This window comes from Ruegeria sp. CDSC021 (assembly GCF_059610845.1).
The window spans coordinates 907059-962615 of record NZ_JBXWOK010000001.1 but is presented as its reverse complement, the minus strand read 5'-3'; the positions used below and the strand labels follow the sequence as shown (position 1 = coordinate 962615).

General features: G+C 56.2%; 58 protein-coding genes and 1 tRNA gene (2 of these 59 running past the window's edge). 35 read left to right on the top strand and 24 right to left on the bottom strand.

Annotation, left to right across the window (positions count from 1 at the left end; translation table 11 throughout):
* Positions 1-172, bottom strand: the start of a protein-coding gene (locus AC2FGB_RS04795; protein ID WP_496791758.1) for a serine protease. The gene continues 1565 nt to the left of window position 1, outside the view; only the first 172 of its 1737 coding nucleotides appear in the window; it begins with the start codon at positions 170-172; its stop codon lies beyond the left edge, outside the window.
* Positions 173-376: 204 nt separating this feature from the next.
* Here AC2FGB_RS04795 and AC2FGB_RS04790 point away from each other — a divergent pair, with 204 nt between their 5' ends.
* A complete protein-coding gene (locus tag AC2FGB_RS04790) occupies positions 377-1306 on the top strand; it encodes a glycine--tRNA ligase subunit alpha (protein ID WP_142634529.1) in 930 nt (309 codons plus the stop codon).
* Positions 1307-1314: 8 nt separating this feature from the next.
* Here the strand turns inward: AC2FGB_RS04790 and AC2FGB_RS04785 are convergent, their stop codons facing one another.
* A complete protein-coding gene (locus AC2FGB_RS04785; RefSeq protein ID WP_496693307.1) occupies positions 1315-1947 on the bottom strand; it encodes a MarC family protein in 633 nt (210 codons plus the stop codon).
* A 92-nt stretch (positions 1948-2039) separates the two neighbouring features.
* Here AC2FGB_RS04785 and AC2FGB_RS04780 point away from each other — a divergent pair, with 92 nt between their 5' ends.
* The 9 genes from AC2FGB_RS04780 to glmM all read left to right on the top strand — a co-directional run bounded on the left by AC2FGB_RS04780 (position 2040) and on the right by glmM (position 14351).
* Positions 2040-2567 carry a DUF6446 family protein gene (locus AC2FGB_RS04780; RefSeq protein WP_271946400.1) on the top strand — a complete coding sequence of 176 codons (528 nt, stop codon included), beginning with the start codon at positions 2040-2042 and terminating at the stop codon, positions 2565-2567.
* The gene (gene gltS, locus AC2FGB_RS04775; protein ID WP_496687541.1) at positions 2564-3766 is read left to right on the top strand and encodes a sodium/glutamate symporter; all 1203 of its coding nucleotides are present in this window, start codon (positions 2564-2566) and stop codon (positions 3764-3766) included. Before AC2FGB_RS04780 ends, gltS begins: the two co-directional genes overlap by 4 nt.
* A 9-nt stretch (positions 3767-3775) precedes the next feature.
* The gene (gene glyS, locus AC2FGB_RS04770; RefSeq protein ID WP_496693306.1) at positions 3776-6085 is read left to right on the top strand and encodes a glycine--tRNA ligase subunit beta; all 2310 of its coding nucleotides are present in this window, start codon (positions 3776-3778) and stop codon (positions 6083-6085) included.
* Between the two features lie 36 nt (positions 6086-6121).
* Positions 6122-8683, top strand: a complete 2562-nt coding sequence (locus AC2FGB_RS04765; RefSeq protein ID WP_496693305.1) for a putative PEP-binding protein — start codon at positions 6122-6124, stop codon at positions 8681-8683.
* 153 nt (positions 8684-8836) lie between these two features.
* A complete protein-coding gene (locus AC2FGB_RS04760) occupies positions 8837-9511 on the top strand; it encodes a cell wall hydrolase (protein ID WP_246097141.1) in 675 nt (224 codons plus the stop codon).
* A 116-nt stretch (positions 9512-9627) separates the two neighbouring features.
* Positions 9628-10956: a multicopper oxidase family protein gene (locus AC2FGB_RS04755; RefSeq protein WP_496693304.1), complete on the top strand. Its 1329-nt coding sequence runs from the start codon at positions 9628-9630 to the stop codon at positions 10954-10956.
* 100 nt (positions 10957-11056) lie between these two features.
* Positions 11057-11977, top strand: coding sequence for a dihydroneopterin aldolase (locus tag AC2FGB_RS04750; RefSeq protein ID WP_496693303.1), 921 nt, complete (start codon positions 11057-11059; stop codon positions 11975-11977).
* On the top strand, positions 11974-12972 hold the full coding sequence (gene folP / locus AC2FGB_RS04745; RefSeq protein WP_496693302.1) for a dihydropteroate synthase: 999 nt from the start codon (positions 11974-11976) through the stop codon (positions 12970-12972). The genes AC2FGB_RS04750 and folP overlap by 4 nt, the downstream gene beginning before the upstream one ends.
* Positions 12973-13007: 35 nt before the next feature.
* Positions 13008-14351 (top strand): phosphoglucosamine mutase, encoded by a 1344-nt coding sequence (gene glmM / locus AC2FGB_RS04740; protein ID WP_142634511.1) that lies wholly within the window; start codon positions 13008-13010, stop codon positions 14349-14351.
* Here glmM and AC2FGB_RS04735 read toward each other — a convergent pair.
* Complete coding sequence (locus tag AC2FGB_RS04735) at positions 14348-15256, bottom strand: DMT family transporter (RefSeq protein WP_496693301.1); 909 nt, start codon at positions 15254-15256, stop codon at positions 14348-14350. The genes glmM and AC2FGB_RS04735 overlap by 4 nt on opposite strands.
* 77 nt (positions 15257-15333) lie before the next feature.
* On the opposite strand from AC2FGB_RS04735, the gene AC2FGB_RS04730 reads away from it, so the two are divergent.
* Positions 15334-15678 (top strand): hypothetical protein, encoded by a 345-nt coding sequence (locus AC2FGB_RS04730; RefSeq protein WP_496693300.1) that lies wholly within the window; start codon positions 15334-15336, stop codon positions 15676-15678.
* 39 nt (positions 15679-15717) lie between these two features.
* Here the strand turns inward: AC2FGB_RS04730 and ilvC are convergent, their stop codons facing one another.
* Positions 15718-16740: a ketol-acid reductoisomerase gene (gene ilvC / locus AC2FGB_RS04725; RefSeq protein ID WP_142634504.1), complete on the bottom strand. Its 1023-nt coding sequence runs from the start codon at positions 16738-16740 to the stop codon at positions 15718-15720.
* A 132-nt stretch (positions 16741-16872) separates the two neighbouring features.
* On the opposite strand from ilvC, the gene AC2FGB_RS04720 reads away from it, so the two are divergent.
* On the top strand, positions 16873-17328 hold the full coding sequence (locus tag AC2FGB_RS04720) for an Lrp/AsnC family transcriptional regulator (protein ID WP_271946422.1): 456 nt from the start codon (positions 16873-16875) through the stop codon (positions 17326-17328).
* Positions 17325-17783 carry an Lrp/AsnC family transcriptional regulator gene (locus AC2FGB_RS04715; protein ID WP_496693299.1) on the top strand — a complete coding sequence of 153 codons (459 nt, stop codon included), beginning with the start codon at positions 17325-17327 and terminating at the stop codon, positions 17781-17783. The genes AC2FGB_RS04720 and AC2FGB_RS04715 overlap by 4 nt, the downstream gene beginning before the upstream one ends.
* Before the next feature lie 7 nt (positions 17784-17790).
* Here the strand turns inward: AC2FGB_RS04715 and hutC are convergent, their stop codons facing one another.
* Positions 17791-18492, bottom strand: a complete 702-nt coding sequence (gene hutC / locus AC2FGB_RS04710; protein WP_142634498.1) for a histidine utilization transcriptional repressor HutC — start codon at positions 18490-18492, stop codon at positions 17791-17793.
* A gap of 229 nt (positions 18493-18721) precedes the next feature.
* On the opposite strand from hutC, the gene AC2FGB_RS04705 reads away from it, so the two are divergent.
* Positions 18722-19849 carry an aminotransferase class V-fold PLP-dependent enzyme gene (locus AC2FGB_RS04705; protein ID WP_496690748.1) on the top strand — a complete coding sequence of 376 codons (1128 nt, stop codon included), beginning with the start codon at positions 18722-18724 and terminating at the stop codon, positions 19847-19849.
* Positions 19850-19859: 10 nt separating this feature from the next.
* Here AC2FGB_RS04705 and AC2FGB_RS04700 read toward each other — a convergent pair whose 3' ends face one another.
* The 3 genes from AC2FGB_RS04700 to AC2FGB_RS04690 form a co-directional block, all read right to left on the bottom strand.
* Entirely contained in the window at positions 19860-21056 is a 1197-nt protein-coding gene (locus AC2FGB_RS04700; RefSeq protein ID WP_496693298.1) for a UbiH/UbiF family hydroxylase, read from the bottom strand.
* Between the two features lie 74 nt (positions 21057-21130).
* Entirely contained in the window at positions 21131-21379 is a 249-nt protein-coding gene (locus tag AC2FGB_RS04695; protein WP_271946430.1) for a hypothetical protein, read from the bottom strand.
* A gap of 85 nt (positions 21380-21464) precedes the next feature.
* Entirely contained in the window at positions 21465-22109 is a 645-nt protein-coding gene (locus AC2FGB_RS04690) for a pyrimidine 5'-nucleotidase (RefSeq protein WP_142634490.1), read from the bottom strand.
* Positions 22110-22208: 99 nt separating this feature from the next.
* On the opposite strand from AC2FGB_RS04690, the gene AC2FGB_RS04685 reads away from it, so the two are divergent.
* Positions 22209-22856: a GntR family transcriptional regulator gene (locus tag AC2FGB_RS04685; protein WP_142634488.1), complete on the top strand. Its 648-nt coding sequence runs from the start codon at positions 22209-22211 to the stop codon at positions 22854-22856.
* 3 nt (positions 22857-22859) lie between these two features.
* On the opposite strand, the gene AC2FGB_RS04680 is transcribed toward AC2FGB_RS04685, so the two are convergent.
* Both AC2FGB_RS04680 and carA read right to left on the bottom strand, forming a co-directional pair.
* Positions 22860-24731, bottom strand: a complete 1872-nt coding sequence (locus AC2FGB_RS04680) for a glycosyltransferase (RefSeq protein ID WP_496693297.1) — start codon at positions 24729-24731, stop codon at positions 22860-22862.
* Positions 24732-24804: 73 nt separating this feature from the next.
* Entirely contained in the window at positions 24805-25971 is a 1167-nt protein-coding gene (gene carA, locus AC2FGB_RS04675) for a glutamine-hydrolyzing carbamoyl-phosphate synthase small subunit (RefSeq protein WP_281972285.1), read from the bottom strand.
* A 184-nt stretch (positions 25972-26155) separates the two neighbouring features.
* Here carA and AC2FGB_RS04670 point away from each other — a divergent pair, with 184 nt between their 5' ends.
* Entirely contained in the window at positions 26156-26635 is a 480-nt protein-coding gene (locus AC2FGB_RS04670) for a GatB/YqeY domain-containing protein (RefSeq protein WP_142634482.1), read from the top strand.
* A 21-nt stretch (positions 26636-26656) separates the two neighbouring features.
* On the opposite strand, the gene AC2FGB_RS04665 is transcribed toward AC2FGB_RS04670, so the two are convergent.
* The 3 genes from AC2FGB_RS04665 to ctaD form a co-directional block, all read right to left on the bottom strand.
* Positions 26657-27148, bottom strand: a complete 492-nt coding sequence (locus AC2FGB_RS04665; RefSeq protein WP_142634480.1) for a DUF2244 domain-containing protein — start codon at positions 27146-27148, stop codon at positions 26657-26659.
* A 44-nt stretch (positions 27149-27192) separates the two neighbouring features.
* Positions 27193-27792, bottom strand: a complete 600-nt coding sequence (locus tag AC2FGB_RS04660) for a 2-hydroxychromene-2-carboxylate isomerase (RefSeq protein WP_142634478.1) — start codon at positions 27790-27792, stop codon at positions 27193-27195.
* A 139-nt stretch (positions 27793-27931) separates the two neighbouring features.
* Positions 27932-29605 (bottom strand): cytochrome c oxidase subunit I, encoded by a 1674-nt coding sequence (ctaD, locus tag AC2FGB_RS04655; RefSeq protein ID WP_142634476.1) that lies wholly within the window; start codon positions 29603-29605, stop codon positions 27932-27934.
* A 188-nt stretch (positions 29606-29793) separates the two neighbouring features.
* Here ctaD and AC2FGB_RS04650 point away from each other — a divergent pair, with 188 nt between their 5' ends.
* Both AC2FGB_RS04650 and AC2FGB_RS04645 read left to right on the top strand, forming a co-directional pair.
* On the top strand, positions 29794-30549 hold the full coding sequence (locus AC2FGB_RS04650) for a glutathione S-transferase family protein (protein ID WP_496693296.1): 756 nt from the start codon (positions 29794-29796) through the stop codon (positions 30547-30549).
* An 81-nt stretch (positions 30550-30630) separates the two neighbouring features.
* Positions 30631-31050, top strand: a complete 420-nt coding sequence (locus tag AC2FGB_RS04645; RefSeq protein WP_281994787.1) for an HIT family protein — start codon at positions 30631-30633, stop codon at positions 31048-31050.
* A 15-nt stretch (positions 31051-31065) separates the two neighbouring features.
* On the opposite strand, the gene AC2FGB_RS04640 is transcribed toward AC2FGB_RS04645, so the two are convergent.
* Complete coding sequence (locus tag AC2FGB_RS04640; protein ID WP_281972282.1) at positions 31066-31479, bottom strand: MerR family transcriptional regulator; 414 nt, start codon at positions 31477-31479, stop codon at positions 31066-31068.
* Between the two features lie 81 nt (positions 31480-31560).
* On the opposite strand from AC2FGB_RS04640, the gene AC2FGB_RS04635 reads away from it, so the two are divergent.
* Entirely contained in the window at positions 31561-32487 is a 927-nt protein-coding gene (locus tag AC2FGB_RS04635; RefSeq protein WP_496693295.1) for a cation diffusion facilitator family transporter, read from the top strand.
* A 292-nt stretch (positions 32488-32779) separates the two neighbouring features.
* On the opposite strand, the gene lipB is transcribed toward AC2FGB_RS04635, so the two are convergent.
* Both lipB and AC2FGB_RS04625 read right to left on the bottom strand, forming a co-directional pair.
* On the bottom strand, positions 32780-33439 hold the full coding sequence (gene lipB / locus AC2FGB_RS04630) for a lipoyl(octanoyl) transferase LipB (RefSeq protein WP_271946447.1): 660 nt from the start codon (positions 33437-33439) through the stop codon (positions 32780-32782).
* A 38-nt stretch (positions 33440-33477) separates the two neighbouring features.
* Positions 33478-34137 (bottom strand): DsbA family oxidoreductase, encoded by a 660-nt coding sequence (locus AC2FGB_RS04625; protein WP_496693294.1) that lies wholly within the window; start codon positions 34135-34137, stop codon positions 33478-33480.
* A 142-nt stretch (positions 34138-34279) separates the two neighbouring features.
* On the opposite strand from AC2FGB_RS04625, the gene AC2FGB_RS04620 reads away from it, so the two are divergent.
* Positions 34280-34366, top strand: a tRNA-Leu gene (locus AC2FGB_RS04620).
* Between the two features lie 160 nt (positions 34367-34526).
* On the opposite strand, the gene AC2FGB_RS04615 is transcribed toward AC2FGB_RS04620, so the two are convergent.
* The 4 genes from AC2FGB_RS04615 to AC2FGB_RS04600 are packed head-to-tail and all read right to left on the bottom strand — an operon-like array spanning position 34527 to position 37639.
* Positions 34527-35297, bottom strand: a complete 771-nt coding sequence (locus AC2FGB_RS04615) for an ABC transporter permease (RefSeq protein WP_425595839.1) — start codon at positions 35295-35297, stop codon at positions 34527-34529.
* The gene (locus AC2FGB_RS04610; RefSeq protein WP_425471964.1) at positions 35297-36010 is read right to left on the bottom strand and encodes an ABC transporter permease; all 714 of its coding nucleotides are present in this window, start codon (positions 36008-36010) and stop codon (positions 35297-35299) included. The genes AC2FGB_RS04615 and AC2FGB_RS04610 overlap by 1 nt, the downstream gene beginning before the upstream one ends.
* 47 nt (positions 36011-36057) lie before the next feature.
* Positions 36058-36831, bottom strand: a complete 774-nt coding sequence (locus AC2FGB_RS04605; RefSeq protein ID WP_281994770.1) for a transporter substrate-binding domain-containing protein — start codon at positions 36829-36831, stop codon at positions 36058-36060.
* 31 nt (positions 36832-36862) lie between these two features.
* On the bottom strand, positions 36863-37639 hold the full coding sequence (locus tag AC2FGB_RS04600; RefSeq protein ID WP_142634458.1) for an ABC transporter ATP-binding protein: 777 nt from the start codon (positions 37637-37639) through the stop codon (positions 36863-36865).
* A gap of 96 nt (positions 37640-37735) precedes the next feature.
* On the opposite strand from AC2FGB_RS04600, the gene AC2FGB_RS04595 reads away from it, so the two are divergent.
* The 9 genes from AC2FGB_RS04595 to AC2FGB_RS04555 all read left to right on the top strand — a co-directional run bounded on the left by AC2FGB_RS04595 (position 37736) and on the right by AC2FGB_RS04555 (position 48284).
* Positions 37736-38386: a TetR/AcrR family transcriptional regulator gene (locus AC2FGB_RS04595; protein ID WP_281994769.1), complete on the top strand. Its 651-nt coding sequence runs from the start codon at positions 37736-37738 to the stop codon at positions 38384-38386.
* Positions 38383-39570: a pyridoxal phosphate-dependent aminotransferase gene (locus AC2FGB_RS04590; protein ID WP_496687578.1), complete on the top strand. Its 1188-nt coding sequence runs from the start codon at positions 38383-38385 to the stop codon at positions 39568-39570. The genes AC2FGB_RS04595 and AC2FGB_RS04590 overlap by 4 nt, the downstream gene beginning before the upstream one ends.
* Complete coding sequence (locus AC2FGB_RS04585; protein ID WP_496693293.1) at positions 39567-41162, top strand: 5-guanidino-2-oxopentanoate decarboxylase; 1596 nt, start codon at positions 39567-39569, stop codon at positions 41160-41162. The genes AC2FGB_RS04590 and AC2FGB_RS04585 overlap by 4 nt, the downstream gene beginning before the upstream one ends.
* 18 nt (positions 41163-41180) lie before the next feature.
* Positions 41181-41963 carry a dimethylarginine dimethylaminohydrolase family protein gene (locus AC2FGB_RS04580; protein ID WP_281972275.1) on the top strand — a complete coding sequence of 261 codons (783 nt, stop codon included), beginning with the start codon at positions 41181-41183 and terminating at the stop codon, positions 41961-41963.
* A 266-nt stretch (positions 41964-42229) separates the two neighbouring features.
* Positions 42230-43213, top strand: coding sequence for a glycosyltransferase family 2 protein (locus AC2FGB_RS04575; RefSeq protein ID WP_496687582.1), 984 nt, complete (start codon positions 42230-42232; stop codon positions 43211-43213).
* Positions 43214-43218: 5 nt separating this feature from the next.
* On the top strand, positions 43219-44154 hold the full coding sequence (locus AC2FGB_RS04570) for a hypothetical protein (protein ID WP_496687585.1): 936 nt from the start codon (positions 43219-43221) through the stop codon (positions 44152-44154).
* The gene (locus AC2FGB_RS04565) at positions 44151-46169 is read left to right on the top strand and encodes a hypothetical protein (RefSeq protein ID WP_496693292.1); all 2019 of its coding nucleotides are present in this window, start codon (positions 44151-44153) and stop codon (positions 46167-46169) included. Before AC2FGB_RS04570 ends, AC2FGB_RS04565 begins: the two co-directional genes overlap by 4 nt.
* 106 nt (positions 46170-46275) lie before the next feature.
* A complete protein-coding gene (locus AC2FGB_RS04560) occupies positions 46276-47274 on the top strand; it encodes a glycosyltransferase family 2 protein (protein ID WP_271946483.1) in 999 nt (332 codons plus the stop codon).
* Positions 47275-47321: 47 nt separating this feature from the next.
* On the top strand, positions 47322-48284 hold the full coding sequence (locus AC2FGB_RS04555; RefSeq protein WP_496710082.1) for a hypothetical protein: 963 nt from the start codon (positions 47322-47324) through the stop codon (positions 48282-48284).
* A gap of 2 nt (positions 48285-48286) precedes the next feature.
* Here AC2FGB_RS04555 and AC2FGB_RS04550 read toward each other — a convergent pair whose 3' ends face one another.
* Positions 48287-48589, bottom strand: coding sequence for a DUF6476 family protein (locus AC2FGB_RS04550; RefSeq protein ID WP_496687594.1), 303 nt, complete (start codon positions 48587-48589; stop codon positions 48287-48289).
* Here AC2FGB_RS04550 and AC2FGB_RS04545 point away from each other — a divergent pair.
* From AC2FGB_RS04545 to AC2FGB_RS04530, 4 genes are all read left to right on the top strand, one after another.
* Positions 48588-49622, top strand: a complete 1035-nt coding sequence (locus AC2FGB_RS04545) for an RluA family pseudouridine synthase (RefSeq protein ID WP_496687596.1) — start codon at positions 48588-48590, stop codon at positions 49620-49622. The two genes, AC2FGB_RS04550 and AC2FGB_RS04545, sit on opposite strands and share 2 nt — an antisense overlap.
* A gap of 145 nt (positions 49623-49767) precedes the next feature.
* Positions 49768-50664 (top strand): RNA polymerase sigma factor RpoH, encoded by an 897-nt coding sequence (gene rpoH, locus AC2FGB_RS04540; RefSeq protein WP_142634432.1) that lies wholly within the window; start codon positions 49768-49770, stop codon positions 50662-50664.
* A 130-nt stretch (positions 50665-50794) separates the two neighbouring features.
* The gene (locus AC2FGB_RS04535; RefSeq protein ID WP_496688211.1) at positions 50795-51772 is read left to right on the top strand and encodes a Gfo/Idh/MocA family protein; all 978 of its coding nucleotides are present in this window, start codon (positions 50795-50797) and stop codon (positions 51770-51772) included.
* Between the two features lie 59 nt (positions 51773-51831).
* Positions 51832-52101 carry a DksA/TraR family C4-type zinc finger protein gene (locus AC2FGB_RS04530; protein ID WP_271946490.1) on the top strand — a complete coding sequence of 90 codons (270 nt, stop codon included), beginning with the start codon at positions 51832-51834 and terminating at the stop codon, positions 52099-52101.
* A 33-nt stretch (positions 52102-52134) separates the two neighbouring features.
* Here AC2FGB_RS04530 and AC2FGB_RS04525 read toward each other — a convergent pair whose 3' ends face one another.
* Positions 52135-52524 (bottom strand): MerR family transcriptional regulator, encoded by a 390-nt coding sequence (locus tag AC2FGB_RS04525; RefSeq protein WP_271946491.1) that lies wholly within the window; start codon positions 52522-52524, stop codon positions 52135-52137.
* Positions 52525-52613: 89 nt separating this feature from the next.
* Here AC2FGB_RS04525 and AC2FGB_RS04520 point away from each other — a divergent pair, with 89 nt between their 5' ends.
* On the top strand, positions 52614-52937 hold the full coding sequence (locus AC2FGB_RS04520) for a hypothetical protein (RefSeq protein ID WP_496693290.1): 324 nt from the start codon (positions 52614-52616) through the stop codon (positions 52935-52937).
* Positions 52938-52941: 4 nt separating this feature from the next.
* Complete coding sequence (locus AC2FGB_RS04515) at positions 52942-53160, top strand: GDCCVxC domain-containing (seleno)protein (RefSeq protein ID WP_271946496.1); 219 nt, start codon at positions 52942-52944, stop codon at positions 53158-53160.
* 85 nt (positions 53161-53245) lie between these two features.
* Here the strand turns inward: AC2FGB_RS04515 and AC2FGB_RS04510 are convergent, their stop codons facing one another.
* On the bottom strand, positions 53246-54241 hold the full coding sequence (locus AC2FGB_RS04510) for a metallophosphoesterase family protein (protein ID WP_496693289.1): 996 nt from the start codon (positions 54239-54241) through the stop codon (positions 53246-53248).
* Positions 54238-55557, bottom strand: the 3' portion of a protein-coding gene (locus tag AC2FGB_RS04505) for a metal-dependent hydrolase family protein (protein ID WP_496693288.1). Its footprint extends 36 nt past the window's final position; 1320 of the gene's 1356 nt are visible here — the last part of the coding sequence; the start codon falls outside the window, past its right edge — the gene reads right to left on this strand; its stop codon occupies positions 54238-54240. The genes AC2FGB_RS04510 and AC2FGB_RS04505 overlap by 4 nt, the downstream gene beginning before the upstream one ends.

Below are 55557 nucleotides of genomic sequence, written 5' to 3'. Positions count from 1 at the left end.
GAAATCCATTCACGTCTGGCAACGCGCCAGAATAGGCTTGTGCGCGTTCCTGGGCTTCACGCAGCGAAGGCTGCGCCTCAACCTGGACCCAAACACCTCCGTCTTGCTGCGCAAATGATGCCCGCACGCCGAAAAGGAAAAGAACTGAAATTACCGTTAATATGCGTCTCATTGTGTGCCTGTGTCCGCGGTGTTTTTCTGCGATGAAGAGTACGCGATATGCGGGTTGAAACACCATGCCTGGAATACGGGGAATTTCCAGTTTGGCCGCTCAGTGGCTTCCCGGGCACACTGTCCCGTTGACGCCCCTTGGCCCCTTGCATAGGAAGGGCAAAACCCACCGGAACAGGGCGCAATGGCGTCCAAAGGGAATGTGATGACCGTTAAGTCCAACGCACCTCGCTCTTTTCAGGAGATCATCCTGCGCCTTCAGACCTATTGGGCGTCAAAAGGCTGCGCCATTCTGCAGCCCTATGACATGGAAGTGGGGGCAGGGACATTCCATCCCGCGACTACTTTGCGCGCGTTGGGGTCCAAGTCCTGGGCCGCAGCTTATGTACAGCCCTCGCGCCGCCCAACAGATGGGCGCTATGGCGAGAACCCCAATCGCTTGCAGCACTATTATCAGTATCAGGTGTTGATCAAGCCTAGCCCGCCGGACCTGCAGGCGTTGTATCTGGGCAGCCTTGAGGCAATCGGCATCGACATGGACCTGCATGACATCCGGTTTGTCGAGGATGACTGGGAAAGCCCAACCCTGGGCGCCTGGGGCCTGGGCTGGGAGGTCTGGTGCGACGGCATGGAAGTCAGCCAGTTCACCTATTTTCAACAGGTCGGAGGCCATGACTGCGCGCCGGTTTCAGGTGAATTGACCTATGGGTTGGAGCGGCTGGCGATGTATGTGCTGGGTGTTGATCACGTGATGGACATGCCCTTCAACGATCCGCAGTCACCCAGCCCGCTGACCTATGGTGACATATTCAAACAGACCGAAGAAGAATATGCCCGCTGGAACTTTGACGTGGCCAATACCGACGTGCTGCTCGACCATTTCAAAGAGGCCGAGGCTGAATGTGCCACCATTCTGGCGCAGGATCATGACGATCCCAAGACCGGCAAACGCATCATCATGGCGCATCCGGCCTATGATCAGTGCATCAAGGCGTCGCACATCTTTAACCTGCTGGATGCGCGTGGCGTGATCTCGGTGACGGAACGGCAGGCCTATATCGGACGCGTGCGCGCCTTGGCCAAGCAATGCGCCGACGCCTTCGTCCAGACCGAAGCCGCCGGGTACGAGGTCTGATGCGGCAGTTACGCCAAACCGGGAAGCAGAACTTTAAGTCCGTCCGCGATCATGCTGATTGCGATGGCAGACAGGATCATACCCATAAAGCGGCTCATGATCACCCGAGCGTTGTCCGAAAGCCGCTTAGACAGCGCCGCGGCGTTCCAGAATGTGACGAACAGCAAAAACAGCACTGCCAGAAAAACGCCCGCATAGAGTATGACGTCCATAGGTTTGGACATTTGATGTGCATAGAGGATCAACGTCGTGATTGTGCCAGGCCCAACGAGGATGGGAAAGGCCAACGGATAAAAGGCGACGGTGTCGGCCTCGGGATAAGATTTCTTTTCGCCTTCGGTTCCGTGATGCGCCGTGCTCTCGGTGCCGCTCAGCATGTTCAGGCCGATCATCAGGACAACAAGACCGCCCGCAACGCGCAGATCATTGACGCTGATGCCGAACAGTCCCAATGTCTTGCTGCCACTGGCTGCAAAAGCACCGCCCAGGATCAGACAGTAGGTGACGGTTTTCACCGCAACCTTGCGTTGATCTGCGGGGGTCAGACCATCAGTCACGCTCAGAAAAACGGGCAAGTTGGTGATCGGGTTCATGATCGCAAAAAGCGCGCCGAAAAAACCTGCGGCGAGAGTCGTGTCCATTTTCATTACCCTAATGTCAGCCTGTATCAGGTTGGAAACTGGCCCATTTTCGACCTCAATGAAAGAGGCCACGTGAATAGGATGCTCGAACGATGACCGGAAAACTACTTGCTATTCTCCTTCTTGGGTCGGCTGTTCTGGCTGGTGGGGCCATGTACTATCTGCAAGTTTACGGCTTTTATTATGAAGTGGTCTCAAAGCCGGGACAGGATGTCCGTTTGCTAGCAATCGGCGCAGATGAGCCCGAGACCATCGCCTATACGGACTTTCAGGCGATTGATGCGGACAGCTCTCCGATTCGATACCGCGCCTGCTTTGAAACTGACCTGACGCCAGCAGATCTGGCTGGTTATCAGACCGCCAATGACCCCGAACCGTTGACGGCGCCCGGATGGTTTGAGTGCTACGATGCCATAATGATTGCCAACGCGTTGCAGACCGGTCAGGCGCAGGCCTTTATCGGGGCTAAGAATATACACTTTGGCGTGGACCGGATCGTCGCTGTAACCCAGGATGGAAAAGGCTATGTTTGGCACGCGCTGAACAACTGCGGGGAAAAGGCCTATGACGGCACGGTCGTCGGAGAGGAATGCCCGCAGCAACCGGAAACGGGGCAATGACTTATCTCATCCCGGATATGATCGCCGCCACGTTGGGTCTGGCTGTCTATCTTTTGGGGGCGGAGTTGAACACGCAGGTGAAACTGCTTCAGCGCTTCAACATACCCGAACCGGTCAGCGGCGGGTTGGTCGCAGCGCTGGTGATGTTGGGATTATACATGGCCACAGGCATCTCATTCGATTTTGAGATGGCCACGCGGGATTACATGCTGGTGCTGTTTTTTGCGGCAATCGGCCTGAATGCCCGGTTCCTGGATCTGCTTACCGGCGGCAAACCTCTGTTCTTGCTGTTGGTTCTGACACTGATCACCATCATCATGCAAAACGGCATTGGTGCCGTCGGGGCAGTTGCATTTGGCTTTCCTGCCCAGTCCGGAGTGTTATTCGGATCAGCTGCCCTGATCGGAGGGCATGGAACCGCCATCGCGTGGGCGCCGGACGTTGGCGCCGTAACTGGGTTGGAAGGCGCGACCGAGTTGGGGGTCGCAGTGGCGACATTGGGCCTGGTGTTGGCCGCGGTGGTTGGTGGTCCCGTGGCCAAGTATCTTGTCGAACGCTATAATCTGACCCCCGACCGCCCCAACGAAGAACTGACAGTTGGTGTGGCAACCGAAGAACAGCGTTATCCCGATATTACGCCGCTTGGTCTGATGCGGGTCATGCTGTACCTCCATCTTGCCATTATCGTTGGCTACGGTGTGAATGTTCTGATCGCAGAGGCCGGCCTGAAACTTCCCCTGTTTGTACCTTGTCTGATCATTGCCATTTTGATCGGCAACCTGCGCAGTTGGTTGCGGCCAAATGCAGTTCCCGTCAGCCGCACATCCGCGCTTGGGCTGGTTTCAGAGCTTGCGTTGGGTACCTTTCTGGCCATGTCGCTGATGAGCCTGCAGTTGTGGACGATTGCGGAACTTGGTGTGACCATTTTGGTCGTACTGGCGGCACAAACCGCCTTTACGGTCATCTTCGTTATCTACGTGTTGTTTCCGGTGATGGGGTCGGGATATCGCGCCGCGGTTCTGGCCGCAGGCTTCGGTGGGTTTGCGCTGGGCGCGACCCCCACCGCCATCGCCAATATGACCGCCGTAACCAAGCGATATGGCCCGTCCCCTATTGCCTTTATCGTACTGCCCCTTGTATCCGCATTCTTTGTGGATATCGCCAATGCCATCGTCATCCAGACGATCGTCAATTTCTAAGGACTGACTATGCCCGACCTGCTGATCGAACTGTTTTCCGAGGAAATCCCTGCACGCATGCAAACCCGTGCCGGTGAAGACCTGAAAAAGCGGATCACCGATGGTTTGGTCGAGGCCGGTCTGACCTATGCCGGGGCCGCCTCACTGACCACGCCCCGTCGTCTGACTTTGGTGGTCGAAGGCTTGCTGGCCGAAAGCCCGTCCATCCGCGAAGAACGCAAGGGTCCGAAAGTGGGCGCACCGGATCAGGCCATCGAAGGCTTCCTGCGCGGCGCCGGTGTAACCCGTGATCAGCTTGAAGAGCGCGAAACGCCCAAAGGCACGGTGTATTTCGCGATGATCGAAAAGCCCGGGCGACCGGCGACTGATATCGTGGCCGAAGTGCTTGAGGCGACCATACGCAATTTCCCCTGGCCCAAGTCGATGCGCTGGGGCAGTGGGTCGATGCGCTGGGTGCGTCCGCTGCATTCGATCCTGTGCATCCTCAATGATGAGACCGGAGCGCAGGTCGTGCCTCTTGAGGTCGAAGGGATCAAATCCGGCGACACAACCGAGGGTCACCGCTTTATGGCCCCGAACCAGTTTTCTGTAACATCGTTCGAGGATTACGCCGCCAAGCTGAAACGCGCTTTTGTTGTGCTGTCACCTGAGGAACGCGCCGAACACATCTGGAACGACGCGCAGAACATGGCTTTTGCCGCCGGTCTGGAAGTGGTCGACGACAAGGGTCTGCTGGCCGAGGTGGCCGGGCTGGTCGAATGGCCCGTGGTGCTGATGGGGCAGATTGATCAGGAGTTTCTGGAACTGCCGCCCGAGGTGCTGCAGACTTCGATGAAGGAACACCAGAAGTTTTTTTCTGTGAAGAACTCTAAAACCGGCCGGATTGAACGCTTTATCACCGTCGCCAACCGCGAAACCGCCGACAATGGCGCGACCATTCTGGCGGGCAACCAAAAGGTGCTGTCGGCCCGTCTGGCGGATGCCAAGTTCTTTTGGGAGAACGACCTGCGCGTTGCTAAGTCGGATATGACCCAATGGACCCGTGCGCTGGAGAACGTGACCTTCCACAACAAGCTGGGCACACAGGCCGAACGGATCGACCGCATCGCAGCACTTGCCCGCGAACTGGCCCCAGTGGTCGGAGCAGATGCGGATCAGGCTGAGAAAGCCGCGCGTCTGGCCAAGGCCGATCTGAGCTCGGAAATGGTCTATGAATTCCCCGAACTTCAGGGGCTTATGGGGCGGTACTATATTGAGGCTGCAGGCGAAGACGCCGCCGTGGCCGCCGTGGCGCAAGAGCACTACTCGCCGCTGGGCCCGTCAGACGACGTGCCAACCGCACCGCTTTCGGTGACCGTGGCGCTAGCCGACAAGCTAGACACGCTGACCGGGTTCTGGGCGATTGATGAATTGCCGACTGGTTCTAAAGACCCATACGCACTCCGGCGTGCAGCACTCGGTGTCGTTCGACTTATTTTTGAGAACGAACTCCACGAAGAACTTGGCCGAACCCTGCAAAGTTCGTTCTTTGGGCGGATCGACCAAAAGCTCGAAGTTGAGAAGCTAGAATTGTTGCAGGAGATGAATGCTACCAAAGATCGATATGAGGATATGCTCGAACTCATATCCAGCATTAATCCAACTGCCAAAAACGTCTTACAGGAATGGATAAATGCTCTGGTCGAAGTGGAGGAAGAAAAGTCAATTAGTGATGATCGAATTGCAGATGCGGTTGAAACATTCATTGCTAAGAGGGCTCATGCAGAGTGGTATCCAATTAGGGACAGGATACTTCCAGACCTCCTCTCCTTCTTCCACGACCGCCTCAAGGTCTTCCTCCGCGACGAGGGCATCCGCCACGACATCATCGACGCCTGTATCGCTATGGACGGCAATGACGACCTCAACCTGCTGGTCAAACGCGCTCGCGCGCTGAACGCGGTGATTGCGACCGAGGATGGCGAAAACCTCGTGCAGGGGTTCAAGCGGGCCAACAACATCCTGTCTCAGGCGGAAGAGAAGGATGGGGTGGAATACTCCTATGGTGCGGATGTGAAGTTTGCCGAAACAGACAGCGAGAAAGCACTGTTTGCAGCATTGGATCAGGCTCAGGCACAGATCGGCACAGCGCTGGCGTCCGAAGATTTCCCGGCCGCGATGACGGCTATGTCCGCGCTGCGCGGGCCGGTAGATGCGTTCTTTGAGGATGTGCAGGTCAATACCGACAATGACATCCTGCGCCGCAACCGCCTGAACCTGCTCAGCCAGATCAGGAAGGTCTGTTCCAGCGTGGCCGATCTGGCCCGAATCGAAGGTTAACGCTCTTGCGCCATCGGCGCAGGGGCCTATGCTGCGGTGAAACCAAAAGGTGCCGCAGTGCAGAATAACCCGCATACCACTCTGATCACAGCCGAAGCGCCCGTAGCGGCGAATACTCATGGCGGGCGCGCGAAATGCCTGCAGCGCCTGGTTCGGCTGGATTTTCCCGTACCACGAACGGTTGCATTGTCCTTTGATGCAGTGCAGCGGATCGCCGGCGGGCAGGTGCCCGACATTGCGGCCATTCTCGAACAGTTCGACGAGGCGGCGCTGCTATGTGTTCGTCCAAGTTCCGAGGACCCCGATTGGGGCGGGCCTGGGGCAATCCTCAACATCGGTATGAATGATGCGCGCTATGTGGATCTGTCAGACGAGATGGGGAACGAGGCCGCGGCTGCACTGTCGCTGCGCTTTGTTCAAAGCTATGCCATTCATGTGGCGCGTCTGGATGCGGATGTGTTTGACGACATCGATGCCGATGGGCTGGAAGGTCTGCGCCAGTCGTTGCGGGCCTATGAGGATGAGACCGACGAGCCTTTCCCACAGGATCGTGGTGAGCAGTTGGTTGCGGTTCTGCGTTCGATGGCGCGGGCATGGGATGGAACCTCAGCCCGGCTGTTACGCCAGGCAAAAGGTGCGCCAGCGGATGCAGGTCTGGGCCTGGTCATTCAAGAGATGGTCCCGGGTGTGGGGCAGGGCGAATGCGGGTCCGGCGTTCTGCAACTGATTGATCCGACAACAGGGCTGCAGCAGATAACCGGTCGTTACCTCAGCCAAAGCCAGGGTCGCGATGCGTTGGGCGAGGGGGTCGCGGCGCTGTATCTGGAAAAGGATCCGCGTGGTAAGTCGCTTGAGGAAGTTGCGCCCAAGGCATTCGCGGAACTCAAGGCACATGCTGCAATCATGCGCGAAAAGCTGCGTGAGGAAATGCAGGTCGAATTCGTCATCGAAAATGGGCACGTTCACATTCTGGACGGTGTGCGCGTGCAGCGCAGTGCCCGTGCCGCCATGCGGATTGCCGTTCGGTTGGCCGAGGATGGCATCATTCCTCAGCAAGAGGCGGTGATGCGGGTCGATCCGCATTCTCTGAACGAGTTGCTGCACCGGCAGGTTCACCCCGACGCGCGCCGCGATGTGCTGACCACAGGCATTGCAGCCAGTCCAGGGGCGGCAACCGGAAAGCTTGTGTTTACTGCGGCCGAGGCGCAGGCCAGTGCCGCGCGGGGCGAGCCCTGTATTCTGGTGCGCCGAGAGACGTCCCCGGAAGATGTCCGGGGAATGCACGCCGCAGTGGCTGTTCTGACCGAAAAGGGTGGGATGACCAGCCATGCGGCCGTGATCGGTCGCGGCTTGGGCCTGCCTTGCATCGTTGGCGCCTCTGAAATGCGGTTTCAGACCAAAGAGAAGATGTTGACAGCCCAGGATGGCCGCGTTTTCAAAACGGGCGACAAGCTGACGATCGACGGAACTTCGGGGCAGGTTCTGGCGGGGCAGCCCGCGATGCTTGAGGCGGCGCTAGACGATTGTTTTCAGACGCTTATGAGCTGGGCAGACGCTGAACGTGATATTGAGATCCGCGCCAATGCCGATACGCCCGCGGATGCGCAGACCGCTCGGAACTTTTCGGCGCAAGGCATCGGCCTGTGCCGGACAGAGCATATGTTCTTTGATCCCGGCCGCCTGATCGTGATGCGCGAAATGATCTTTGCCCAAACCTCTTCCGGTCGCGCGGCGGTTCTGGAACGTCTGCTTCCGATGCAACGCGCAGATTTCGTGCAACTTTTTCGAATTATGGAAGGTCAACCGGTCTGTATCCGCCTGTTCGATCCGCCGTTGCATGAGTTCCTGCCCACGACTCGCAGTGGCCAGCGTGAATTAGCAGAGGCACTTGATCTGCCGGTTTCGGATGTGGAACGCCGTGTCGCCGAGATGACCGAATACAATCCGATGTTGGGATTGCGCGGCGTCAGGCTGGGCATCACGGTGCCGGAAATCTATGATATGCAGGCCCGAGCAATCTTTGAGGCGACGCTTGAGGCCAGCGAAGAGGGCGCTCTGGTGGTCCCCGAGGTGATGATACCGCTGGTTTCGGCCAAGCGCGAGGTTGAGCTTGTCAAATCTCGGATAGACACGGTTGCGGCGTCGGTAGCTGCTGAACGAGGGCAAGAGTTCGAATATCGGCTGGGGGTCATGGTGGAAACGCCGCGTGCCTGCCTGCGGGCGGACGAAATCGCTCCACAAACTGCGTTCCTTAGCTTCGGCACCAATGATTTGACCCAAATGACCTACGGATTGTCTCGTGATGACGCTGGTCGCTTCATGTCTGCTTATGTGCGTCAGGGTGTTTTCGCCGAGGATCCGTTCCACGTGCTAGATCCCGATGGTGTAGGGGAATTGCTGAAGCTGGGGTCTGAACGCGGACGCCGGGTTCAACCGGACGTGACCCTGTCGGTCTGTGGCGAACATGGCGGAAACCCCGAATCAATCGCAATTTGTCGGGATTTGGGGTTCGACTATGTGTCATGTTCACCCTTCCGGGTACCTGTCGCTCGGCTGGCTGCCGCTCAACTAGCGATTTCGTCCAGACTTGGGGGTTGACAGTAACTGCCGACCCAAGGATTAGTGGGAAAAGAAGGTAGCCGTCGTCAACTTATTTTGACGTTACGGCGATTTTTCACTTGCATCTTCTTCTGATCTGGACGTTTCCGATTCAATTCGGTATGAGCCTCATCGCGCCCGCCGGGGGAGGGTATGGCGCAGAATGTGCCTGTGCGAGGTTATCTGATGCTAAGATATATTCTGGCTGTTGCCGTTATGGCGACAACCATGCTGCCTAGTGTGTCCTTCGCTGAGAGGGAAGCAACCGATACTGCGAAACGTGAGCTGGTCGCCCGTAGCGAACTGCCCGGTCAGAATTTTCGCGATTATCTGAATTTGTTCAAGCCCCGACAGGAGCCTGAGTCGAAAGAAGTGTCCTACTCCAAGAGCTGGTTGGACGAGCAACCCACCGCCACCGGAGGTGAACAGTTCAAGTGCCTGGCCGAGGCGTTGTACTTTGAAGCGCGCGGCGAAGGTGTGCGCGGTCAGTTTGCTGTGGCGGAGGTTATCCTCAACCGTGTTGCCAGCAGCCGCTTTCCCGACACGCTGTGTGGTGTGATCAATCAGGGCACAGGTAAGAAATACCAGTGCCAGTTCACCTATACCTGTGACGGTCAAGAGGAAGTGATCCGTGAAAAGAAGGCCTATGAGCGTGTGGCAAAAGTTGCGCGTACAGCCATCGACGGGGATGCCAAAAAGCTGACCGAAGGGGCTACGCATTATCACACGACCGCAGTGCGCCCGTCTTGGGCCAAGGTCTACAAGGAAACTGCGCGTATCGGTGTTCATATTTTCTACCGTCACAACTATCAGACGGCGAGCAACTGATTGACGCACCCGCGCTGGAACCCTACTGGCGCGGGACGAAAATCGGTTTAGATTGCGGGCCAAGGAGGTCCGTATTGTTGTTATCACGCAGACAGATATTGCAATCCGGTACAGCAATGTTGCTGTTGCCCAAGGCAGTGCATGCCGCAATAGATGATTTGGTTGCCCAGATCGTCTCCCGACAGCTGGCCCCTGACGGGTACCCCGAGACCTCGGTTTGGTCCTTTGGTGGAAATGTGCCCGGTTCAGAAATTCGCCTGCGCAAAGGGCAAAACGTCCGGCGCAGATTGGTAAACGATTTGCCCCAACCCGCTACGATCCACTGGCATGGCATTCGGATTGTCAATGCAATGGACGGAGTTCCGGGTCTGACGCAGGACGCTGTTCAGCCAGGCCACAGTTTTACCTATGACTTTGTGGTCCCGGATGCGGGAACATATTGGTATCATGCCCATAACCGATCCATGGAGCAGGTTGCGCGTGGCCTCTACGGCCCATTGATTGTCGAAGAAGATAGTCTGCCTGATGTGGATCAGGATTTGACCCTTGTCCTGGACGACTGGCGATTGACCCCGGAAACCGGGCAGATCGTCGAAGATTTTGATAACCAGCACGACCTCAGCCACGCCGGGCGTTTGGGTAATCTCGTCACAGTTAATGGCCAGTTTGATCCAGAATATGCAGTGGCGCGCGGTGCGCGCCTGAGGCTGCGGCTGATCAATGCGGCAAATGCCAGGATATTCGATCTGGGGCTGGATGGTCTGACAGGTTGGATCGTCGCTTTGGATGGAATGCCTCTGGTTGACCCATTGCCGGTTTCCGGGAACGTCCCGCTTGCACCTGCTCAGCGGATGGATCTGATCGTGGATGTGCAAAGTGATGAGGGTCAGATTGCCGGGCTTGTAAGTCAAGAACGCGGTGACAGCTTCGGTCTGGTTCGGCTTGCGGTGGCCGGTCAGGCAGCGGCAAACAGGACTGGAATCCGCCCTTTGCCAGCAAATGAGATGCCTAAGGTTCGGCTGGACGACGCACCGATCCATCGCATGACGCTGCAAGGCGGGGCCATGCGCTGGCTGGATTCCGCCAATTTGGGCGAGACCGAGCTATCAGGCCGTGAATTGGCCCAACTCGGGAGGTTTTGGGCATTGAATGGCTATTCTGATCGACCGGATGAGCCGTTTCTGGATGCACGATTGGGAAGTGCTCATCAGATTGAGTTTGTCAATGAAACGGCGTTTCCCCACGCTATGCACCTGCATGGGCACCATTTCCGCATCATCCTGGATGACGGCACGCTGGGCCCCTGGCGCGACACAATACTGATAGGGCGGGGTCAGACCCGTAAAATCGCGCTGATTGCTGACAATCCAGGCGACTGGTTGTTACACTGCCATATGCTGGGTCATTCAGCATCGGGAATGATGAGCTGGTTTCGCGTCAGCTGACGCCGCATTCGAAGACTGGAATGGCGCTTGTTGCAGTGTTATAGGGCCTGCAATGTGTAAATAGGTCCGAAAAGTCCACCAAGCCCAAAGGGTCAACCGCATGAGTTCTGAAATCCGTCTTGCCTTTGCGCACCCCTCCGAGCGGTCCGAAGCGACAGCCACGCGGGGACCTCTGGATCGCATTTCTCTGCGGGACCATATTGTCGAGGTCGAAATTGGCGCTTTTCAGGCCGAGCGCGGAACGACGCAACGCATTTGCTTTAATATCGTTGTCGAAGTGCGCCCTTTGACCGATCCGATTGACGATGATGTTGATCGCATTTTGTCATATGATCGTGTGACCGAGGCTATCGCCTTTGAACTGTCAGCCGAGCGGTTGAACCTGCTGGAAACTCTGGCAGATCGGATTGCGGAAAGAATTTTGCTTGAGCCTCAGGCCGTAAGAGCTTTTGTCAGAATAGAAAAACTGGACCGAGGACCCGGCGCTTTGGGCGTCGAGATCGTGCGCGGTAAAGATGCAACTCACCACGATCTGGTCGAGGAAGAGCGTCCGCACCCGCGTTTGGCCTTCCTGTCAAACGAAGCAATCGCTTCGGACAATCTGACCGGTTGGATCGACCAGTTGGAGAACCGGAAACGTCCCTTGATCCTATGCGTTGGGGCGGCGGATATGGCCGTTTCACAAACGGGGCACGCCATGACACAACGCCGGATCGACCTTTTAGCCATCGAGCAAAACGCCTGGGTATTGGCCGCGCGTGACCTGCGCTGTGTCGTCGTTTCCACGCGGACTGAGTTGGATTGGGCCATGAAGAACGGGCAGATTTGCGTCTGGGCGCCGTCCAAGATCGTGCTTGATGCAGTGGACGGCCCGTCGGCTGCGCCCTCGGATGCGGTCGCTCTGGCGGCGTGGTTTGCCGCGACATTCGAAGCGAGCGAGCTGATGGTATTCGGAGGCGCCTTGCCGGACTCACCCCAGACTCCGCTGCGCGCTGTGCCGGTGGATCAGGCGAATCTGTGACTGCTTACTACCGACCCCTGGTTCAGCATGGTGAGGCGCGCCCTGAAGGGGCGGTGACCTTAGCCGGTCAGACGCTGTGGTTCACCCATGTCGAACGCCTCAGCCGGACTGAAGCCGCGTGCATCATCCCGGCTGCGCAGGTTCCCGGCGATGTGCTGGATCGGCTGACACGTCCACGGGCCGCTATTTCTGGCGTTGCGATGGATCGGCCCCAGATCATGGGCATCCTCAATGCCACGCCGGACAGTTTCTCGGATGGCGGGGTGCATAACTCGGTCGAGGCGGCACAGGCTGCGGCGCGGGACATGGTCGCGCAGGACGCCAGTATTCTTGATATCGGAGGCGAGTCGACACGCCCCGGCGCAAGTTTTGTTCCTGAAGACGAGGAAATCGCCCGTACCGAACCGCTGATCAAAGCGATCAGATCGGCCACCGATGCGCTGATTTCCATAGACACCCGCAAAGCCGCCGTCGCCAAAGCCGCCTGGAAAGCCGGGGCAGGGCTGATCAATGACGTCTCGGGCTTTACCTTCGACCCGGACCTTGCGCCGTTCTGTGCCCAGGTTGGGGCCCCTGTCTGCGTGATGCACATGCAGGGCGATCCCGGTTCGATGCAGGACGACCCGACTTACGACAGTGTTTTGCTGGATGTTTATGACTTCCTACATGGGCAGGTTGGTTTTCTTGAAGACCTCGGCATGAGCCGGGACCAGATCATTATCGACCCGGGCATAGGATTTGGCAAAACCGAAAAGCACAATCTTATCCTTCTGCAGAATCTCAGCCTGTTTCACTGTTTGGGGTGTCCGATCCTGCTGGGCGTATCCCGAAAGGGGTTTATCGGGCAGATAGGCAAAGAGCCCCGCAAAGACGCGCGTGCGCCGGGATCCATCGCCGTGGGGCTGGCCGGATTGGCACAGGGTGTGCAGATCCTGCGTGTTCATGACGTCGCTGAAACCGCTCAGGCCTTGCGTCTATGGGCCGCCGTCCGGTAATCCGGTCGCAAGCAAGAATTTACGGAGAGATACCAATGCGCAAGCTGTTCGGAACCGATGGGGTGCGTGGCACCGCCAATACGCATCCGATCACGGCTGAGATGGCCCTGCGCATAGGGGCCGCGGTTGGGCGGTACTTCCGACGTGACCAATCCGGCGTGCACCGTGTTGTTATTGGCAAGGATACGCGCCTGTCTGGGTATATGCTGGAAAACGCGCTGACGGCGGGGCTAACCTCGACCGGGATGAATGTTTTGCTGCTGGGACCAGTTCCAACGCCGGCTGTCGGCCTGATGACGCGGTCAATGCGCGCCGATCTGGGCGTGATGATCTCGGCCAGTCACAACCCCGCCGAAGACAACGGGATCAAGTTTTTCGGGCCTGATGGCTTCAAACTGTCGGATCAGGCGGAAATTGAAATCGAACGGCTGATCGAAGAAGGGGTTAAGCCTGCGCAGGCCCAAAATATCGGTCGGGCCCGCCGGGTAGACGATGCGCGGTTTCGCTATGGCGAGCGGGTGAAATCTTCGCTATCCCGCGATCTTAGGCTGGACGGTTTGAAAGTGGTGGTGGATTGCGCCAATGGCGCCGCGCACCGTACTGCGCCCGAAGTTTTGTGGGAACTTGGGGCCGAGGTCATTCCTGTAGGCACCTCTCCTAACGGTAAGAATATCAACCTGAATTGCGGTTCGACCAAACCTCAGCTAGCAGCTGAAACGGTGGTGGCGCACGGGGCCGATGTGGGGATCTGCCTGGATGGTGATGCCGATCGGGTTGTGATCGTGGATGAGCACGGACACGTGGCCGACGGCGATCAGTTGATGGCGTTGTTAGCGACCTCTTGGGCCAAGGCCGACCGCTTGCGCGGCGGCGCTTTGGTCGCGACAGTCATGTCCAACCTTGGTCTCGAACGCCATCTCGGTTCGCAGGGGCTCAGGCTTGAACGAACGGCCGTAGGCGACCGCTATGTAGTCGAGCGGATGCGTGAAGGAGATTTCAACCTGGGTGGTGAACAATCTGGCCACATCGTCATGAGCGATTATGCCACCACAGGCGATGGCCTCATGGCGGGCCTGCATTTCCTGGCTGAAATGGTACATTCCGGGCGCAACGCATCCGAACTGTCGGTTCAGTTCGAAACAGTACCGCAACTGTTGAAGAACGTGCGCTATGGCGAGGGGCAGGCCCCGCTGGAAACAGTTGGTGTGAAAGCCGCAATCTCGGATGCCGAAGAGCGTCTGAAAGGAAAAGGCCGATTACTGATCCGTAAATCCGGCACTGAACCTCTGATCCGCGTCATGGCGGAGTGTGAAGATGATCAGCTGTTGGCCAAAGTCGTTGACAGTATCGTTGCTGAGGTCGCGGCGGTTGCAGGCTAGCGACCGGCCAGCATTCTGCGCAGGCTGAACCACTGGCTGATCGCTAGCCCGGTCAGGATCATCGCCAGAGCAACGTAAAACCGTATCGGCAATGCCTCGGACAGAACCCACGCGCCAAACACCATCGACCATATCGGAACTTGGTAGTTGACCAGCGTCAGAAAAACAGACCCGGCGCTGCGAATAATCGAGACGCGCAGCAACGTGGCAAAGGCGGTTGGAACAAGGCCCAATGCGATTATGGCGAGGCTAGGCCGTGCGCCATGCCAATTTGGCACCCCTTCGGTTACCAGCATGATGGGCAACAAGATCGCCGCGCCGACCAGCAAAGTGAGCGCAGCCAGAACAACCGGATCGACCGGAGGGCATCTGCGCGTGAATATAGAAGCGCAGGAATAGCACAGTGCGGCACCAATACAGGCCAGCTGTGCCAGTGGTTCCGCACCTTTACCAAGCTGTGCGAGGCCAGGGCCAATCAGAACCAGCGCGCCTGCAAATCCAAGTGATACGCCAACAAAACGCCGCGCGTTGAGGGGCTCATCCGAAAAGAAATGTGCCAGTGGCAACACCATCAACGGGATGGCCGCCATCGACAGGCCCGCAAAGGCGGACGGAACATATTGCTGGCCCCAGCTGAGAAGCAAAAAAGGTAGGGCCGTCGACAGAATGCCGATCACGATGATTGAGGGCCAAAGGCCCCGCGTGGTTGTTGGCAATTTGCGACCCGTCGCCCCCATCAGCAGTATAAGGGTCAGCGCGCCCAGAGTCGTGCGCGCTGTTGCTACTGTGACGGGCCCGTACCCTTCGAGCGCGATGGCGACGACCATAAATGTGCCGCCCCAGATGAAGCCAAGTACAGCGACCATAAGCCAGTTTTTGTTGGTGATTTCAGAGGGTTCGCTCATGGTATTGCCTGCTTCGTCACAATTAGCTGCGAGTGTGGTGTTGTAGGAGTATTGGAAAAAGAATTTGGAGATAAATTATGGACTACAAAGAAGTGAATGCTGTTTGCCAGCCCGGAGACGATGTGGCTTCACGAGATTGGTATGCTTGGAACAACAAGATGCCTCCGGGGCCCGGTAGGTTGATTGTGACGGGCATTGTCACGGTTGGTAATCCAGGGGTCGAGCCCATGTTGGTTATCGCCAATCCGCAGGGGATCAATCCCAGCCATTTGCTGCTCAACATCTTCCTCTGTCAGAAGCCCGGGAAATGGCCCTCGGTGGTTGTCGACAAGCCGGTGCGGTTCGAGCAGCATTCGAACCCGATGTATACCCATGTGGATATTGTTGGCGGGCCGTCGATAGAAATTTTTGACGCCCATTAAATGAATGACGCCGCCCCGGGGGGCGGCGTCATGATAGGATCAGTTCTTTTCCTGATCGACCAGTTTACCGGCCGAAATCCAGGGCATCATGTCCCGCAGCTTTTTGCCGACCACTTCGATCTGGTGCTCGTCATTGGAACGGCGCGAGGCTTTGATGGTGGGTTGACCCACAGCATTTTCCAGCATGAAGTCGCGTACGAATTTGCCGCTCTGGATGTCCGACAGGGTCTCTTTCATTGCCTTCTTGGTCTGCTCATAAGGCAGGATGCGCGGACCAGTGACGTACTGACCGTATTCAGCAGTGTTCGAGATCGAGTAATCCATGTTGGCGATTCCGCCTTCATAGATCAGGTCCACGATCAGCTTGGTTTCGTGCAGACACTCGAAATAGGCCATTTCGGGTGCATAACCTGCCTCGACCAGAGTTTCAAAGCCGCAGCGGATCAGCTCGACGATACCGCCACACAGAACCGCCTGTTCACCGAATAGGTCGGTTTCGCATTCTTCGCGGAAGTTGGTCTCGATGATGCCCGAACGGCCGCCACCGATGGCCGAGCAATAGGACAGACCGATTTCCAGCGCTTTGCCGGTTGCGTCAGTGTCAACAGCCACAAGGCAGGGAACGCCGCCACCTTTGGTGTATTCACCACGGACGGTGTGGCCGGGGCCTTTGGGGGCCATCATGATGACGTCTACGCCTGCTTTCGGTTCGATCAGGCCAAAGTGAACATTCAGGCCGTGGGCGAACGCAATCGCAGCACCCGGCTTGATGTTGTCATGCACGTATTTCTTGTAAGTTTCGGCCTGCAATTCATCGGGCATGGTGAACATGATGACATCACACCAGGCTGCCGCTTCTGCAATGCCCATGACCGCCAGGCCTTCGGCTTCGGCTTTCCTAGCCGAAGGCGAGCCTTCGCGCAGGGCAACGACCAGATTCTTCGCGCCCGAGTCGCGCAGGTTCAGCGCGTGTGCATGACCCTGGCTGCCATAACCCAGGATGGCCACTTTTTTGTCTTTGATCAGGTTGATGTCGCAATCGCGATCGTAATAGACGCGCATGATGCTGGTCCTTTCTGTTTCGATTGCTGTGGGTTTTAAGGCGATTTTCCAAGGATAGCGATACTGTTATCCTTGAATTATCACGAATAACTCGAGTATCTATTCTTGAAGTATAATAAAAAAGAAAAAATCATGCTTGATGATGTTGACCGCAGGCTTCTGCGTCATTTCCAGGCCGACCCGACGCTGACAACCGCTGAGTTGGCCGAGCTTTGTCGCATCAGCACAAGTGTCTGCTGGCGACGTATCGAAAAAATGCAAGAGGCCGGGATTATTCAAGCCCAAGAGGCGATCATTGACTGGGCCGCATTGGGATATGCAGTCGAGGTTTCATTGCGGGTGACGCTGGATAAGACCCAACCGCGTGCATTCGACGAGTTCATGGGTGTCGCGCGCGAGGTTCCCGAGGTGATCGAGATTCAGACCTTTTTGGGCCGCGTGGATGTGCGCTTATCTGTGCTTGCCAAGGATATGGCACATTACCAGCAGCTGTATCGTGACCGTATCCTGACTTTGCCGCATATCGCAGATATCGAGGCATTGATGCATATCGCGCGGGTCAAAAGCGATGAGGTGCTGCCGCTATGACCGAATTGGATGAGCTCGACCGCAAAATTCTGCGCGCTCTGATCCAGGATGCAACGCAAAGCGCGGGTGCCTTGGGGCGTAGATTTGGCCTGTCTCAGCCCGCGATGTGGCGCCGTATCCGGAGGCTTGAAACGACGGGGATCATAAAGGGGCGCCACCTGCGTTTGAATACAGAAGCGTTGGGGTTTGGGGTGACAGTTTTTCTGGGGGTCAAGTTAGCGCGGAAAGGTCAGGTCAGCCTTGAAGATTTCGAACGTGCCGTCAGTGCGATCCCCGAGGTTCAAACCGTTGAACATGTGTTGGGCCTCTATGATTACCGTTTGCGCGTCGTGGCACGGGATCTCTCGGACTTTGAACGTGTTCTGCGCCGCCGGATAATGACTTTGCCCGGGGCCGGAGATGTCGAAGCCAATGTATTGCTGAGCGAAGAGAGGCTACCCGGGCCTATCGGCTAGGCCCGTTTCAGTACCTGGTACGGATGTAATATCCGGGATGATGTGTCATGCGCGCAAAGGTAATTGGCTGCCCGTCTTTCCATGTCGTGCGCTCTAATTGGATCATGGACGTCCCCGAGGTTGTCCCCATGAATTCAGCCAGCCGTCCATCTGCCGAAATCGCACAAAAGGCGACTTCAGCATCGGTGAAGGGGGCGGCGTGCAACAGCCACTCATGCGGGCCTTTGGTGTCGAGGTCAGCATGTTCCACTTCTGGAACTGCATCGATATTGATCCAGCGCTCTTCCAGTTGAAACGGCCGGTTGTCTGCATAGTGCATGCAGACAATATGCAAAACACGCGCTTCTTGCGAGACGCTTAACTGAGAGGCAAGCCATCCGGGGCTGGAGACGATATTACGCTCGACCAGCGCATAACGATAGGTGGAGTTCTGCCCCTCGACATCCAGTCGGGTCAGGGAAAACTCCAGTTTTGCGTGTTTGCTGGGTTCTTTTTTGACCCGCGTTCCGCTTTTACGTTTTCTTTCAACGAAGCCCTGATCTGCCAGTTCCCGCAAAGCACGATTCACCGTGGCACGGGCACAATTAAATTCTTCTGCCAACTGGGTTTCTGTCGGCAGCACCGACCCCTGTGGCCAAACTCTGGTTTCTATTCGTCGTTTTACTTCGTCACGTACAAACTGAAAACTGATCCGCTTATGCGCAGTCACGAGTGAAAATACCTTTCTTCTCCAAAGTGTATGTATCTGGTCAGAAACACGTAGGGGTGTAAAGGGTTGCTGACACTGTTTGGCGTCATTAGTTGTCGATAGGGCCTTTGAGGCGTTAAAATTTTCTTAGGAAACCGGGTTCCGTTGGGTCAATTTTCAGTAATAACTGAGAGGCAGTGAGCGAAGTTGCGAACACCCGCTCGTTTCGTGGAATTTGAAAGGAATACCAATGCCCCCGCTTTTGGACAAAATTGACCCCAATGGGTTAGAGGAGTTTTCGGTCGTCTTCACCGATCGCTCGCTTAATCACATGTCGGTTCAGTTTCAGCATGTGATGCGCGACATCTCTGAGATGCTGAAAGGCGTTTACAACGCTGACGGTGTGGCCGTTATCCCGGGCGGTGGTACATATGCAATGGAAGCAGTCGCGCGCCAGTTTGCCCGCAATGCCAATGTTCTGGTGGTCAGGAATGGCTGGTTTTCCTATCGGTGGAGCCAGATCATCGAGTCCGGTGGGTTGACGGCGTCGGCAACAGTTCTGAAGGCGCGCCAGACCGGCAACTCGGCAACGTCCCCATTTGCGCCTGCTCCGATCGAGGAAGTCATCGAAACGATCCGCGATGGGCGCCCGGATGTGGTCTTTGCGCCGCATGTCGAAACAGCGGCCGGGGTCATTCTGCCCGACGACTATATTTCGGCGATGGCAGCCGCAGCCCACGAGGTTGGGGCGCTGATGGTTCTGGATTGCATCGCTTCGGGCTGCGCATGGGTGGACATGAAGGCGACGGGTGTGGATGTCCTGATCTCGGCCCCTCAGAAAGGGTGGAGCGCATCGCCTTGCGCGGGTCTTGTCATGCTGTCCGAACAGGCTGAGGCAAGGCTGGAGGAGACGACTTCGGACAGTTTTGCCGTCGACCTGAAGAAATGGCGGCAGATCATGCAAGCCTATGAAAATGGCGGTCACGCCTATCACGCCACGATGCCAACAGATGCGCTGAAAGCCTTCCGCGACACGATGGCTGAGACTCGAGACTATGGCTTTGACAAACTGCGTGACGCCCAGTGGGCATTGGGGGACGGTGTACGGGCAATGCTGAAGGAGAAGGGCATTGTTTCTGTCGCTGCCGATGGGTTTGGTGCGCCGGGTGTGGTGGTCAGCTATACCTCGGATCCCAATATCCAGAACGGCAGCAAATTCGCCGCCTTGGGCATGCAGATCGCTGCTGGTGTACCCTTGCAATGTGATGAGCCAGACGGGTTCAGCACCTTCCGTCTGGGCCTGTTCGGTCTGGACAAGCTGTACGATGTTGACGGCACAATCGCGCGTCTAAAGCGCGTGCTGGACCAGGTTTTGTGACCATCGGGCTTTAGCGGACGCCGAGGCCCATCTGCATCAGCGTCTTGCGCACGGTCGGCAGCGAATACAGCGCGTTCAACCCCATTGCACGTATGTCCCGTAAAGGCCGCGCCTCGATCATCGAGGCGCGGTTCAGCAAGTCGATACCCTTGACCCGGGCCTCGATCTCGGTGTGACGCGCTTTGTGATAGGCATCCAACATCTGCGCGTCACCCAGGCCCTCGGGACGGGCCTGTGCCAAATCCAGCAGGCATCGCAGATCACCCAAGGACATGTTCAGCCCCTGCGCACCGATGGGGGGCACGACATGGGCGGCTTCGGCCATCAGGGCCACGCGTTCGCCCGACAGACGCTCTGCCGACAGGCTGATGATCGGCCAGATGGTCCGACGAGAGGCCAGTTTCAACGGACCGAACAACCCGCAGGACCGTTCGGTCATCAGCGCTTCAAAGCTTTCCGGATCGGTGTTCAACAGCTCTACCGCGCGCGGGCCACGCTCCATCCATACAATCGCGGACGAGGGCTGACCCTGCCAGTCGGGCAGGGGAACGAGCGTGAACGGGCCGCCGGACCTGTGAATCTCGGTCGAGACGTTCTGATGCGGGATCGAGTGTGTAACCGCGAAGGCCAACGCCTTTTGCCCATAGCGCGTGGTGTGCACGTTGATCCCGGCGGCCTCTCGCATGGGCGAGTTGCGACCATCTGCGGCGATCACCAGTTTACAGCGGATGCGCGTCCCGTCGCTCAGGCCAACGCGGGCTTCGGCTGTACGGGTGAACAAGCTGACCGTGCCCGTTCCGGGGCGAAAATCGACATTGGGCAGTTCAGCGAGACGGGCCACCATTTCGCGCCGCAAGAGCCAGTTTGGCAGGTTCCAACCAAAGGGCTGGTCCGAGATATCCGCGGCATTGAAGTCGCGCACCACGCGCGGCTCGGGCACATCGCCGCCTGCATCCACAATCCGCATGATCTGAAGAGGGGCGGCATGCGCGTCGAGTTTTTCCCACAGCCCGCATTGTTCCAAAAGACCGTGGGCTGGTTGCAAAAACGCGGTGGTCCGTAAATCCGATCCGTCCACGTCCCGCTGGGTCACAGGTGGGGTAGGATCAACACAGACCACATTGAATCCAGCCGCGCCAAGGGCCGCCGCTGCGGTCAAACCGGCAATTCCGCCGCCGGAAATCAGGATGTCACACTGGTCGTTCATGGCGCCCTCTTTGGTTCTAACCCGACCCTAGAGCGGTTCGACTTCCCGCGCCAAGTGACATCCTGTCTCGCAGGTCAGCCGCGCGAGATCAGGATGAGGATCAGGAATATCACGGGCACCATCACGACGGCGGGGATATACAAGCCCGGCAAGCCAAACAGCATCACTGAACAGCCCCACATGCTGAAGATGGCGGCAGCGGTGTAATACCAGTCGTCCCCATCTGCATCGGCCGCATCGCGCGCCATCCAGCCAAACAGAGGAACAGCAAATAGCAGGCGCTGCCAGATGGGTGAGCGCGGGGGCATTTCGATTGCGGACATCTGGGTCTCCGTTCTGTTCGTCGCAGTTGGGATATAGGGGCGGCGCCCGGGTCGCAGTACGTGCAGATCGTCGCAGTGTGACAGCCTATCGCAGGCGGGCCAGAAAGGCGGTCAGGTCGTCTGTATGGTGGTGGATGTGATCGGCCATGTGCGGTTCGGGCGCGACATGAACCGTGCGCATCCCCATCTCATGCGGGGCCGCCAGATTGCGCGGATCGTCTTCGAACATGGCCGCTTTTTCTGCCTTGATTCCGTCTTGCGCAAAGATGGCCTGGAATGCGGCCTTCTCGGGTTTAGGACGGTATCCCGCATGCTCAACCCCATAGATGGCATCGAACAAACCGCTGAGGCCACGCGCCGCAAGGACGCGTTCGGCATAGGGCGCGCTGCCATTGGTATAGACAATGCGGCGACCGGGCAGAGCACGAATATGTGCCGCCAGATCCACGTCCGGGTCCATATGGCTCATATCCACCTGATGCACGGCATGCAGGTAAGGGTCGGGATCCAGATCATGTTCGGCCATCAGCCCGGCCAGCGTGGTGCCATATTCGCGCCAGTAATGGGATCGCAGTCGGTCGGCCTCGGCCCGGTCGACGCCGATGGCCTGAACCACATAATCCGTCATCAGCACCTCGATCTGATCGAACAGGCGCATATGCGGCGGGTACAGGGTGTTGTCCAGATCGAACACCCATTGGGAGACATGGCTGAAGGCAGGTTTGACCATACCTGCCGTTTAAGCGGCGCAGCGCAGGTTTTCAATGCAGTACTTGATTGTGCGCACTGCAGACGGATAGACATGTCCGAACGAGGAGAAAAACAAAAGATGCCCCAATCCAAGCAGTCCAACAGCGACGCCTACAGCCTTATTCTCGAAGCGATTGATGTGGGCATCTACAAGCCCGGTGACAGGCTGGTCGAAAGCGAGCTGGCCGAAAGGTTCGGTGTTTCGCGCACGCCAATCCGCGAGGCGTTGCAGCGGTTAGAGACCCAATCCTTGCTTGAACGCGACGGGCGTTCGCTGATTGTGGCCTCATTGGACCACAATCAGATGGCAGAGCTATATGTCGTTCGCCGTGAACTTGAAGGTCTCGCTGCAAGTTTGGCCGCCAAGCACGCGACCGAGGAAGAGATCAAGGTGCTGCAGGAAATGGTTGCCGAAGATGATGCGCTGGTGGACAATCCAAACGCCCTGTCTCGGGCGAACCGGCGGTTTCACGAACAGATCCATCTGGCCTCGCACAACCGCTATTTGGTGCAACAGCTGAACCTTGTGCACCGCACAATGGCCTTGATGGCAACGACATCGCTTGCGGTTTCCGGGCGCGGTGAGATCGCGCAAAGTGAACACAAAGGCATCGTCGAGGCGATAGCCGCCCGTGACGAGCAAGCCGCGGAACGTGCGTTGAAAGAGCATATCTCGGTCGCTTTCATGACGCGTCTCAAGCAGGATGCGGTTCGTCGCGAAAGCTGACGGTCACATGTCGAAGGCTTCTTCACTGGCTTGACCGTGTTGGGTTTTGTCCCAGAAGAACGGGTTGATAGCCAATTCCCAAAGGGCTTTGTAAGCTGCCAGCACACCCAAGGGGAAATACAACGGCATTGTCGGCACCCACGGCATCAGAAACCGTCTTTCACGGGCGGCAACAGCCAGTATCCCGATGGTCACATTCGTGATCTCTGCAAATACGAACAGAGCTATCAGTATGGTCATGACCTTGCCCGGAATGACGGGATCCAGCGGGCTGGCCAATCCGAATGTGGTAAGCCAGAACAGCCACAAAACCGGGGCCAGCAGGAATTGTCCGACGGTGCCCAGAAAAAACGCCTGAAGCCCAAGGAAGCGCAGCACACCCAGCTCTTTCAGCAGATGGACCGGCGCGCGCATATGGACAAGATATGTGACCATAAAGCCCTTGAGCCATCGTGAACGCTGTTTGACCCAAGGCCAGGCCCGAAAGTTTGCTTCTTCGAAAGTGGTGGTATCAACCATCTCGGTCCGATAACCCGCGCGGCTGAGTCGGACGCCCAGATCCGCGTCTTCGGTCACATTATGGGCATCCCAACCGCCCAGTTCCAACAGCTTTTCGCGACGAAAGAAAAAGGTTGTACCACCAAGTGGAACCACCAGCCCCAACCGGGCAATGCCAGGCAGGATGACCCGAAACCAACTGTTATACTCAATGGTAAAGCAGCGAGACCGCCAGTTGGTGCGCGGGTTGTAATAGTCCAGAACGCCTTGCAAGCAGACGACGTCTTCACCGGCTTGGGTGAAATGTCCGACGATGCGTTCGATTTGATCGGGAAGAGGGGCGTCCTCGGCATCCCAAACGCCCAGAATATCACCACGACAGAAATCCAGCGCATAGTTCATCGCGCGCGGTTTAGTCGTCAGCCCGCTTAATGCCGGTACTTCGATCGTGCGGATCCAACAGGGCAGCTCGATTTTGGCCAGGGTTGCACGGGTTACCATATCCGTTTCTTCCAAAACCAGAATGACGTCCAAAAGAGCTTTGGGATATGTCAGACGCCGCAATCGGCGGATCAGAGCGCCAGCAATCTCTCGCTCTTTGTACAAAGGGACCATGATGGAAACGCGAGGCAGTCGAAGAGGAAGCGTGGTGGCGGTCTGACTGTGGCGTTTTCCTTTGTAACATAGAAACGAGAGCAATCCCGCCAGACGCAATGTCAGGAATAATACAAGCGACGTAACGGCCGAAACGACCAGAGCCAGCAGCCCCGGAATGGGTTGCGCCAGGAACAGTGTGGCGAGGCCAAGCACTATGGCAATCGGCCCAATACGCGAGCGCCGAGTCCAGGATCGGCAACTATGAGCTATTGCCACACGGGTTTCAGCCTTTTCAGCAAGGCTTTCCGAGAAAATGCTGGCGATCGCGTCGTCGATCCGGTCCGCATCGGCAAGCACGGGTATGATCGTTTGCTTTTCCTTTGCCAACTGCTTGCGAACTGCGTCGAACTGATCGGGATTGGCGGTAGCGACCAGGAGAATGGGACCGATGCGCATCCAGGGAATGATGTTGTGATCCAGCCAAAAGCTGGCGGGGCGGGTTTTGCAAAGGTCCGGATTTGGTGGATGCAGATCCAGGTCCGCGATCTGCAATCCTGTTTGTTCAGACAGCGCCGTCAGAACCTCGGACCGATCTACCCAGCCTTCGCCGACCAGGATTTCGCCCAGTGCAACATTTTGTCTGGATTGCAGGTGCAGGGCTTTTTGCAACTGATGGTTCGAAAGCAGCCCGCGGTCGATCAGGCAAGCCCCCAAAGGCTTGCGCACCGTTGCAGAAATCGGCGCGGCCGATGCGAAATGCTGCAGGTTCAGTTCAACCATTCAATCAACCCAGACGTGGTAATCTGCGTCAGGGTGGAGCGATTAAGGTTAACAGGCCGTTAAGGCTGTATGATTATGCCTGTGCCTTTCGGGCGGCCATCGCATGCGAGAACCGCTCGAACAGGTAGAAGCTGTCTTGTGGGCCTGGAGATGCCTCTGGGTGGTACTGTACCGAATAGACCGGTCGATCCGTCATGCGAATTCCGCAGTTTGAACCATCAAACAACGAACGATGAGTCTCAACGACACCGTCGGGAAGGGTTTGAGCGTCTACCGCAAACCCATGGTTCATCGACGTTATTTCCACCTTCCCAGTCTCGAGATCTTTTACCGGGTGGTTCGCCCCGTGGTGGCCGTGATTCATCTTGACAGTCTGACCGCCAAGGGCCAGCGCAAGCATCTGATGACCAAGGCAAATCCCGAATACGGGTAGGTCGGTGGTGTCCAATACCTCTTTGATCATCGGTACTGCGTATTCACCCGTAGCCGCTGGATCACCGGGGCCATTGGACAGGAATACGCCGTCGGGATTATGGGCCAGAACCTCAGCCGCGGTGGCCGTTGCGGGCAGCACAGTGACATCGCACCCGGTCGAGGCAAGGCATCTCAGGATATTGCGCTTTGCCCCGAAATCCAGTGCCACAACCTTATGTACTGGGGCCTCTTGCCGTTTATAGCCATCTGGCCAGGCCCAACGCATCTCATCCCAGCGATAGCTTTGCGCACAAGTCACTTCCTTGGCCAAATCCATACCTTCAAGCCCGGCAAAGCCACGCGCTGCCGAAACCAGAGCTTCGATGTCGAAATTGCCCTCAGGATCATGAGCCAATGCCACATGAGGTGCGCCTTGCTGGCGAATTGCGCGGGTTAACCGGCGGGTATCGACACCGCCAATGGCAATACGCCCACGCTGGGCAAGCCATGATTTCAGCTCTTCAGCAGACCGCCAGCTGGACGGTTCGGTTGGGTCCCATTTGACGACCATTCCTGCCGCGACAGGATCACCGGTTTCGTCATCCTCGGGGTTCACACCAACATTTCCGATATGAGGGAAAGTGAAGGTCACGATCTGTCCGGCATAAGAAGGATCGGTCATGATCTCTTGATAGCCGGTCATTGCGGTGTTGAAACACAGCTCGGCCACGGTCTGGCCTGTGGCGCCGAAACCGACCCCGTAGAACAGTGTTCCATCGGCCAAAGCCAGACATGCGGTGGGCTTAGACGGGGCGTTCTGGGCCATAGCGCGACTCTCCTGCAGGGTAAATCGGCGCATACCTAAGGGGGTTATGCGCTTGGGTCAAGTGTGTTCAATTTTTGGGCTATTGAGCAATATCAATGACTTAGATGTTTAGGCCCCCGGTTGTATCACGCTTTTTGTTTCGATATGGTCGGGGTTCCTTTTGTCATGGGGATGGACAAACTAAATGGATATGCGATCACGGGTGAATTCCGCCCTGAAGCAAGCAATGAAAGACAAGAACGCCGAGCGTCTGTCGACCCTACGTCTGATCAATGCAGCAATCAAGGACCGGGATATCGCGTCTCGTGCTGCGGTCAACGAGGAAGCCAAGGGTTGCGGTGATGCCGAAGTTCTTGAAATTCTAGGGAAAATGTCCAAGCAGCGTAAGGAAAGTGCGCGTGCTTACGAAGAGGGTGGACGCCTCGATCTGGCGGAGCGTGAACTGCGCGAGATAGAAGTCATAGAAGAATTCCTGCCCGAGCAACTGGACGACGATGAGGTGACGAAAGCCATCCAATCAGCGATTACGGCCACTGGTGCCGGGTCGATCCGGGATATGGGCAAGGTCATGGGCGAGCTCAAGACACGCTATACTGGCCAGATGGATTTTGGGAAAGTTGGGCCCATGGTCAAAGATCAGCTTTGTGCGGCTGCCAGCGGCTGACTGCCGTGACATGCTGAGAGCTTACTGCGCGACTGGTTCGCGCAGTTTTTCTTTGAGGTCATCGTAAAGCGCAATCCGCTCTTCCTCGGACAGGAATGCGCCGATTTCTACTTCGCGACCTTCACCCTTGAGGGTGACGTAGTTCGGAACCGGGCCGCCGCTCTGATGGATCTCGGGGCGGGCCCAATAGCGATTACAGGCCCATTCCTGCTGCCCCCGTCGCGGGTCATGATGTATCAGATGCGCCTGTGTTCCGGTCAGCGTCAGGACTTCGAATATGCTACGGGCCCGATAGTTTGACCGGAGAGCCAGCCAAAGGCCAATAACTGTTAGCAGCAGGAAGGGCAGCAACCCCCAAAGCAAGGCCGAGCCGAGCACGGCCAAAAGCGGGATCAACCCGAACAAAAAGACACTAAACACAACCCGAACTGCCCAATGACGCGGCAGCGAGTTATGCGGCCACAAGCGCAGCTCAAGTTCTGATGTGGTGGTTTGATTCCATCTGTAGGGCATGGCCGGAAGATAGCCCAAAGCGCGTCCGAGTCGACGCTGAAAATTCAGATGACGTGCCCGACGCGGGCCCACGATAGGGCATCGTCCAGCCGATCATCCCCCCAAAAGACTTCGTTCCCCACAACCAGGCTTGGGGCGCCAAAAATGCCCAGCTTGATTGCGCGTAGTGTTTCCGCCTCAAGTGCGGCGACAATGTCGGGGCTGCGCGCGCGGGACAGGATCAGTCGGGGATCCTGCTGACTGCGATGTAGCGCTTCGGACAGGGCGGTTTCGCTGCCGGCCTCTACACCTTCTTCGAACCAGATCCGATATAGAATTTGCGTAAAGTTCTTGCCCCAGCCTTCTTCCATTCCCAACAGCGCTACTTGATTTGCCAAGGCAAGGTCAGAAATGGGGTAGGGCGCAGGAAGCTGGGCGTGCATATGGTACTTGGCCGCCCGACGCTCAATGTCGCGCCACATATAGGCGGATTTGACGGGTTTCCCTGCAAAGGGGATGTTCTTCTGCTGCGACATCACTGTGCGTACATTGAACGGCCGCCATGTGACGGACGCATCGTGTTCAGAACACCAATCGTCCAGGCGCATGATCGTCAGAAAGCTGTAAGTGCTTCCGATAGAGTACCAGAAATCAAGATCGGGCATATGAACCCTCGGGGTTGCCGATTGTTTTGCCTTTACCAGAGTACCCTATTTTGACCGATCTGGCGAATTTCCGGTGGCACGCCACTTAGAAATGAAAAACCCCGCCAAGTTGGCGGGGTTTTCTGTTGGTTCAGAGGGATCAGTGCGCGTGGCCCTTGTCCCAGTCTTCTTGCTTGGGCAGCTGCTCGAACGTGTGTTCGGGCGGCGGCGAGGGCAGCGTCCATTCCAGCGTATCCGCGTATTCGTTCCACGGGTTGTTCCGGGTCTCACGTGCGCCACGGAACAAGGCGTAGAACACGATACCAAAGAACAGCAGGAACGAGGCGAAGGATACAAAGGCGCCAATCGACGAGACATAGTTCCACTGCGCGAACGCTTCGGGATAATCGATGTAGCGACGTGGCATGCCCTGACGGCCCAGGAAGTGCTGGGGGAAGAAGGTCAGGTTGGCGCCGATGAAGAACAGCCAGAAGTGAACCTTGCCCCAGAACTCTGAATACTGACGGCCTGTCATCTTGGAGAAGTAGAAGTAGATTCCGGCAAAGATCGCAAACACTGCGCCCAGCGACATCACATAGTGGAAGTGTGCAACCACATAATATGTGTCGTGATAGGCGCGGTCGATACCGGCCTGCGACAGAACCACACCGGTCACACCGCCAACGGTGAACAGGAACAGGAAACCGAAAGCAAACAGCATCGGTGTCTTGAACTCGATCGAGCCGCCCCACATGGTTGCGATCCACGAGAAGACCTTAACGCCGGTAGGAACCGCGATGACCATCGTTGCCAGCATGAAGTAGGCTTGCTGCTGGACCGACATGCCGACTGTGTACATGTGGTGTGCCCACACGACAAAGCCCAGTACACCGATCGCAATAAGTGCCCAAACCATCGGCAGGTAACCGAAGACTGGCTTGCGCGAGAAGGTCGCGATGATGTGGCTGATAAGGCCAAATCCAGGTAGGATCACGATGTACACTTCTGGGTGGCCAAAGAACCACAGGATGTGCTGATACAGGATTGGATCACCACCACCGGCCGGATCAAAGAAGGTGAAACCAAAGTTGCGGTCCATTAGCAACATGGTGATCGCACCTGCCAAAACCGGCAGCGACAGAAGAATCAGCCACGAGGTGATGAAGATCGACCAACTGAACAGCGGCACCTTGAACAGGGTCATGCCCGGGGCACGCATGTTCAGGAAGGTGGTGATCATGTTGATCGCGCCGAGGATCGAGGAGGCGCCCGATACGTGCACGGCAAAGATCGCGAGGTCCATGGACATTCCGCCCTCGCTCGTCGACAGCGGCGGGTACAGAACCCAGCCGACGCCCGAACCAAGCTGGTCGTTACCACCGGGGCTCAGCAGCGAGGCCACGCCCAGCGAAGTACCGGCGACATAGAGCCAGAAGGACAAGTTGTTCATCCGCGGGAACGCCATGTCCGGCGCGCCAATCTGCAACGGCATGAAATAGTTGCCAAATCCGCCGAATAGGGCAGGGATGACCACGAAGAACATCATCAGAACACCGTGATAGGTGATCATCACGTTCCACAAATGCCCGTTCGGAGTGCAGAGCTCGGCACCGCTGCCGAACAAGCGGAACCCTTCCATGCACATGTGCTGTACCCCGGGCTCCATCAGTTCGATCCGCATGATAACAGTCATCAGAACCGAGATTAGACCGGCCAGGGCCGAGACGATCAGGTACAGAATCCCGATGTCCTTGTGGTTGGTCGACATGAACCAGCGGGTAAAGAACCCGCGCTGGTCTTCATGGTCGTGACCATGAATGGCTGCGTCTGCCATTAGGTGCCTCCTGTTGCAACTACACCGCGCTGTCGGACCTCTCCAACGCGCGGGATTCCTGCTGGTTTTAGATTGCGTGGGGGCGACCTTCAATGGTCGAGTTTGATCTGGATCAAGATTAATTGTCGCGGGTGCCGGTTGCAGGGCTTCGAAAAAGAGCACAACTTTCGGCAAATGGAGGAGACCGGATGGTTCTGAACTACGTGACGACCGAAAAGGCTCAGGCGGCCACCGGGCTACGCATGATCGTTGTCGGAGGTGTGCCAAGCCCTTGGAGCGAAGCCGCAAAGGGTATTTTTTACGTAAAGCGTCTGCCTTGGGTGCCAGTTTATCTGGACCATCAGGACCGGGCGCAGACCATCTGGGCGCAAACGGACAGCGCACCGGTTGTGTTCTGGAAAGATGAAGTACCGCTTTCCGAAAAGGCCGATATTGTCGCCTTGGCACAACGAATCGCGCCTGAACCAGATTTGTTGCCAGCATCAATGGCGCCCGACATTCTCGCCTTCATTGACTTACTTACGGCCCCAAATGGATTGGGCTGGCAAAGGCGGCTTCAGCAAATCCATGCTGGTATGCGAGGCCAAGAAGGTGGGTTCCATCCCAAGATTGCCGACTATCTTGGCAAGAAATACGGCTATGATACAGAAGCAGGTGAAATGGCTGCCGGTCGCGCTGATGGGATATTGAAACGCGTCAGCAGCAAGCTCGCAGAAGGTGGTGATTTTCTGTTTGGCAACACGCTCACTGCAGCAGATATTTATTGCGCTGCCTTCATGGCTTTGTTCGCACCGTTGCCGGAAGAGTTGTGTGCAATGCGGCCGAGTACCCGAAGGGTTTTCGAGCATATATTCGATCCTGTACGGGATACTCTTTCGGCAGGTTTGCTGTTGCATCGGGACAGGGTATACCGCGATTTTCTGGAAACACCCTTGTCGCTTTGATCGCATGTGCATTGCGTCTTGACCGCCAAGATGCGGCACCGCACAAACACCTCATGAAAAACGTCCAAACGGAGGCCGAGTATGTCTGCCTATGATCCCGATAACATTTTCGCCAAAATCCTGCGTGGTGAAATCCCTGCAAACCGGGTCTATGAAGACGACGACACACTGGCCTTCATGGACATCATGCCGCGCACGGACGGGCATCTGCTGGTGATCCCGAAAACGCCTTGTCGCAACGTGCTGGATGCCAGCCCAGAACAGCTTGCTTCTGTGATCTCAACGGTTCAGAAGATGGCGCAGGCGGTGAAAGCGGCCTTTGATGCGGATGGCGTCACCATCCAGCAGTTCAACGAGGCTGCAGGCGGGCAAGAAGTGTTTCATCTGCATTTTCACGTTCTGCCGCGGCACGAAGGCGTTTCGATGCGACCACCGGGCAATATGGGTGATTTTGACCTGATCGCTGAACACGCCGGTAAAATCAAAGACACGCTGGCCTGATCACCCGCTACAGGATCAGTGCGATCCAAGGCATTTGCTATGGTCGCCAAACGCGTTCAGCACTTCACATACATGGTCGTGGGTGCCGTCACAGGCGGCTGTGATGCGTTCCAGTTCGGCCTCAAGGCTGCGCAGCAATGTTATCCGGTTGCGCAGTTCAGTCAGCTGACGATCCGCGATTTCATGAACATGGTCCAGATCCGCCCCCTGCGCCCCTTCCAAAGAAAGCAACGCCTCGACATCCGGCAAAGGCAGGCCCAGATCACGCGAGTGGCGGATAAATTGGAGGCGTTTCAGAGCAGTCTCGTCATATCTGCGCTGATTGCCCGCCGTCCGATACGGCTTGGCCAACAAGCCTTTTTCCTCATAGAAACGGATCGTGGGCACCTTGACCCCGGTTTGCCGCGACAAATCTCCGATTGAGTACATTTTGTGCTTTTTGCCTCTTGAACCTCTAGTGACTAGAGGAATTACATAGGATGGCAGTTCAAAACAAGGATCTGATCTGCCATGTCACATAACCACACCCACTCTCACATTGATCCTAATGCCGGTGACCGGAGGGTGGTCGGAGCGATCGGCGTCAATATGGTATTGACGCTTGCACAAATAGTGGGGGGCATTTTGTCTGGCTCACTGGCCTTGATCGCAGATGCCTTGCATAATTTTTCAGATGCCATCGCGCTGATCATCGCGTTTTTCGCTCGTAAGATTGCTCGACGCTTGGCAGATCCACGGATGAGCTTTGGTTATGGCCGGGCAGAGGTTGTGGCCGCTCTTGTTAACTACACCATTCTTGTCGTTCTGGCCGTTTATCTGATGTACGAAGGTGTCATGCGGTTTATAGAGCCCGAACCGGTGAATGGCTGGATCGTCGTCTGGATCGCAGTGCTGGCCCTGATCGTCGATCTGATCACGGCTGTCCTGACCTATTCGATGGCAAAGGACAGCATGAATATCCGGGCCGCCTTTCTGCACAACGTGGCAGATGCCTTAGGCTCATTGGCCGTGATCGTCGCCGGAACCTTGGTTATCCTGTTCAACTGGACCTGGGTGGACCCGGCCGTGACCATCATGATCTCGGTCTACATCCTTTGGCATGTGAAATCTGAAATTGGCGAAACCATTCACGTCTTGATGTTGGGTGCACCATCCGACCTTGACCCAGAAGAGGTCGCTTCGATGATCGAGGCCACCGAGGGCGTTGTTTCGGTCCATCACGTTCATCTGTGGAGTATGCAGGAGCATGAACCTGCCCTGACTGCACATGTGGTTGCGACCAGCCACGCAGACGAAGATGCCAGGTGGCTTTCCACAACCATCAAGAATGCGCTGCAGGATCAGTTCGGGATCGGCCATGCAACGCTTGAAATTGAAAGTGGGGAAGAGGTTTGTGGCCATCCGGCCCGGTTTGGACATGACAAACACGAGCACTAAAAAAGAAATTGCCGTTCCGATTTGGGGTCGGAACGGCAGACTCGTAACCAAAACACAAACCTGTTTTCCCAGGGTATACCTGCGATCACCGGCTTAACACACCACTCACTCTAGAACGGTAAATTCATACTAGGCGTTAATGGGACCCAAGTATTCATATTTGTGAAATTTAACTAGATTCCGTCGGAAACCAGACGGACCAATCGGGAATTGTTTCCAAATTATGAAGCAGAGCGGATCTGACGGCTGGATTGTAGTCGGTGCCGGGCTGTTTTTCGATTCGTGATCCGAGTTAATCCGCCCCCGCGGGTCCAAAAACCTCAGCGAATGTTTTTCTAAGCGCGTTGTCCACATCATCCATCGCGACCGGAAGACCCAGATCGACCAGAGAAGTCACGCCATGGTTCGAGATGCCGCAGGGTACGATCCCAGAGAAATGGCTCAAATCCGGTTCGACATTGATCGAGATGCCGTGAAAGCTGACCCATTTACGCAATCGCAGGCCGATCGCCGCGACTTTGTCCTCGGCTTTTTCGCCTGCAGGCGTCAGCGGCTTGTCATCCCGTTGCACCCAGACACCAACACGGCCGTCGCGGATTTGCCCGGTCACGTTGAACTCGGCCAAAGCTGCGATCACCCAATTCTCAAGCTGCTTTACAAACTTGCGCACATCCCTGCCGCGTTTGTTCAGGTCCAGCATGACATAAGCAACGCGCTGCCCCGGACCATGATAGGTGTATTCACCACCGCGTTTTGACGTATAGACTGGAAATCTGTCCGGGTCTTTCAGGTCTTCGACCTTGGCTGAAGTGCCCGCTGTGTACAGGGCAGGGTGCTCAAGTAGCCAGATACACTCATCCGCCTCACCCGCCGCGATATCGGCCACGCGCGCCTCCATAAAGGCGATGGCCTCATCATAGTCGGTCAATCCGTCAGTAATCTTCCATTCCATGTCGGCTCCTTAGCGGCTGGATGCATGGATGGAAAGACCTAGGCTGCTTCGGTCAAACAGCGCTGCAGGACCTGTGTATAGCTGTCCGCTCCCTGCGCCCCAGTCAGCAAGTACTTTCCGCCAAACACCATTGCGGGAACGCCGGAAATACCACGACTGGTCCAGTATTGCTGTTTCTCTCGAACCGGCGCGGCATGAGCACCTGATTCAAGCATCGTGCGCGCAGCATTCCGATCCAGACCGGCAGTTTCCGCGGCCTCAAGCAGAACTTCAATATTCGAAACGTCCATTTGCTTGGTGAAATAGGCCTCGAACAAGGCCAGTTTCAGTGGATGCTGGCGACCCTGAGCCTCGGCCCAGTCAAGAAGCTGATGCGCGGCAAATGTGTTTACGATGCGACTTTCTTCATCAAAGGCGAAGGTAAAGCCCAAGTCAGCCCCGATTTGCGTCAATCGATCCCGCATCGCTTGGCTTTGTTCCGTCGAGGAGCCGTATTTCTCGGCAATGTGCTCACGCAGGTTCTGACCCTCGGGCGCCATGTTTGGGTTCAATTCGAACGGATGCCAGCGCAGCTTTGCCAGAATATTTTGCTGTTTGAGCGCCAGATCCAACTGCTGGAATCCAACAATGCACCAGGGGCAAACCACATCCGAGACTATGTCGATCTGAACGATGGGGCGAGGGTCGGGCGAGGTCATGGCGGGGCTCCTGACGGGGTCATTTGGACGACAACCTGTTAAAGATAAGAGCGCCGAATGGGAATTCAAACCAACGTGATTTTTGCCTCTTCACATCTTGATCATCAAGGTCTATACGCCCCACTACCAAGTCACTAACAGTGCGGTCGTGGCGGAATTGGTAGACGCGCAGCGTTGAGGTCGCTGTGGGGTAACACCCGTGGAAGTTCGAGTCTTCTCGACCGCACCAAGTGATTGGATTTCATTCTTTTTAGGCCGAAATTCGCGACGCTCTGGGCGCCTTCAATCAACGATGCGAAAGCCGCCCACAAGTAGACAGCTGACAAGGACAGGTAGCTGGATAACTGTCCGATCTTAGAATTCAGGTTGTAGAACTATTCGGCGTCGACTTACCGGGCAGGGACCTGCAATTCAATTCGCCGGAATATCAGCGTGATGATGCCTGCAATGATCAGATAGATCAGCGCCAACAGCAACAATGGCTCATAGACAACAAAGGTGTCCGCCCGAATTCTGGACGACACAGCGTAGATCTCAACCACTGTTATCGTCGCCACCAGCGGGGTTGCTTTCAGCTGTAGGATCGTCTCACCGCCTAGTGTCGGCAGCACGCTGCGAATGGCCTGAGGCAGCCAGATCCTGCGGAACATGGTAAACCGAGGCATGCCAAAGGATTGCGCCGCTTCGAGTTGACCCTTCTTAACGCTGGCAAAGGCACCGCGCATGATTTCGCCCTCGTAGCCCGCGTAAGACAGGGTCAGGGCCAGAACCGCATAGGGCCAAGCCTGTCGCAGATAGGGCCACAGCTCGCTGCCGCGTATCCATGGAATCTGAGGGAAAAGCGATCCAAGCCCATAGTACAACAGCCAGATTTGCAGAAGAATTGGGGTGCCGCGAATGACGGTGCAGAACACTTTTGCCGGTGCCGAAAGGTACCAGGGACCAATCGCCTGAGCGAGACCCAGTGGAACGGCGAGCAAGAACCCAAGCACACAGGTGACGGCCAACAGCCAAATGGTCCTCCACAGACCTTCAAGCGCCAGCGGGGCATAGGTTGGAATCCAATCCCAGCGCAGTGAGACGGCGCACCAGATAACGAAAGCAGCAAAAAGTGCCATCAGCACGATCCGATGCGGCTGCATGAGTGCTCGCCAGTCCATTATCGGCTTCCTCCCTTCAGCGAAGGCTGCCCACGACGGGCCCATTTCTCGATACGCGCGAACACGACACCGGAACAAAGCGTGACGATCAAGTACAAGGCACCTGCAGCAAGGAAGAAGGTGAAATAGGCGCGCGTACTGGCGGCAGCCTGACGGGTTTCCAGCGTCAATTCGCTAAATCCGACAATGGCCAGAAGGGCTGTATCTTTAGTTGCAATGAGCCACAGATTGGCCAGGCCAGGCGTGGCAAAAGACATCATCGCCGGTATCGTCACCCGTCGCATGAGCAAAAGAGAGGGCATGCCATAGGCACGGGCGGCTTCGATCTGACCAGTAGGAACCGCTTGAATCGCCCCCCTGAGGACCTCGGTCGCATAGGCGCCCTGAACAATGCCCAAAACCCAGATGCCGGCAACGACGCCGCTGATTTCGACGCGGTCATACCCCATTGCCTGCGCGGCCTGATTGATCAGGTCGGTCCCGACGTAATACAGGATCAGGATCAGCACCAGTTCAGGCACGGCGCGCATTACAGTCGTATATATGCCGAGCAGGTCACGTGTGACCGGCCCGCCATATAGTTTTCCATAGGCCCCGAAAAGCCCGATGATCAACCCGAACCCGAACGCTCCAAAAGCGATCTGCAACGAGTTAGCGAGGCCACGCAGAAGGTTGCCGCCCCATCCCGGAGGACTAAGGGCAAGCAACTCCATGCTTTGGGCCAAACCCAGGCTTTCGAGGATAGCTTCCACGGCGAACCTTACTCGCTATAGATGCTGGCTGTGAAATAGCGCGAGGTGATTTCGTCATGCGTGCCGTCGGCAAGAATTGCCGCGATACCCGCATTCAGCTTTTCACGCAGCGCGTCATCGCCCTTGCGGACACCCGCGCCGACGCCGCGACCCAGGATCGAGACGTCATTTTCGACCGCGCCTTTGATTTCACAGCAGGCACCAGTGTCAGAAGAGACAAAATCTGCCATGGCGATGCTGTCGGCCTGGGTCGCGTCGATACGGCCGGCGAACAGATCCTGGTTGGCTTCGTCCTGAGTCTGATACACCCGGATTTCTGCCGCATCCTTGAAATGCTCGTTGGCATAGGCCTGATGGATCGTGGACGCCTGAATGCCGATGATTTTACCGGCCAGAGATTCTGGTGTCGGTTCAATGTCCATCGACTTGTCGGCGACGATAACGGCCGGAGTGTTGTAGTAAGGGTCGCTGAAATCGATCGTTTTCATGCGCTCTTCGGTGATCGACATCGACGCCATCAGTGCATCAATCTGCTGACCGGTCAGTGATGGGATGATCCCGTCCCACGCAACCGGAGTGATCACACATTCAAGCTGGGCCGCGGCACAGACCGCATCAATAACCTCGACCTCCCAGCCGACCCATTTGCCAGACGCATCCAGCGATGCGAACGGCGGATAAGGCTCGGCGGCGATCCCGATCTTGACTTCATCTGCGCTTGCCGTTCCGGCAGAAAGCACAGCGGCAGCCATGGCGGCCACGATTAGCTTTTTGTTTTTCATTGATATTCTCCCTGTTTGATATTTTGTTCGTTCAGCCGACTGATTTTAGGAATTGTTGCAGCCGTGCGGATTTAGGATTGTCGAAAAGTTCGTCGGGTGGCCCCTGTTCCTCAATCTTTCCTTCGAAAAGATACACAACATGGGTCGCAACCTCGCGCGCAAACTTCATCTCATGCGTGACCAGCAACATGGTTCGGCCCTCGGCCGCCAGATCGCGAATTACGGTCAGCACTTCACCAACAAGTTCAGGATCTAACGCGCTGGTTGGCTCGTCAAACAACATTACGCTGGGATCAACGGCAAGAGCACGCGCAATCGCAGCGCGCTGTTGCTGACCGCCTGACAGAAAGGAAGGGAAGGTATCCGCCTTGTCGCCAAGCCCAACGCGCTCCAGCAACTGGTGCGCGCGCTTGATCGCCTCGTCCCGCGGTACTTTCAGCACGTGAACGGGCACTTCGATGACATTTTCCAGCAGCGTCCGGTGGGTCCAAAGGTTGAAGGCCTGAAACACCATTGCCAGTCGGGTGCGGATGCGTTCCAGCTGACGCCGGTCCTTAGGCGTGCCATCCGGGCGCATCTCAATCGGCTCGCCGTTTACGACGATTTCTCCGGAACTGGGCGTTTCAAGGAAATTGATACAGCGAAGGAACGTGGATTTCCCCGAACCGCTGCCTCCGATGATGGCGACGACATCACCCTGATGGGCAGTAAGTGAAACGCCTTTGAGAACTTCGAGCGAGCCAAAAGACTTGTGCAAGTCAGTGACCCGAATGGCTTCATCCGGCGTGGTTTCTGGGTCAGCGTTCATTTTGCAGTTTCATCCCTCTCAACCGTTTTTTTACTTGCAGCTTTAGCAAATCCCTACAATTATGCAACTGTATAATTATAATTTCTGGAAAGATAGATGTCGGATCACGCAACAAAATTCAAGCGAGAACCCGCGGAGCAGCGCAAAGAGGCGTTGATCCAGGCCACGCTGTCTTTGATAGCTGAGCAAGGTTTGCAAGGTGCGACCGTTCGGGCGATTGCCGAGCGGGCCAGTGTAACTCAGGGTCTGATCCGGCACTATTTTTCTTCGAAAGAAGATTTAATTACAGCAGCTTATGACTTTCATATGCGGCGACTGACGGATTTGACGTCGGCCCCTGCAGACGGAGATTATAGCACAGCCAGATTGCGGCTGGCGACGTTTGTAACGACCGGGCTGACCCATCCGGTGGTCGATCCGGGGTCAGTGTCCCTATGGGCGGGCTTTTTGAACAAAGTTCTGGCGGACGACAAAATGCAAGCGATCCACGAACAGACATATCGGGATTTTCGTGACCGCTTGGAATCACTCATTGCAGATGCGCTGAACGAGGTAGGCATACCAGCCAGCCCGGCGGAACTGCGCAGGTTGGCTATCGCATGCAACGCCGTGGTCGACGGCTTGTGGATGGAAGGCGGCGCCCTGCCATACGCCTTTGAGCCGGATGAGCTGCCCAAGATTGGGCTGGCTTCGGTTGGGGCAATTATCGGTGTTGAATTGACGGATCTTGAGCAGAGGCAGACATGAAGAAAACAGCGATTACCGAACGCCTTGCCGGCCTGGGTGGCGCCAAATGGGAAGTTTATCTCAAGGCCAAAGAACTTGTCGAGCAGGGGCGGGATATCATCGAATTGACCATTGGCGAGCCGGATGTGCCAACGCCCACCGAACTGGTGGAAAGCGCTGTGGACGCTTTGCGCGCCGGGCGAACCACCTACTCCAATGGGCGTGGTGAGGCTGGACTGCGCTCTGCACTGGCCGATCGTTATTCGGCCAGATCCGGGCGCACGATCACGGATAATCAAGTGCTGTGTTTTCCAGGCACCCAGACCTCGCTTTTTACCGTCCTGATGGGCGTGGCCGAGGCGGGTTGTGAGGTGCTGGTGGGCGATCCGATGTATGCAACCTATCAAGGTGTGGTACGCGCAAGCGGTGCGGATATTGTGCCGGTTCCATTGCGGCCGGAAAACGGTTTTCGTATTTCTGCGGATGATATCGCGGACAGGATTACCGCGAAGACCACTGCGCTATTGTTGACCACACCGCATAATCCTACCGGGTCGATCCTGACACGCGAAGACATCGACGCAATCGGCAAGCTGGCTATCGAGCATGATCTATGGATCATTTCTGATGAGGTTTATGAAGAACTGATCTTTGACGGATCTGTGTTTTCCTCACCCCTGTCGCGGTCCGAGCTAGCGGATCGGGTAATCGTCGTCTCTTCGATATCAAAATCCCATGCCGCCCCCGGATTCCGCAGCGGTTGGTGCATTGGTCCCGAGGAATTTACCGCGCGCCTTTTGTCGCTGTCGGAAACCATGCTGTTTGGAAATCAGCCCTTCATCGCCGACATGACCGAGACGGCTATTCGCAACGGTTCAACCGTGGCTGAAGGCATGGCGCAACGGTACGCCCGCCGCGCCCGGATGCTGAACGACAGGCTGCCGAACGAGACACATCTGCGTGTGCATCTTCCACAGGCAGGTATGTTTGCGATGATTGATGTCTCGGCCACAGGGATGAATGGAAACGAGTACGCCTTTCATCTGCTCGAACATGGCAAAGTCGCGGTGATGCCGGGGCCGTCTTTCGGTGACACGGTTGATGACTGGGTCCGTATCGCGCTGACGGTGGACGACGCGATCTTTACCGAAGCCTGTGACCGGATCGTTGCCCACGCGACCCAACTGCAACTGGAAAACGCATGACAAGCATTGGTGAGGCGCTGGTTGATCAACTGGTCAGGCGCGATGTGGATACCGTGTTTGGCATCCCCGGCGTCCATACGGTCGAACTGTACCGCGGGCTGGCCGCATCGGGCATTCGCCATGTCACCCCACGACACGAGCAGGGGGCAGGGTTCATGGCTGATGGCTATGCCAGGGTATCCGGCAAGCCCGGCGTGGCCTTTGTGATTACCGGCCCCGGTCTGACCAATACACTCACGGCGATGGGGCAGGCTCGGGCAGACAGCGTTCCGATGCTGGTGGTGTCGGGGGTCAACACGTTGTCCAGTCTTGGCAAAGGGCTTGGTCACTTGCATGAGTTACCGGATCAACGAGCGATGGCGCGAACAGTCGCTCTGTCATCGGACCGAGTTGAAAAGTCAGTTGAACTAGCAGCCGCGTTGGACCGCGCCTTCGCCCTGTTTCAATCCGGTCGCCCAGGGCCAACACATATCGAAATCCCGCTAGACGTTGCGGGGGACGAGTTTGCTGGTCCGACCGATGCTGCGAAAGGTCCCGTCGATAAGTCTCTTGATCCGGCGCTTCTTGACCGTGCTGCCAAGCTACTGGGGTCGGCAAAAGCGCCGGTCATTCTGGTCGGCGGAGGTGGGCGCAGCGCCGGCAGGTCGATCCGGCAGCTGGCCGAAGCGCTGGATGCGCCGGTTGTTCAAACCGTGAATGCGCGCGGGTTGATGTACGATCACCCGTTGAGTGTACCAGCAAGCCCGAGCCTGAATTCAGTGCGTGCTTTGATCGAACAGGCCGACGTGGTTCTGGCTTTGGGGACTGAGCTGGGCCAGACGGACTACGATATGTACGCCACCGGCACGATGGCTGAAATGCCATACCTGATCCGTGTGGACCTATGCCCCGATCAGCTGAAGCGCCACGCGGCGGACATTGCCATTGTTGGTGATGCGGCGATGGCAGCGGCCGAGCTTGTGGATCGGTTTGCCGCATCGCCCAAGTCGGCAAACGGTGCCGCGCGCGCGGCTACCTCGCGGCGGAACGCGGTCGAAGAAATCGGGCCGGAAATGCAGGCGTTACTGGCTGTGCTGAACGCCATGCGCGATGCAGTCCCTAACGCGATCATGGTGGGCGATTCTGCTTATCCGATCTATGCAGGAAACCTGTACTACGATCATGATCGGCCCGGCGGGTGGTTCAACGCCGCGACCGGGTTCGGAGCGCTTGGATATGGCATACCCGCCGCGATCGGCGCTGCATTGGCGGACCCTGACGCTCCGGTCATTTGTATCGCAGGCGACGGCGGGGCGCAGTTCAGCCTTCCTGAGCTGATGTGCGCCGTTGATGAAAAACTGCCGATCACCTTCGTGATCTGGAACAACCACGGCTATCAGGAAATCGCCACATCAATGCAGGCGGTCGGCGTGACCGTGCTGGGATGTGATCCGACCCCGCCGGATTTTGAAAGCGTCGCCCGATCTTGCGGCATGCCGTTCTGGCGCACTGGCCCCGACCCGTTGGACGTGGCCCAAGCTTTGTTGTCTGCACAATCCCAAGATGGCCCGCGGCTTGTTGAAATCCGCGCGCCCAACCAATCACACTCTTGATGAAAAGTGAGACCGAAAATGACTGACCCGACCTATGAATTCTCGCGCGCGATCACCCGTCGCCCAGCAGCGTCCATCACCGATGGTCTGCGTGCAGAAGATATCGGTACGCCGGACCTAGACCGAATGCTTGCATCTCATGCGCACTATGTCGAAACCCTCAAGAAAACCGGAGCAGAGGTTATCGAACTGGCTCCCCTTGAGACGTATCCGGATGCCGTCTTTGTCGAAGATACCACACTGTGTCTTCCTCAGGGTGCGGTGATGATGCGCCCCGGTGCACCCAGCCGCATGGGTGAGGTGGCCGAGATGGAGCCGACAATCCGCGGCGTTTATGACGAGGTTCGGCAGATCGCTGGGCCCGGCCATATTGAAGGCGGGGACATTCTGGTAACGGGTCGCGAAATTCTGGTTGGCCGGTCAGATCGGACCGATGCGGCCGGTGTCGCAGAGCTGACCGAAATCGTTTCCGACTGGGGCCACACCGTACGCGAGGTTTTTACACCACCGGGCGTGTTGCACTTCAAAACGGATTGTTCGTTGCTGGATGGGGAAACCATCCTGTCCACGAAACGGCTGGACGCATCCGGGTGCTTCGAAGGATATCGGGTTCTGCATGTGGCAGAAGGCGAAGAAGCCGCTGCAAACTCGATCCGGTTCAACCAATTTGTCCTGGCTCCGGCCGGCTTCCCGCGTACCACCGAGATGTTGCGCCAGAACGGCTATGATGTGGTTGAAATCGACAATGTGGAATGCGCCAAACTGGATGGCGGAATGTCATGTCTGTCGCTGAGATTCTGACCTGATTCACGACGATTCAGAACCGACTAACCTTGAACCAGCCAAATGCGTCCTGCTGCAACCAAAGAAAGAGTGGGCGCATTTTGGCGTGATTAAGGTTAGCCGCTTCAACCGCTTGGATATTCATTCGAAATAGTATGATCCCTATCCAGTGGGTGTAGCTTTGCACCAGTTTCGCGCAGTATTTCTTTTGCACCCAAATCCCATCTCGCTCGTGCTTGCCGGGTTGTGTATGACTTGGGCAAAGAAGTTATGGCAGGAAATACATGTCTCAGGCGCTCACCGTATTCACGACGATGAAGAACGAAGGCCCCTATATGCTGGAATGGGTAGCATTCCACAAAACACTGGGAGTCGATCACTTTGTGATCTTCACCAATAGCTGTGAAGACGGCACGGATGCCATTGCCCGCAGGCTGCAGGAATTGGGTCTTGCCACACATGTCCCGAACGAGGTCAAAGAAGGGGGAAACCCGCAGCATCAGATGCTACGGCGCGCGCGGCGTCAGCCCAAAGTGAAAGAGGCCGACTGGCTGATGTGTCTGGATGTTGATGAATTCTGGAACATCCGCTGCGGTGACAACAGCTTTGCGGCGCTGATCGCAGAAACCGAACAGCGGGCCGGAAAGCCGGTGGATGCGATCTCATTCGCGTGGAAATTGTTTGGTAGTTCGGGGAATATCAGCTTTGAAGACAAACCTGTGACCGAGTCCTTTTCGATGGGGGATCAGGAATTCCCGTATCATTCCGGCCGGGCCTATGGTCTGAAAACCCTGTTTCGTAACAACGGAAAATTTACGCGGTTCGGCCCGCATCGCCCGAAAGGGGTCGAAGAAGGGAAAGAAAGCGAAATCGCTTGGTCCGATGCAGGTGGCAGGCTGTTTCCGTCCGAGAAGGTCGGGTGGCGCGCATGGAGGAAATTTGATCATTCGCTGGGGCGGATTCATCACTATTCCGTCCGGTCTTTGGATGGGTTTCTGGTCAAAAGGGATCGGGGCCGGACCAATCATATCCGCGTAGACCAAGGGCAAGCCTATTGGCAGGACATGAATGCCAACAAAGAAACAGATCACTCGATACTGCCAGCAGCGCATCGCGCGGCCCCACTGCTGGCCGAACTGAAAGCCGATGAAGAACTCGGCCGCCTGCACGCGCAGGCATGTGACTGGCATCGCACCAAGATATCAGAGATCAAGTTGCGGCCTGACTGGGTGGATTTCCGCCTCTGGCTTGCGGAAAATCTGGTCTGATCACCATGGCAGAAGACCTTTCAAAAGAGCAGCTCAAGCCTGATCACCCCGATCGTAAGACGGGGTATGAACGGATTCTGACAGACCCTGCGCCCCCTTGGTTTGTCGAGCTGTATCCAGGTGGGGACGGGACCGGGTTTCTGCAAAAGCTGAACAGACACTCGGTTTTGTTTCACCAAAGGTCTGCGTCCCGGCTTGTGGTCAGCTTTGACAACATTGCCAATGCCAACGACCTGTCTTTTTCCCGCGAACCCTGGGGCTGGAAGTTCTTCCGTGACGAAGGCTGGTCCCATATGGGGATATTTGCGCGGACCAAAGCTTGGTACCGCGATCCCGAGATCATCTCGTATTTTCAGACCCAAGCGGATCAGGGTTTTTTTGCACAGTTTGATCAGGTTGTGTTTGCGGGCGCTTCGATGGGCGGATTTGGAGCGCTGACATTCTCGGCCCTTGTTCCCGGCGCCAATGTCATCGCTTTCAATCCGCAGACAACGCTGGATGAACGGCTGGTCCCGTGGGAGACCCGGTATCGGTTCGGGCAGGTGCAAGACTGGGATCTTCCCTTTAGCGATGCCGCGCAAACCGTTGAAAATGTGGGGATAGCCTACGTTTTCTATGATCCCTTTTTTGATCTTGATCGCCAGCAGGTGACGCGATTGAAAGGCGATAATGTCGTGCTGCTGAAGACATGGTTTTCAAACCATTTCGCGGCCCCGATGCTGCGCAAATTGGATATACTGAAGCCGGTTATGCTCGAGGCGATGGACGGCACACTGGAACCCCAGGCCTATTACCGGATGATGCGGGCACGGCGGCGACTGCCTTTGTATATGCGCGGGATCGAGGCGATTGGCGGCGAACGTCACCCACAGCTTGTTACGCAAGCAAGGCAGAGGTTCCGACGGCTGCGGCGCGCAGCCTTGGCCGAAGCAGCCTCATGAAGCCCGAAAAGGGGGTCTTTATCGGCCAGCGCAAAGACCGGATGGGTGCCCGGTTGCTGATGATGCTGACCTGCATCCGGTTGGCCGAGGATTTTGACACCAGCTATCGGGTCAACTGGTTTCCCAAAGGTGCGGATGCGCCAGAGCTGGACCAGCCGCAAGAATTGTTCTCACAAGAGTGGATGGATGAGCATTTCCTGAGCACCGAATCCTTTGATGCTCTAGGCGAGAACGCCCTGCCGATTTGGTCGTTTCAGGGCGATGCGACACCGGATCGGCTGATATCCCATCTGAATTCCGGCCGCTCTGTTGTCGTCGAGGAAGGCTTTGAGGTTCTGGCCTTTCAATGGGAAGATGTCGAGCAGATCCGCCCCCGGTACCGAGAGTTCATCCATCAGATCGGGTTCACGGATGAAATCCGGAACATTATGGAAAAGGCAGATGCCAAACTAAGTGGCAAGGGGGTGTCGGCCTATCACATTCGCCGTGGCGACATCCTGAATGGTCTGCCGTGGAAGCATACGACCTGGCCGGCAAAGATCGAACCGGAAGAACTGTATGCGGCACATCTTGAAAAAAACGCAGGGTGTGCCGCGATCATGTTTTCAGATCAGCCCGAGCTTGTGGCTCGATTCCAAGTGCAGTTTCCGCACCTTATGCAAATGTCAGATATCGCGGATCTTTCCAGTCTGACCCGCGCACAACGAGACTTTCTGGAACTCTATACCATGTCGCGCGCGGATCAGGTGATTGCACCGTTTATCTCGGCGTTTTCCATGGCAGCAGCGCGGATTTCCGGGCAACAAAGGAAGGTTTTTCGGGATGTTTTAGCGGAAAAGGACATCAACCAGGCCAACGAACAGATGATTGAACGGTTGCGCCTTGGCCCGGAAGAATTTCTGAATCTCTCAGAAGCCGCTCATATCTATTCCAAAGCGTCCTTTTATCTTCATGGTTTGGGCGCTGGAGATCGGGCTGAAGAGGCATTGGAACTCGTTCAGCCGCTGATGGATGCAGGTTCTGATAATGCCTTTGTGCCGCTGCTTCAGGCATTGAATTACTTTTACCTGAACCGATGGGCTGAAGCGTTGGAATTGACGGAAGAGGCCCTGAAGAACCCACATATCTGGCCGGAAGATTTTGCAGTCGCTACGGCACTAAAGGCAGCAATCTTGGGGGGGCAGAAAAAGCGCTGGATGGCAGCGCAAGTGCTTAGCCGGGCGTTCTGGACCAAGCCAATGCGCCCGGATGTCATCATATTTGGCTCTCGGCTTTTGTATCGCGATCAAATCGCCCATCGCGCTATGCCGCCGATAGATTGGGCAATGCAAAAGATTATTCGGAGGCCTTGGTTCAACTATAATTCCCACGTTGCCCAAAGAAAAGTTCTGGTGCGCTTGCCCTGTAATTTTGACCTGATCCTATTGGATTGGGCTAGTCTGTCCGTAGATCAAAGGGCGCGCCGTCTAACCTCCAACAGATCCCGTTTGCAGACTTTGGCTGACGGGCTGGAAAGCTCAACTCAGTTGCCCGAGGACGTTCGCATTTCCCGCGAAGACCCGCGCTTTGAAGGGGTCCAATCTTTGCTGCGTTTGCATTTGGGAGATACATCTTTGGCGCAGTCTTTGGATATTGCGCGGAAAGTGGCCAAGCGCCTTCCGGATAACCCGTTATACTTAAAGCGACTGGCCGAACTGTATGAGAAAGATGGAGATTTTGTAAACGGAAGGCTGGCCATGGCAGATGCGTTGGCCTGTGATCCGGGAAACCCATTTCTGGTCTTTGCGATGGGGCAATACCTTGAAAGGAACGGGGCCGAAGAACAGGGGCAAAACCAAATTATTCAGGCTGCGGAACTGGATGACAATACAGCGGCGATTCAAGGCGAGGCCGGCAGGATATATCTGCAACGAGGTGAAAAGCAGAATGCGCGCGTTCATCTTTCCAAGGCCCACGCGCTGTGCCCAACCCTGAAACGATATTCCAATCAGCTGAAACGTGCGGGTGGAAAATAGACGAATTTCTCTTGGTGACCGGCTTGAATACCGGTAGTTTGCGGTCAAAATCTTAAACAAATCTCCGATACCACCGGGGCAATGAAAACAAGCAGGGCAGTCAGGTATGGCCGAACAGGATCCTCGATATATCAGCGTTACCCCTATGAAGAACGAAGGACCATTCGTTCTTGAATGGATCGCCCATAATCGTGCCATTGGTGTGGACCAGATTGTGGTCATGACCAATGACTGTACCGATGGTACTGATGCCTTGCTGCAGCGATTGCATGACCTTGGCATTGTCACGCATGTCGACAACAACTCGAGACGTCAGACCAGCCCGCAAAAACGCGCCTATAACGCCTTTCTGAAAATGGAAGTGGCCCGTCCACAGGATTGGGTGATCGTTATCGACGCGGATGAACATATTAACGTCAGAACCGGCGACCATACATTGCGTGCGCTGACGGGTGCCATGCCGGATGCAAAAACGATTTCAATGACTTGGCGTCTATTCGGAAACGCCGGCATTGTTCGGTACGAGGACCGTTTCCTGTCGGATCAGTTTCGCCAAGCTGCACCTGAGCGTATTTTTCGACCGCCGCAAGCTTGGGGCTTTAAGACCATGTTCCAACGCGGCCTGTGGGATGCGCTCGGTGTCCATCGACCGAAAAGGCCGACCGTTGAAACGATGGAAGAATGCCATTGGTACAACGGATCCGGTCAACCGATGCCCGAAAGGTATTTTACTGCCAGTTGGCGATCGGCGCGGGACTCCGTCGGGTACGAGCATGTTCAGATCAATCACTATGCTTTGAAATCCTGTGAAAGTTATCTGGTCAAGAAAATGCGTGGTCGGGCCCATCATCTGGGGGAAAGCCTTGGGATGGAATATTGGAACATGATGAACCAAAACGCCGAAACTGAGACCTCGATCGACACAATCCTCGATCGGAAACGGGCTTTGTATTACGAAATGCTGTCAGACGCTGAGACGGCCCGCCTGCACCATATGACCTGCGATCTGCATCGCCAACAGGTTGCCCAGTTGCGCGAACAACCCGAGATGCAAGACCTCATGCGTCAGATGACCGCCGGGTTCTCAGCCAAGGCCGAGACCTGAGGTCGCTTGGCGAATAGGAACGTTTCATGCTCTGGCTACACATAGGAATGCCCAAGACTGGGTCGACTGCGTTACAGGGGTTTGTTCGCAAAAACGGTCAAGTGATGGCTGGGGCCGGATTACACTATATGGAAACGGGCCGCAGGCGAACCGAGGGGCAGGGGCGTCTGGCCAGCAGTCATAACCTGATTGCCTTCCACATGAACCAAACCGAACAGCCGGTCACCGCCCTGCGCGAAGCGATGGCAAGGGAATATGCTGAGCATGAGGATAAGGCATGCTTGGTATCGTCTGAGATGTTGTATTCAGTCGATCTGCACAAACTGGCCGAGATTTTCGCTGAGATCCCCGCGCGTGAGATGAGGATTGCTTTCTACTGCCGTAGATATTCTGACTTTTTCGAAGCCGACTATAAACAAAGGGCAAAGAACGGCAGGCTTGCCGGGGGCGGCTCTGAATATATTCGTACCCAGCTGGACGAGATACGTGCGCATCCTGAGCGTTTCAGCTTTGCCAGCGCTGCGGCTCGGATAAGGTCAGCTTTTCCGGGCGTCTCGTTGGTGCCTATGCTGTATGAGCGCTCTGAAATGGCCAATGGCAACATTGTCGATGATTTTCTGGATCGCATCGGCGTCCAACTGCCCTTGGGCAGCAAGACCGAAACATCGTCCAATCCTTCGCATTCAAGGGCCGCGTGTGAGGCGTTTGGTGTGGTCACAAGGGCCATGGGACGCAAGAAAAGTCGCCAGTTGCGACGTCGGGCTGTCGATGATCCCGTGATGATGCGTAAGAATGATGTGCTTGAACCGGATGAACGCGCCTGGCTGGACGCGTTTGTGGCAAATGAAGATGTGAGTTTTCATCAAGAGTTCTTTCCCGACCGGACGCAGCTTTTTGCCCCTGTCAGGTTGAGCATGCATGATCAGTCGTTTCGCCGGGACACAGCCGCGGAATATCAGGCGCTGCGCCAGGCATCCGAGATCGTGTTTCGCATGGCGCTAGAGGGTTGACCTTATTCGACGGTAATTTCCTGGCGCTGCCGGCCAGTGGTTTTGTCAAAGATCAGGATGCGATTGTCATCAGTCACAACTGCAAACCAGTTGTTTCCAATGGTGACCGCCTGCGCTTTTGCGCCAACGGGCAACTCAACCTGATCGGGCAGGGTAGGGGTCCGGTCCGATAGCCGGATGACAATCAGTGCGAATGTCACTAGAACCCCGCCAATCATCACCGCGGTCAGCAGCATGACCATTCTCCGCAGCAGGCGAAGCTGCGGCGTTTCCTGCGGTTCTTGGGGTTCGGAAGGGACAGTCATGGGCACTCGCCAGATTGAGTTTCAAATCGCGGCCGATCCGCCGCCCCGCCTTGATAAGGCGCTTTCCCGGGATGTGCCAGCGGGGGAAAGCCTGTCGCGGACCCGATTGGGGAAGTTAATCGAAGAGGGGGCCGTGATGATCAACGGAACCGCCGCCCGCGACCCCAAGGCCAAGGTGGTCGAAGGCGCAGTGGTGGCGATCACTGTGGCCGAGGCCGAAGACAGCCATATCGGCCCGGAAGACATCCCGCTGGAGGTCGTATTCGAGGATACCGACCTGATCGTGGTCAATAAACCTGCGGGTATGGTCGTGCATCCTGCGCCCGGCTCTCCGAACGGGACATTGGTCAATGCGTTGCTGCATCACTGCGGTGATGACCTGTCTGGCGTAGGCGGCGTAAAGCGCCCCGGCATCGTGCATCGTATCGACAAGGAAACCAGCGGGTTGCTGGTGGTGGCCAAATCCGACGCGGCCCATCACGGGCTTGCCGCGCAGTTCGAGGCGCATAGTGTAGAACGCTATTATCGCGCCATCTGTTACGGTGTCCCGGATGCCAATGATCCCCGGTTGCGCGGCGTCAAAGGTGTCAGCTTTGAGCCCGGAAATATCATGCGGATCACCACTCAGCTGGCCCGTCACAAGACAGACCGGCAACGACAGGCTGTGCTGTTTCACGGTGGGCGCCACGCTGTCACGCGCGCCCGTCTGGTCGAAACGTTTGGGGCCCCGCAAGGGCTGGCTCTGATCGAATGCTGGCTGGAAACAGGCCGCACGCATCAGATTCGGGTTCACATGACCCATGCCGGTCATGGTCTGGTCGGTGATCCGGTTTATGGGGGCAAGCGGAAACTCGCAGCCAAAGCCTTTAGCGCGGCTGCCGCAGAGGCCGTACGAGACTTTCCTCGTCAGGCGCTTCATGCTGCGGTTTTGGGTTTTGAGCACCCGATATCGGGTGAAAACCTTCGCTTCGAGGCTGTGTTGCCGGATGATATGGAAAATCTGATTGAACAGCTGCGCACACCGCTGACATAATAAGCAAAGTTACGTGAATAACGTTTTCTTAGGTTTCCTTTATCAAACGTTAATTTCAAACTGTTAACGGTACCTCTTGAACGGATCGGGACGACCTCCCATATCCATGTTAACGACTTAAACATTTGTCGGAGGGACAAGAAACATGGCCAATTACGCAAATCTCCCCGCGCCGACGCCGGAAGGCGGGCTGAACCGCTATATGCAGGAAATTCGGAAGTTTCCCCTGCTGGAGCCAGAAGAAGAATACATGCTGGCCAAAAGCTGGGTTGAGAAGCAAGATACTGAAGCTGCACATAAAATGGTGACTTCCCACCTACGGTTGGCGGCCAAGATCGCTATGGGTTATCGCGGTTATGGGCTGCCACAGGCCGAAGTGATCTCCGAGGCCAATGTCGGTCTTATGCAGGCCGTGAAACGGTTTGACCCGGAAAAAGGATTCCGGCTGGCGACCTATGCCATGTGGTGGATTCGCGCCTCGATTCAGGAATACATTCTGCGGTCATGGTCTTTGGTCAAACTGGGTACAACCTCGGCGCAGAAAAAGCTGTTTTTCAACTTGCGCAAAGCTAAGGCACGCATCGGTGCGCTTGAAGAGGGCGACCTGCGTCCGGAAAACGTGGCCCGGATCGCAAATGACCTTGGTGTGACCGAAGCAGAAGTGATCAGCATGAACCGCCGGATGTCCGGTGGCGACGCCTCTCTGAATGCGACCGTCGGGTCCGAGGGTGAAGGCACCATGCAATGGCAGGACTGGCTTGAGGACGAGGATGCCGATCAGGCGGGCGACTATGAGGCCCGCGATGAGCTCGACGCCCGCCGCGAGCTGTTGGCGGCTGCTCTTGAAGTTTTGAATGACCGGGAAAAAGACATTCTGACCCAACGCCGCCTGATGGATCAGGCCGTCACACTGGAAGAGCTGAGTACGCAGTATAATGTCAGTCGCGAACGCATTCGCCAGATTGAAGTCCGCGCTTTTGAGAAACTTCAGAAGAAGATGCGAGAGCTTGCCCGCGAAAAAGGGATGCTCGCCACAGCCTGACCTCTTCGTTTATTGAACGGACCCGGTGCGACATTGGTCGTGCCGGGTTTTCTATTTGTGTTAGCGCTAATGACACTCGGACTGAGGGCGATTACAACAGACCGGATCAAAGCCATAGGGGGTGTCCATGATGCAGAATCCGGTGAATTGGGGCGTATTGGGAGCTGCGAAATTCGCGCGGCAATATATGGCCCCTGCAATCCACGCAGCTGAGGGCGCGCGTCTGGCAGGCCTTGCGACGTCCGATCCCACCAAAGCCGAACCGTTTCAGGCCTTTTGCCCGGATTTGACGGTTTATGACAGCTATGATGCGTTGCTGAACGACCCACAGATTGAGGCCGTTTATATCCCGCTGCCCAACCATTTGCATGTCGAATGGAGCCTTAAGGCACTGGACGCCGGTAAACATGTGCTGTGTGAAAAGCCGATGGCTATGACCGTGTCCGAATTTGCCCCATTGATCAACAAACGGGATGAGACCGGATTGTTGGCGGTCGAGGCTTATATGATCGTCCAACACCCTCAATGGAAGTTTGTACGCAAGCTGATCGCCGACAAGGCGATCGGGAATTTGGCCCATGTGACGGGTGCGTTCAGCTTTGACAGCCGGGCAGATACGGCAAACATTCGCAACCGGGCTGAGACCGGCGGAGGTGGGTTGCGTGATATTGGCGTCTATGTGATTGGCAGCGCGCGCTTTGTCACTGGGCAGGAGCCGGTTCAGGTCGAATCCGCCATCCGGTGGGAGGATGGGGTCGACGCTTTTACCGAGATTCGCGCTCAGTTCCCGGATTTCACCTATTCCAGCTATGTCTCGATCCGAATGCATCCGCATCAAGAGATGGTGTTTCATGGCGACCGCGGCATGATCCGGCTGACTGCGCCGTTCAATCCGCGTGTGTTCGGAGAGGCGCGTGTCGAATTGCACCGCCCCGGCCTGGAAATACAGGTCACACGTTTCCCCGCGGACGATCACTATAAGCTGCAGGTCGAAGCTTTTTGTCGGTCGGTCCGTGAGGGTGCCGAATATCCGTGCCCGCTTGAGTTTTCACGCGGCACGCAGGAAGTGATTGACCGTGTGCTGGAGAATGCAGTGGCGCTGCCATGACTTGCCACGCTTCTTGAATCGCCGCAAAATCGGCTAACACCTTAACAGGAGGCATCCCGATGGCAGGTGGCTGGGCGCGCGACGGCGCAGTAAGCGAACAGATCGAGGCATCCATTTCGGATGAGTTGGCCCGAATGCAGGCCCAGAAACGGCCCGTAGGCGAAAGCCTGACCCATTGTGCCGAATGCGAAGAACCAATCCCAGAAAACCGCCGCACAGCACTGCCGGGCGTGAAACTGTGCCTCGAGTGCCAGCAAGAACGTGACGGGGCGCACAAAATGCGCGGCGGTATCAACCGGCGCGGGTCGAAGGACAGTCAGTTGAGGTGAGTTTATTATGTTTGCTTTGAGCCCAAAGTTTCACTAGTCGGTACGCAGTTTTGAGAGCATGGGACAAGAGACATTCCCGCTGTCGCAGTTGGCTGTGAGTTCGTTCAGCGCTGCTTCCAATCGCTTCAGCTCGTTTATCTTTTCACGCACATTGAAGATATGAAGCTCAGCCAGTTCTTTTACGGATCGGCAATCTTCTCCGTCGCCTTCGGACAGGCTTAGAAGCGTCTTTGTATCGGCTAGTGGAAAGCCCAAATTACGGCATTTTTTCAGGAAACGAAGCCTTCCAACATCGTGCGCGGAGTACATCCGCCGGTTATTAGGTGCTCGTTCTGGTTTGGGCACGATCCCTTCGCGTTCATAGTAGCGGATCGTTTCAATGCCGACACCGCTTTGCCGGGATGCTTCCCCAATCGCAAACATGTGAGTTTTCCCGTCTTGATCCTGTAGCGACTACAGAAGTTATACGAGAAGCAGTCACTTTGACAACTCCAACTAATCAAGGGAATGAGATGCAGAAGTACCTTAGCGTTAGTTATCTGGGATCACTGACAGCACTTGGCGTCGCGACTTGCTGTGTATTGCCCATGACAATGATGTTGCTGGGACTGGGGGGCAGTTGGCTAGCCATTTTCGGAAAGATCGTGGCGGCAAGCTACTACGTATTGGCGATATCGACGGCGCTTGTCGCTATATCGTGGCTTGTATCTTATCAGCGCGGTTCACTAACAAAGTTGAAATGGTGGCTTTCGGGGACTACCGCAATCACCGCGTCAGCTTGGGTCGTCGTCTATAACGAGGCCCGTATCAACGATTACCTGATAATGCAGATGTGAAACAATGACAGAGCAAACTGTAGTGCTTGAAAGCACCCTGACGTGCCCGAAATGCGGTCACAGCGAAAGCGAAATAATGCCGACGGATGCTTGCCAGTGGTTCTATGAATGCAAGTCTTGCGCAGCGGTCTTGAAGCCATTGGAAGGGGACTGTTGTGTCTACTGCTCCTATGCCACGGTGCCTTGCCCCCCGATCCAGAATGGCGATAGTTGTTGCGGATGACAAAGTCCGCTTTGTCCGCAGAGCCGACATCAGGCGCTCCTTATTGTTGACTCTCGAATGTCTGCTGAGAGCCCCTAGCAGACCTTCAGCACCTCTCGGTTGCAAAGCACGGTTCATTCTCAGCGCCGGGGTATTTGGCCTTCCGATCTCGTATGCCTTCAAGCATCAAATTGACCAGCTCAACTTCGTCACCGCGAACGGAAATGAGCATGATGTGGTCTTCTGACAGTCCCTTTTCGGGAAACTGCTCACCTGACGTTGTCGCAAGCTGGATGTAGTCGCGCCCGAACCGCTCTCGATACTCAAAAAAATGCTCATGGCCGTTGAACACAGTGTATGGCATGTCCGCCAGTGCCTCTTCTATGCGGTGAAACTCGGTGTCTTCGGCCTCCCAAGCGGGCTTGTGTGTGATGACGAATGTATGTCGTGCGTCCTGGTTTTCCTTGATGGCCGCAACAAAGTAGTCACCCTGCTCTTTACTAATCGCTCCAGTGATCCGCTCCACGCTGTTGGCATAAAGGGTTTCAGCGAAGGCATCGGGGCCATCGGTTTTGTAGATTTCAACGGCTTCTGAACGTTGTGCAGCGAGCGTTTCCCTGCGTTCTGCGCTCATATCCTCAGTATCGAGTACGAGAAAGAGCACATCTTTGAACTGGAAATGGAAATAGGGTGGACCATAGCGGTCCGCCCAAACAGCACGTTCTGCCTCGCTAGACAGGTCATGGTTGCCTCCGACGTAGATATAGGGCGCACCGATCAAAGCGGCTCGTGCATCGAAACTTTCCCATTCGGCAACCAAGTCTTCCCGATCGCCGCCACCTTCGATCAGGTCACCAACGCTAATCACGAACTCTGGCCGCAGGAGCGCCATTTGCCGTGCGGCCAATTCAAAGATGCCGGGACGTGCGCCGCCCGTCAGATCAGAGTGCAAGATGAAGGTCAGGTCGCTTGGATCATCGCCCTTTAGCTCCTGCGTCCATGGCGTAGCGGCACCTGATAGATCATGCTCAAAGGACTGAGCGGAGGCGGCCGTGGCAAATGCGAAAAATGCAACCGCAAGCCCAAACACTCGTTTTTTCATTCGTGCTCCGTTGGGTCGAGTTTGTAGATAACACCGTCTTTCATGATCAAATCGATGTTGCGCTCGTAGTCCGCGAGGATAGTGATGTCTTCCAACGGGTTTCCATCGATCAAGAGAATGTCAGCGTAGGCACCTTCCTGGATCACACCCAGTGGGCCTTCTCTGAAGCGATTGCGAGGTCCTGACAAAGCAAGGATTTCACCTCCGATCCCAGTTGCGGCACGTAGGTTCTCGAATGGTGTGAAGTACGGTGCTCGAGCGACCCACTCTTGAGCCTGTAGATCGTAGGCATCTTGCGAGAGAAAAACGTCCGATCCGAATGCGACCTTCAACTCATACTGCTTCGCCAATTCCACCAGTGTTTCAAAGCCGGATTTGGCTAGGCCAAACTTTTCACGCTGATCAGGAGTGAAGGTGTCAGGCGGATTGGATGTCGACATAAGCGCTTCAACAACGAGGTACACATCGTTCTCCGCCATTTTCTGAGCGACCTCGGCTGTCATTAAATGGCCGTGTTCAACGCTTTTTGCGCCGAAGTCGATCGCACGACTGACGGCATTGTCGTAGTACGCGTGAACCATAATGTACGAACCAAAACTCTCGGCCACGAAGGCGGCGGCTTCAAGTTCGTCGTCAGTGAACTGATCAATATCGAGAGGTGAATATATCGCGGAGATCCCTCCGTTGGTCGCCAGCTTAAGCTGGGTTGCTCCGCCTCTAAAGTTTTGACGTGCGGCAGCCAACATCTCATCTGCGCCATCGATGGCATGGAAGTGCCCGATCTCTTCAGCGTAGCTCTGAACGCCGCCAAGGTGATGATGAGTGTTCGTACGGTCTCGCATGTCGAGATGGCCTGAAGTCTGCGTGATAAATGCGCCAGAAGAAAACACGCGCGGTCCCGGGAACCAACCATCGTCTATTGCGCGCTGCACACCAATTGACGCTCCCCCTGCATCCCTCACGGACGTGAACCCTCGCATCAGCATGTCTTCCGCCATTTGGCCAGCGGCAGCGCCGACGTAGATCGCTGTATACTCGTTTTCGAGTTGGTCGAATGGTGCGATCAAAGACATGTGCGTATGGGCGTCAATAAATCCGGGCGTCAGTGTCCTGCCATCACCATCGATGATCATCGCTCCGTCAGCTTCAATCGGATCAGTGGAAACCTCTGCGATCAGGTTATCAACCACCAGTACGTTCGCGTTTTCGGTGCGTGCTTCGTTTACACCGTCAAAGACGTGCACATTCGTGAAGAGGATGCGGTTCGGGTTGTCTTCTGCAGCAGCTTGACTGAACCAGATAGTGCCAAGCCCCGC

Bases quoted from the DNA above. Each gene is read 5' to 3' on its own strand.
- AC2FGB_RS04785 (WP_496693307.1), bottom strand. From the start codon at position 1,947: ATGGACACGACTCTCGCCGCAGGTTTTTTCGGCGCGCTTTTTGCGATC.
- AC2FGB_RS04520 (WP_496693290.1), top strand. From the start codon at position 52,614: ATGCAGAAGTACCTTAGCGTTAGTTATCTGGGATCACTGACAGCACTT.
- AC2FGB_RS04665 (WP_142634480.1), bottom strand. From the start codon at position 27,148: ATGCCCTACAGATGGAATCAAACCACCACATCAGAACTTGAGCTGCGC.
- AC2FGB_RS04760 (WP_246097141.1), top strand. From the start codon at position 8,837: ATGGCGCAGAATGTGCCTGTGCGAGGTTATCTGATGCTAAGATATATT.
- AC2FGB_RS04615 (WP_425595839.1), bottom strand. From the start codon at position 35,297: ATGGACTGGCGAGCACTCATGCAGCCGCATCGGATCGTGCTGATGGCA.
- AC2FGB_RS04635 (WP_496693295.1), top strand. From the start codon at position 31,561: ATGTCACATAACCACACCCACTCTCACATTGATCCTAATGCCGGTGAC.
- lipB (WP_271946447.1), bottom strand. From the start codon at position 33,439: ATGGAATGGAAGATTACTGACGGATTGACCGACTATGATGAGGCCATC.
- AC2FGB_RS04645 (WP_281994787.1), top strand. From the start codon at position 30,631: ATGTCTGCCTATGATCCCGATAACATTTTCGCCAAAATCCTGCGTGGT.
- glmM (WP_142634511.1), top strand. From the start codon at position 13,008: ATGCGCAAGCTGTTCGGAACCGATGGGGTGCGTGGCACCGCCAATACG.
- AC2FGB_RS04720 (WP_271946422.1), top strand. From the start codon at position 16,873: ATGCTTGATGATGTTGACCGCAGGCTTCTGCGTCATTTCCAGGCCGAC.
- AC2FGB_RS04595 (WP_281994769.1), top strand. From the start codon at position 37,736: ATGTCGGATCACGCAACAAAATTCAAGCGAGAACCCGCGGAGCAGCGC.
- AC2FGB_RS04790 (WP_142634529.1), top strand. From the start codon at position 377: ATGACCGTTAAGTCCAACGCACCTCGCTCTTTTCAGGAGATCATCCTG.
- AC2FGB_RS04550 (WP_496687594.1), bottom strand. From the start codon at position 48,589: ATGACTGTCCCTTCCGAACCCCAAGAACCGCAGGAAACGCCGCAGCTT.
- AC2FGB_RS04525 (WP_271946491.1), bottom strand. From the start codon at position 52,524: ATGTTTGCGATTGGGGAAGCATCCCGGCAAAGCGGTGTCGGCATTGAA.
- AC2FGB_RS04575 (WP_496687582.1), top strand. From the start codon at position 42,230: ATGTCTCAGGCGCTCACCGTATTCACGACGATGAAGAACGAAGGCCCC.
- rpoH (WP_142634432.1), top strand. From the start codon at position 49,768: ATGGCCAATTACGCAAATCTCCCCGCGCCGACGCCGGAAGGCGGGCTG.
- AC2FGB_RS04530 (WP_271946490.1), top strand. From the start codon at position 51,832: ATGGCAGGTGGCTGGGCGCGCGACGGCGCAGTAAGCGAACAGATCGAG.
- AC2FGB_RS04600 (WP_142634458.1), bottom strand. From the start codon at position 37,639: ATGAACGCTGACCCAGAAACCACGCCGGATGAAGCCATTCGGGTCACT.
- AC2FGB_RS04510 (WP_496693289.1), bottom strand. From the start codon at position 54,241: ATGAAAAAACGAGTGTTTGGGCTTGCGGTTGCATTTTTCGCATTTGCC.
- AC2FGB_RS04535 (WP_496688211.1), top strand. From the start codon at position 50,795: ATGCAGAATCCGGTGAATTGGGGCGTATTGGGAGCTGCGAAATTCGCG.
- AC2FGB_RS04625 (WP_496693294.1), bottom strand. From the start codon at position 34,137: ATGACCTCGCCCGACCCTCGCCCCATCGTTCAGATCGACATAGTCTCG.
- AC2FGB_RS04560 (WP_271946483.1), top strand. From the start codon at position 46,276: ATGGCCGAACAGGATCCTCGATATATCAGCGTTACCCCTATGAAGAAC.
- AC2FGB_RS04755 (WP_496693304.1), top strand. From the start codon at position 9,628: ATGTTGCTGTTGCCCAAGGCAGTGCATGCCGCAATAGATGATTTGGTT.
- AC2FGB_RS04680 (WP_496693297.1), bottom strand. From the start codon at position 24,731: ATGGTTGAACTGAACCTGCAGCATTTCGCATCGGCCGCGCCGATTTCT.
- AC2FGB_RS04715 (WP_496693299.1), top strand. From the start codon at position 17,325: ATGACCGAATTGGATGAGCTCGACCGCAAAATTCTGCGCGCTCTGATC.
- AC2FGB_RS04670 (WP_142634482.1), top strand. From the start codon at position 26,156: ATGGATATGCGATCACGGGTGAATTCCGCCCTGAAGCAAGCAATGAAA.
- AC2FGB_RS04570 (WP_496687585.1), top strand. From the start codon at position 43,219: ATGGCAGAAGACCTTTCAAAAGAGCAGCTCAAGCCTGATCACCCCGAT.
- AC2FGB_RS04610 (WP_425471964.1), bottom strand. From the start codon at position 36,010: ATGGAGTTGCTTGCCCTTAGTCCTCCGGGATGGGGCGGCAACCTTCTG.
- AC2FGB_RS04735 (WP_496693301.1), bottom strand. From the start codon at position 15,256: ATGAGCGAACCCTCTGAAATCACCAACAAAAACTGGCTTATGGTCGCT.
- gltS (WP_496687541.1), top strand. From the start codon at position 2,564: ATGACTTATCTCATCCCGGATATGATCGCCGCCACGTTGGGTCTGGCT.
- AC2FGB_RS04555 (WP_496710082.1), top strand. From the start codon at position 47,322: ATGCCCAAGACTGGGTCGACTGCGTTACAGGGGTTTGTTCGCAAAAAC.
- AC2FGB_RS04565 (WP_496693292.1), top strand. From the start codon at position 44,151: ATGAAGCCCGAAAAGGGGGTCTTTATCGGCCAGCGCAAAGACCGGATG.
- AC2FGB_RS04590 (WP_496687578.1), top strand. From the start codon at position 38,383: ATGAAGAAAACAGCGATTACCGAACGCCTTGCCGGCCTGGGTGGCGCC.
- AC2FGB_RS04640 (WP_281972282.1), bottom strand. From the start codon at position 31,479: ATGTACTCAATCGGAGATTTGTCGCGGCAAACCGGGGTCAAGGTGCCC.
- ilvC (WP_142634504.1), bottom strand. From the start codon at position 16,740: ATGCGCGTCTATTACGATCGCGATTGCGACATCAACCTGATCAAAGAC.
- AC2FGB_RS04780 (WP_271946400.1), top strand. From the start codon at position 2,040: ATGACCGGAAAACTACTTGCTATTCTCCTTCTTGGGTCGGCTGTTCTG.
- AC2FGB_RS04700 (WP_496693298.1), bottom strand. From the start codon at position 21,056: ATGAACGACCAGTGTGACATCCTGATTTCCGGCGGCGGAATTGCCGGT.
- carA (WP_281972285.1), bottom strand. From the start codon at position 25,971: ATGGCCCAGAACGCCCCGTCTAAGCCCACCGCATGTCTGGCTTTGGCC.
- AC2FGB_RS04580 (WP_281972275.1), top strand. From the start codon at position 41,181: ATGACTGACCCGACCTATGAATTCTCGCGCGCGATCACCCGTCGCCCA.
- AC2FGB_RS04695 (WP_271946430.1), bottom strand. From the start codon at position 21,379: ATGTCCGCAATCGAAATGCCCCCGCGCTCACCCATCTGGCAGCGCCTG.
- AC2FGB_RS04730 (WP_496693300.1), top strand. From the start codon at position 15,334: ATGGACTACAAAGAAGTGAATGCTGTTTGCCAGCCCGGAGACGATGTG.
- AC2FGB_RS04605 (WP_281994770.1), bottom strand. From the start codon at position 36,831: ATGAAAAACAAAAAGCTAATCGTGGCCGCCATGGCTGCCGCTGTGCTT.
- AC2FGB_RS04585 (WP_496693293.1), top strand. From the start codon at position 39,567: ATGACAAGCATTGGTGAGGCGCTGGTTGATCAACTGGTCAGGCGCGAT.
- AC2FGB_RS04705 (WP_496690748.1), top strand. From the start codon at position 18,722: ATGCCCCCGCTTTTGGACAAAATTGACCCCAATGGGTTAGAGGAGTTT.
- AC2FGB_RS04660 (WP_142634478.1), bottom strand. From the start codon at position 27,792: ATGCCCGATCTTGATTTCTGGTACTCTATCGGAAGCACTTACAGCTTT.
- glyS (WP_496693306.1), top strand. From the start codon at position 3,776: ATGCCCGACCTGCTGATCGAACTGTTTTCCGAGGAAATCCCTGCACGC.
- AC2FGB_RS04515 (WP_271946496.1), top strand. From the start codon at position 52,942: ATGACAGAGCAAACTGTAGTGCTTGAAAGCACCCTGACGTGCCCGAAA.
- ctaD (WP_142634476.1), bottom strand. From the start codon at position 29,605: ATGGCAGACGCAGCCATTCATGGTCACGACCATGAAGACCAGCGCGGG.
- AC2FGB_RS04690 (WP_142634490.1), bottom strand. From the start codon at position 22,109: ATGGTCAAACCTGCCTTCAGCCATGTCTCCCAATGGGTGTTCGATCTG.
- AC2FGB_RS04750 (WP_496693303.1), top strand. From the start codon at position 11,057: ATGAGTTCTGAAATCCGTCTTGCCTTTGCGCACCCCTCCGAGCGGTCC.
- AC2FGB_RS04545 (WP_496687596.1), top strand. From the start codon at position 48,588: ATGGGCACTCGCCAGATTGAGTTTCAAATCGCGGCCGATCCGCCGCCC.
- AC2FGB_RS04685 (WP_142634488.1), top strand. From the start codon at position 22,209: ATGCCCCAATCCAAGCAGTCCAACAGCGACGCCTACAGCCTTATTCTC.
- AC2FGB_RS04650 (WP_496693296.1), top strand. From the start codon at position 29,794: ATGGTTCTGAACTACGTGACGACCGAAAAGGCTCAGGCGGCCACCGGG.